At 40.3% G+C, this 57,671-nt stretch carries 44 protein-coding genes and 1 rRNA gene (1 of these 45 running past the window's edge); 18 read left to right on the top strand and 27 right to left on the bottom strand.

Annotated features, from left to right (window positions below):
* From L2737_RS13670 to L2737_RS13600, 15 genes are all read right to left on the bottom strand, one after another.
* Positions 1 to 113 carry the 5' end (the start) of a pilin gene (locus L2737_RS13670; protein WP_248956060.1) on the bottom strand. 493 nt of this gene lie to the left of the window's left edge, so 113 of the gene's 606 nt are visible here — the first part of the coding sequence; the start codon lies at positions 111 to 113; the stop codon falls past the left edge of the window.
* Between the two features lie 136 nt (positions 114 to 249).
* Positions 250 to 774, bottom strand: coding sequence for an MSHA biogenesis protein MshF (locus L2737_RS13665; RefSeq protein ID WP_248956059.1), 525 nt, complete (start codon positions 772 to 774; stop codon positions 250 to 252).
* 76 nt (positions 775 to 850) lie between these two features.
* Entirely contained in the window at positions 851 to 2,065 is a 1,215-nt protein-coding gene (locus L2737_RS13660; protein ID WP_248956058.1) for a type II secretion system F family protein, read from the bottom strand.
* A 2-nt stretch (positions 2,066 to 2,067) separates the two neighbouring features.
* Positions 2,068 to 3,822, bottom strand: coding sequence for a GspE/PulE family protein (locus L2737_RS13655; protein WP_248956057.1), 1,755 nt, complete (start codon positions 3,820 to 3,822; stop codon positions 2,068 to 2,070).
* The gene (locus tag L2737_RS13650; protein ID WP_248956056.1) at positions 3,819 to 5,192 is read right to left on the bottom strand and encodes a tetratricopeptide repeat protein; all 1,374 of its coding nucleotides are present in this window, start codon (positions 5,190 to 5,192) and stop codon (positions 3,819 to 3,821) included. The genes L2737_RS13655 and L2737_RS13650 overlap by 4 nt, the downstream gene beginning before the upstream one ends.
* Positions 5,189 to 6,121: an ExeA family protein gene (locus L2737_RS13645; protein ID WP_248956055.1), complete on the bottom strand. Its 933-nt coding sequence runs from the start codon at positions 6,119 to 6,121 to the stop codon at positions 5,189 to 5,191. Before L2737_RS13645 ends, L2737_RS13650 begins: the two co-directional genes overlap by 4 nt.
* Before the next feature lie 24 nt (positions 6,122 to 6,145).
* Positions 6,146 to 7,822, bottom strand: a complete 1,677-nt coding sequence (mshL, locus tag L2737_RS13640) for a pilus (MSHA type) biogenesis protein MshL (RefSeq protein ID WP_248956054.1) — start codon at positions 7,820 to 7,822, stop codon at positions 6,146 to 6,148.
* Between the two features lie 13 nt (positions 7,823 to 7,835).
* Entirely contained in the window at positions 7,836 to 8,156 is a 321-nt protein-coding gene (locus tag L2737_RS13635) for an MSHA biogenesis protein MshK (RefSeq protein WP_420709414.1), read from the bottom strand.
* Positions 8,143 to 8,793 (bottom strand): type II secretion system protein M, encoded by a 651-nt coding sequence (locus L2737_RS13630; RefSeq protein WP_248956053.1) that lies wholly within the window; start codon positions 8,791 to 8,793, stop codon positions 8,143 to 8,145. The genes L2737_RS13635 and L2737_RS13630 overlap by 14 nt, the downstream gene beginning before the upstream one ends.
* On the bottom strand, positions 8,790 to 9,392 hold the full coding sequence (locus L2737_RS13625) for a PilN domain-containing protein (protein WP_248956052.1): 603 nt from the start codon (positions 9,390 to 9,392) through the stop codon (positions 8,790 to 8,792). Before L2737_RS13625 ends, L2737_RS13630 begins: the two co-directional genes overlap by 4 nt.
* Positions 9,389 to 10,318, bottom strand: coding sequence for an MSHA biogenesis protein MshI (locus tag L2737_RS13620; RefSeq protein WP_248956051.1), 930 nt, complete (start codon positions 10,316 to 10,318; stop codon positions 9,389 to 9,391). Before L2737_RS13620 ends, L2737_RS13625 begins: the two co-directional genes overlap by 4 nt.
* A 396-nt stretch (positions 10,319 to 10,714) precedes the next feature.
* Positions 10,715 to 12,601, bottom strand: a complete 1,887-nt coding sequence (gene csrD / locus L2737_RS13615; protein WP_248956050.1) for an RNase E specificity factor CsrD — start codon at positions 12,599 to 12,601, stop codon at positions 10,715 to 10,717.
* Between the two features lie 189 nt (positions 12,602 to 12,790).
* Positions 12,791 to 14,038, bottom strand: a complete 1,248-nt coding sequence (locus L2737_RS13610) for a malic enzyme-like NAD(P)-binding protein (RefSeq protein ID WP_102527428.1) — start codon at positions 14,036 to 14,038, stop codon at positions 12,791 to 12,793.
* 429 nt (positions 14,039 to 14,467) lie between these two features.
* Positions 14,468 to 14,680, bottom strand: coding sequence for a 50S ribosomal protein L31 (gene rpmE, locus L2737_RS13605; protein ID WP_102527427.1), 213 nt, complete (start codon positions 14,678 to 14,680; stop codon positions 14,468 to 14,470).
* Between the two features lie 125 nt (positions 14,681 to 14,805).
* Complete coding sequence (locus L2737_RS13600; RefSeq protein ID WP_248956049.1) at positions 14,806 to 15,639, bottom strand: FimV/HubP family polar landmark protein; 834 nt, start codon at positions 15,637 to 15,639, stop codon at positions 14,806 to 14,808.
* Positions 15,640 to 15,716: 77 nt separating this feature from the next.
* On the opposite strand from L2737_RS13600, the gene priA reads away from it, so the two are divergent.
* The 7 genes from priA (at position 15,717) to L2737_RS13565 (ending at position 24,296) form a co-directional block, all read left to right on the top strand.
* The gene (priA, locus tag L2737_RS13595; protein ID WP_248956048.1) at positions 15,717 to 17,912 is read left to right on the top strand and encodes a primosomal protein N'; all 2,196 of its coding nucleotides are present in this window, start codon (positions 15,717 to 15,719) and stop codon (positions 17,910 to 17,912) included.
* A 223-nt stretch (positions 17,913 to 18,135) separates the two neighbouring features.
* Complete coding sequence (gene argS, locus L2737_RS13590; RefSeq protein WP_102527424.1) at positions 18,136 to 19,881, top strand: arginine--tRNA ligase; 1,746 nt, start codon at positions 18,136 to 18,138, stop codon at positions 19,879 to 19,881.
* A gap of 1 nt (position 19,882) precedes the next feature.
* Positions 19,883 to 20,464 (top strand): SPOR domain-containing protein, encoded by a 582-nt coding sequence (locus tag L2737_RS13585; protein ID WP_248956047.1) that lies wholly within the window; start codon positions 19,883 to 19,885, stop codon positions 20,462 to 20,464.
* A gap of 163 nt (positions 20,465 to 20,627) precedes the next feature.
* On the top strand, positions 20,628 to 21,152 hold the full coding sequence (gene hslV / locus L2737_RS13580) for an ATP-dependent protease subunit HslV (RefSeq protein ID WP_102527422.1): 525 nt from the start codon (positions 20,628 to 20,630) through the stop codon (positions 21,150 to 21,152).
* Between the two features lie 21 nt (positions 21,153 to 21,173).
* Entirely contained in the window at positions 21,174 to 22,499 is a 1,326-nt protein-coding gene (hslU, locus tag L2737_RS13575) for an ATP-dependent protease ATPase subunit HslU (protein ID WP_102527421.1), read from the top strand.
* 186 nt (positions 22,500 to 22,685) lie between these two features.
* Entirely contained in the window at positions 22,686 to 23,078 is a 393-nt protein-coding gene (locus L2737_RS13570; RefSeq protein ID WP_102527495.1) for a gamma-butyrobetaine hydroxylase family protein, read from the top strand.
* Between the two features lie 918 nt (positions 23,079 to 23,996).
* The gene (locus tag L2737_RS13565; RefSeq protein WP_248956046.1) at positions 23,997 to 24,296 is read left to right on the top strand and encodes a hypothetical protein; all 300 of its coding nucleotides are present in this window, start codon (positions 23,997 to 23,999) and stop codon (positions 24,294 to 24,296) included.
* Between the two features lie 414 nt (positions 24,297 to 24,710).
* Here L2737_RS13565 and acnB read toward each other — a convergent pair whose 3' ends face one another.
* Complete coding sequence (gene acnB / locus L2737_RS13560) at positions 24,711 to 27,308, bottom strand: bifunctional aconitate hydratase 2/2-methylisocitrate dehydratase (protein WP_248956045.1); 2,598 nt, start codon at positions 27,306 to 27,308, stop codon at positions 24,711 to 24,713.
* 443 nt (positions 27,309 to 27,751) lie between these two features.
* On the opposite strand from acnB, the gene hxpB reads away from it, so the two are divergent.
* Positions 27,752 to 28,408 (top strand): hexitol phosphatase HxpB, encoded by a 657-nt coding sequence (gene hxpB / locus L2737_RS13555; RefSeq protein ID WP_229369688.1) that lies wholly within the window; start codon positions 27,752 to 27,754, stop codon positions 28,406 to 28,408.
* A 65-nt stretch (positions 28,409 to 28,473) separates the two neighbouring features.
* Here the strand turns inward: hxpB and L2737_RS13550 are convergent, their stop codons facing one another.
* The 8 genes from L2737_RS13550 to ampD all read right to left on the bottom strand — a co-directional run bounded on the left by L2737_RS13550 (position 28,474) and on the right by ampD (position 44,447).
* Positions 28,474 to 30,639 carry a patatin-like phospholipase family protein gene (locus tag L2737_RS13550; RefSeq protein WP_248956044.1) on the bottom strand — a complete coding sequence of 722 codons (2,166 nt, stop codon included), beginning with the start codon at positions 30,637 to 30,639 and terminating at the stop codon, positions 28,474 to 28,476.
* 193 nt (positions 30,640 to 30,832) lie between these two features.
* Positions 30,833 to 35,290, bottom strand: a complete 4,458-nt coding sequence (locus L2737_RS22465) for an EAL domain-containing protein (RefSeq protein WP_248956043.1) — start codon at positions 35,288 to 35,290, stop codon at positions 30,833 to 30,835.
* Positions 35,291 to 35,504: 214 nt separating this feature from the next.
* Positions 35,505 to 36,932: a dihydrolipoyl dehydrogenase gene (gene lpdA / locus L2737_RS13540; RefSeq protein ID WP_102527417.1), complete on the bottom strand. Its 1,428-nt coding sequence runs from the start codon at positions 36,930 to 36,932 to the stop codon at positions 35,505 to 35,507.
* Positions 36,933 to 37,088: 156 nt separating this feature from the next.
* The gene (gene aceF / locus L2737_RS13535; RefSeq protein ID WP_248956042.1) at positions 37,089 to 39,047 is read right to left on the bottom strand and encodes a dihydrolipoyllysine-residue acetyltransferase; all 1,959 of its coding nucleotides are present in this window, start codon (positions 39,045 to 39,047) and stop codon (positions 37,089 to 37,091) included.
* 11 nt (positions 39,048 to 39,058) lie between these two features.
* Positions 39,059 to 41,722: a pyruvate dehydrogenase (acetyl-transferring), homodimeric type gene (gene aceE, locus L2737_RS13530; protein WP_229369670.1), complete on the bottom strand. Its 2,664-nt coding sequence runs from the start codon at positions 41,720 to 41,722 to the stop codon at positions 39,059 to 39,061.
* Between the two features lie 74 nt (positions 41,723 to 41,796).
* A complete protein-coding gene (pdhR, locus tag L2737_RS13525) occupies positions 41,797 to 42,549 on the bottom strand; it encodes a pyruvate dehydrogenase complex transcriptional repressor PdhR (RefSeq protein WP_102527414.1) in 753 nt (250 codons plus the stop codon).
* Between the two features lie 394 nt (positions 42,550 to 42,943).
* Entirely contained in the window at positions 42,944 to 43,795 is an 852-nt protein-coding gene (gene ampE, locus L2737_RS13520; RefSeq protein ID WP_248956041.1) for a beta-lactamase regulator AmpE, read from the bottom strand.
* A 103-nt stretch (positions 43,796 to 43,898) separates the two neighbouring features.
* Positions 43,899 to 44,447, bottom strand: coding sequence for a 1,6-anhydro-N-acetylmuramyl-L-alanine amidase AmpD (gene ampD / locus L2737_RS13515; RefSeq protein ID WP_248956040.1), 549 nt, complete (start codon positions 44,445 to 44,447; stop codon positions 43,899 to 43,901).
* A gap of 61 nt (positions 44,448 to 44,508) precedes the next feature.
* Between ampD and L2737_RS13510 the strand changes: the two genes are divergently transcribed.
* On the top strand, positions 44,509 to 46,128 hold the full coding sequence (locus L2737_RS13510; protein ID WP_248956039.1) for a phosphoethanolamine transferase: 1,620 nt from the start codon (positions 44,509 to 44,511) through the stop codon (positions 46,126 to 46,128).
* A gap of 8 nt (positions 46,129 to 46,136) precedes the next feature.
* On the opposite strand, the gene L2737_RS22460 is transcribed toward L2737_RS13510, so the two are convergent.
* Positions 46,137 to 47,648 carry a spermine/spermidine synthase domain-containing protein gene (locus tag L2737_RS22460; RefSeq protein ID WP_248956038.1) on the bottom strand — a complete coding sequence of 504 codons (1,512 nt, stop codon included), beginning with the start codon at positions 47,646 to 47,648 and terminating at the stop codon, positions 46,137 to 46,139.
* Positions 47,645 to 48,241 (bottom strand): spermidine synthase family protein, encoded by a 597-nt coding sequence (locus L2737_RS13500; RefSeq protein ID WP_248956037.1) that lies wholly within the window; start codon positions 48,239 to 48,241, stop codon positions 47,645 to 47,647. Before L2737_RS13500 ends, L2737_RS22460 begins: the two co-directional genes overlap by 4 nt.
* Before the next feature lie 123 nt (positions 48,242 to 48,364).
* On the opposite strand from L2737_RS13500, the gene nadC reads away from it, so the two are divergent.
* The 9 genes from nadC to mutT all read left to right on the top strand — a co-directional run bounded on the left by nadC (position 48,365) and on the right by mutT (position 56,941).
* Complete coding sequence (gene nadC, locus L2737_RS13495; RefSeq protein ID WP_248956036.1) at positions 48,365 to 49,243, top strand: carboxylating nicotinate-nucleotide diphosphorylase; 879 nt, start codon at positions 48,365 to 48,367, stop codon at positions 49,241 to 49,243.
* A gap of 1,110 nt (positions 49,244 to 50,353) precedes the next feature.
* Positions 50,354 to 50,821, top strand: coding sequence for a pilin (locus L2737_RS13485; RefSeq protein WP_283108348.1), 468 nt, complete (start codon positions 50,354 to 50,356; stop codon positions 50,819 to 50,821).
* A 112-nt stretch (positions 50,822 to 50,933) separates the two neighbouring features.
* A complete protein-coding gene (gene pilB, locus L2737_RS13480) occupies positions 50,934 to 52,646 on the top strand; it encodes a type IV-A pilus assembly ATPase PilB (RefSeq protein WP_248956199.1) in 1,713 nt (570 codons plus the stop codon).
* A 57-nt stretch (positions 52,647 to 52,703) separates the two neighbouring features.
* Positions 52,704 to 53,975 carry a type II secretion system F family protein gene (locus L2737_RS13475; protein WP_248956035.1) on the top strand — a complete coding sequence of 424 codons (1,272 nt, stop codon included), beginning with the start codon at positions 52,704 to 52,706 and terminating at the stop codon, positions 53,973 to 53,975.
* A 21-nt stretch (positions 53,976 to 53,996) separates the two neighbouring features.
* Complete coding sequence (locus L2737_RS13470; protein WP_283108347.1) at positions 53,997 to 54,926, top strand: prepilin peptidase; 930 nt, start codon at positions 53,997 to 53,999, stop codon at positions 54,924 to 54,926.
* A 1-nt stretch (position 54,927) separates the two neighbouring features.
* A complete protein-coding gene (gene coaE, locus L2737_RS13465; protein ID WP_248956034.1) occupies positions 54,928 to 55,533 on the top strand; it encodes a dephospho-CoA kinase in 606 nt (201 codons plus the stop codon).
* A 9-nt stretch (positions 55,534 to 55,542) separates the two neighbouring features.
* Positions 55,543 to 56,280 (top strand): cell division protein ZapD, encoded by a 738-nt coding sequence (gene zapD / locus L2737_RS13460; protein WP_248956033.1) that lies wholly within the window; start codon positions 55,543 to 55,545, stop codon positions 56,278 to 56,280.
* 41 nt (positions 56,281 to 56,321) lie between these two features.
* Entirely contained in the window at positions 56,322 to 56,531 is a 210-nt protein-coding gene (gene yacG, locus L2737_RS13455; protein ID WP_229369651.1) for a DNA gyrase inhibitor YacG, read from the top strand.
* 14 nt (positions 56,532 to 56,545) lie between these two features.
* A complete protein-coding gene (mutT, locus tag L2737_RS13450; RefSeq protein ID WP_248956032.1) occupies positions 56,546 to 56,941 on the top strand; it encodes an 8-oxo-dGTP diphosphatase MutT in 396 nt (131 codons plus the stop codon).
* A 626-nt stretch (positions 56,942 to 57,567) separates the two neighbouring features.
* Here the strand turns inward: mutT and rrf are convergent.
* Positions 57,568 to 57,671 (bottom strand): 5S ribosomal RNA (rrf, locus tag L2737_RS13445); the annotation flags it as partial.

Raw genomic sequence — 57,671 nt, 5'->3', positions numbered from 1 at the left:
GCATCTTCAGTGACATTCAAAAAGCGTGGAATAGCTGTCGCAGCTAATAAACCAAGGATCACGATAACAATCACTAATTCGATTAACGAAAAGCCTTGCTGTTTTAATTTCATAATAAGTTACCTATTTTACGCCTTACATTTGTCAGACCAGAATTACAGTCGTAAGACTATTGTTACCTAGCTAAAGCTATCCTGTAAATAAATTTTAGCACCATTTATACATTTAAACATTTGTATTAGTTAAATATTAGCTCTTGCTATCAATAAAAATCACTCTTCCTGATATACCTTGATAGCTAATACTGCCACTTTGCTCTGTCGAAAAACGACAAATTTCTGTCTCATTTTGATATGAAACCGCAGCTTTTAAATCATGCAAATCACTTGCCATTAACTGTTGCCATAACTCTTTGCAGCCTTTCGAAGATGGCTCATTAAGTTGCGGCCAGCCTTGCTTTGACATCTTTATAATATTTGAACTGGTGCCAAGGCTATCTGTTTCAAGCTGTTTATTGCCTGAACCAACAGTAATATCCTCCCAGTTTAGCTTGAGCGAATCAGGTCTCCCCTGATTTAGCCATTGGCTCTTTACCATAGCGAGCACATACAACATACGGCTATGCTCTAGCTCTAAACTTTTAGCGCTAATACTGTCCACACTAGAAAAATGCTTAGTGCCAATCACAGCCATTACCACCAAGACTAATGTCAGCGTAATAATACGTGCATACGTCTTCAGTAGATCGTTTTCTGACTTCTGTTGTTTTCGCATTATGCAATCAACTCAGATTTGTTAATTGCTAACTGCAATGTGGACAACAGCTTACTTTCAAAGTTCAGCATGCTCGTTACCCTTTAACCACATTGAGCATATCCCACATTGGCAAGTAAATCCCCAAGGCTAGAATGAGCACAATACAAGCCACAAATCCGATTAAAATAGGCTCTAGTTTGGCGGTTAAGTTTTTAAGGTCGTAATCCACTTCACCTTCATAGAAATCTGCTGCATCATTAAGTAATTGATCGATCTGGCCTGTCTCTTCACCCACTGCCACCATTTGCAGCACTAATGGAGTAAACAGGCCGCTTTGGTTTGACACCCTAAGCATTGACTCACCCGACTCTATTCCTCGCCTCATAGCAACAATCCGATCATGCATATAACTATTATCCACGGCATCTGCAACTAGACTTAACGCTTGAGTCATGGGTACACCTGCACCCAACATCATCGAAAAACTGCGGCAATAACGTGAGAGTGTCGAGCGTTCTATAATCGACCCCACTGCTGGGATATGTAGCTTCCACTTATCCCATTGACGTTCACCCTTTTCGGTATGATGCCAATATCGTATGCCAATAATTGCTCCTACGAGCGCCACTAGCATGACATGCCAATAATTGACAAATAAGCTCGATGTCGTCATTAACAATTTAGTTGCCCATGGTAAATCAGCACCGAAGCGAGAAAACATATCGGCAAACTTAGGGATCACCATGATATTCAATATCACCATCGCAATCGTAATGGCGATGAGTACGAAAATTGGATAGCGCATGGCAGACTTAATGCGTCTGCGTGTTTCTTGTTCACGCTCGATATAACCAGAAAGCTGGATAAAAGCATCTTCCAACTTACCAGTGTTCTCACCCACATGAACCATTGAAATAAACAATGAATCAAACACATCTTGATGCTGGTTCATTGCAGCCGACAGAGGGCGACCCGAAGTCAATTGTTCAGATATATCATTCAACGCATCTTTCATTCTTTGTGAATGCGTTGTTTCTGCAAGGCCTGCAATAGCACGCAAAATGGGAATACCTGAGCGAGTCAATGAGTACATTTGTCGAGTGAAAATTTGTAACTCTTCTAACGACACTTTACTCGCGAAAATACTGCCAAGTTTAAAAGGTTGAGATTGTTTCACTTCACGCAGTTCGAGAGGAATGATGCCGCGAGACATTAACGCATCAGCCGCACTACTTTCATTAGCTGACTCAATAAACGCTTCAACTGATGCGCCTTGATTATTTCGTCCTCGATACTGGTAAGTCGGCATGATTACACCCCAGTTCCACTATCGCTGGACATCACTTCTGCACCAGGTATTTCGCTGACGTCTTCAACTAATTTAGCCACTTCTTCAATGGTAGTCATACCATTATATAGATACTCAAATGCTGAATCTGCTAATGGCACAAACGTCGGGCTTTGTTTCGCCGCATGAGCAAAATCTTGTGGGTTACCCGTACGCATGGCATCAACCATCGCCTCATCAAGCTCTAAAATTTCAAAAATACCAATACGGCCACGATAACCAGAGCCATTACAACTTTGACAACCAGTGCCTATTTTGTAAGTTGCAGCTGTGAAGTCTTTTTTGGCGACAGAATTAATCCAAGCCAATTCAGCTGAATTGGGTTGGTGACTTGTCATGCAGTTCGGACATACCCGTCGAACTAATCGCTGGGCAATAATCACCCGTAGCGCGCTTGCGACAAGATAACTCGCTGCGCCCATATCAAGTAAACGCAATGCACTGGTAATGGCGTCATTGGTATGCAGAGTCGATAATACAAAGTGACCCGTTAATGCGCCTCGAAGACCAATTTCAACTGTTTCTTGGTCACGCATCTCACCTACCATGATGATGTCGGGATCTTGACGTAAGGTGGTTCGCAGTACATTCGAGAAATTTAAACCAATTTTATGGTTAACTTGCACTTGGTTAATACGTGGCAGTTGATACTCGACCGGATCTTCAACCGTAATAATCTTGGTGTCTGGCTTATTGAGCTCGCTCAAAATACCGTACAAAGTCGTGGTTTTACCGCTACCTGTAGGTCCTGTCACTAGCAACATACCGTGAGGACGCTTAATTTGTTTACGAATTCGCTGCAGGATATGATCTGGCATACCTGTTTCATTCAATGTCAATAAACCCGCGGATTGATCGAGTAAACGCATTACCACCGATTCACCATGATATATCGGCATCGTCGACATACGAATATCGATCTTATGACCTTTAATTTCAATATGAAAACGACCATCTTGCGGCATACGTTTTTCTGAAATATCCAATCCAGCCATCAGCTTTAATCTTAATACTAACGCCGAGGCAATATTGACTTCATCAAGGGTGTTCTCATGCAGCTGACCATCAATACGTTGACGGATCCTCAGCACTTTTTCACCAGGCTCAATGTGAATATCTGAGGCGCGCATTTGCACTGCATCTTCAAAAATAGATTGCAGTAGCTTAACGACTGTCGTTTCATTGTCGCTATCACTATCAGTAATACTCGCCAAATCAAACATGTCATCAGCGGCGTACTCTTCTTCTAATTCACCCGCAATTTTGGCAATTTCACCCGTACGGCGATACAAATTATCGAACGCATCTAATAGTTGCTGTTCAGGGGTAACCGCAATGGTAATTTTTTTAGGCGCGACAAAGACTTCTAAGTTATCGATGGCTTGCAAGTCAGCAGGATCACTCATCGCCAATGTAACCGTATCAGCGGTGGCTTCAACCACTAAAGCACGATAACGACGAGCTTGTACTTCAGGAATAAGGTTAACGACTTCAGTCGGTATCGACAGTCGACTAATGTCTAAATAAGGTAAGTTTAACTGCTGAGATAAGAACTTAAGTAACTGATCTTCAGTAATACAATTCAAATCAATCAAGGTACGACCAAGCTTTTTACCTGAATTACGCTGTTCAGAAAGGGCTTGGGTTAACTGATCGTCAGTAATAATGTGTTCTTGAACGAGAAGATCGCCTAAACGCATTTTCAATTTTGGTTTCATTGGCTACCTCCAAGTTGAATTAATCGTTGTTCTATATAAGTCATAGCGCCAGTTGACAGTCCTCGATAAGACAAAGCTTTTGTATATGCATCTGCAGCTTGCGAATATTGCTGCTGCGAATCTAGCGCGTAGGCCAATCCCATCCACCAGCGTGCTTGAGACGGCTCAATGGTTATCAGCGAGCGATATGCTGACTCAGCCAGTTCATAACGGCTATTCTTTTGGGCTATATCACTTTGTAAAATCCATTTATCTCTAGCCCAGTCGCTGTTATCACTGATAGCTTCTAGTGTATCTAGTGCTTTCATAGGGCTAAATGAAGCATTTTCAACCTTCGCTTTTAAAATGGCCAATTCAATTTCCTCAGGAAATTGTTGCACCCCTTGAGCTAAAATTTGTTCAGCTCGGCCTAAGTTATTCAACGCATAATACAAAGACGCTAATTGCTTTCTGGCCTGATGCATTGAAGGCTCAAGTATTAGCGCTTCATAGTAATACTTTACTGCTTTATCTATTTTCTGTTGCTGCTCAGCGACCTCAGCAATTTCAAATTTCTTTTGCGCTAACTCAGCATCTGTCAGTATCACTTCCTTTACCGCCATGACACCTTTATTACTGCTTGTTGTTGCAGCATTCGTGTTAGAGACTATAGCTTGTTCTGCTTTAGAGGACTTAGCAGCGCGGCTGTTACTCCCCACATCGGCCTTCACATCTTCAACGATTGTTGAGGTACGTGTATTCTGCGCAAACCTGACTTTCACCGAGCCGTTATCTTTATCATCCAACGAGGGCGCTAATGTGTCTTTTACAGTGACCGAAGTATTTTTTGAATCAACTTTTACCACGGATTTATTCGCCTGTGGTACAGCTTCTACCGCTACTGTTTGCAAATTCTGAGATCTTGCTAAATCAGTTTCAGCTACATCTGCGCTCACCTCAGACTCTTCGTTAAAGTCATTGTCAGATTTAGCTAAGCTATTAGCTGTTTTAGTAATTTCAACGCTATGGCTTTCATCGTCTGTTATTGAGTCAGGTAGCTCGTCACTAGTGAGCGTATCTTCATCGACTAAACCTGCAATGAGCGGCTGTTCAGCTTCTTCTTGTGTTGCTTCAGTCAGTGGTTGTAAGTTTTTTAGCTGCACGCCTTGACGATAAAACATAAGCCCAATCAGGAATATAGCAAGGAACATGACAATCGACATATACATCCCTTTTCGGGATGACTGCTCATCGGGTGCATTAGCTTCTACTTGGCTAGTAAACTGCACCTCTGGTTTCACAAAGCCAGAATCGGACGTTTCTCCCGTCGTTGATGCCGAGTGTTGCTTTTGTTTATCAAGGTCTTTTAAAACTTTATTAATAACGCTCATATTGACTCTCTTAACGTCGATAACCAGTCAGCATTAGTAACCCATAACATGACCAGTGAAGCGCCTATGATTAATAAAATGTATAACCATCCTCTATTTTGCACTGATGTCGGCAGTGGCTCTGCATCCTCTGTATCGACAATGGCTGCTTTACAATGCTTAGTGAGTACTTTATTACCGCCTTCAGCAAAACAAAGTAATAAGGCTTTATTAACGATCACATTCACCAAGCGTGGGATGCCTCGCGCGGCACTTGAAATCAACTTGATATCTTTATCGCTAAACAGTGCTTTGCCACGATAGCCTGCAATAGACAGGCGATAATCAACATACGCTTGGATCTCATCCCACAACAAAGGGCGTAAGCTATAGCTAAAAGTAATCCGCTGTTTTAATTGACGTAATTGACTGTCTTGCAACCTATTATCTAATTCAGGTTGACCAAACAACACCACTTGAATCAATTTAGTGCTTTCAGTTTCTAGGTTAGTAAACAGTCTTAATGTTTCTAAACTCTTATTGGGTAGAGCTTGGGCCTCATCCAACACTAAAATGACTTTTAACCCTTGGCGATTAAGCTCTAGTAAACGGTTTTGAATTAATCCAGTTAATTGCTGCTGGTTAATATTATCTTGTAACGAAATCCCTAATTCTGTCGCTAATGCCCAACGTAATTCATCAGGATTTAGATATGGATTAGGAACATAAGCACATTGATAATTATCGGGTAACTCATTCAGTAGCTTACGGCAGATAAGGGTTTTTCCTGTCCCTACTTCACCGGTTACTTTTATAAAGCCTTCGCCATTTTCGATTGCTGTTTGCAATACCTGTAATGCCTCAACATGAGGCGTTAACCCAAAAAAGAACTGCGTATTTGGGGTTAATGTAAACGGTAATTGATCTAGACCAAAATGCTGTTGGTACATGGCAATCCTTAACGGTACTAACCGTTACTCCTGCTCGGGGTACCAACGGTCTAGTAAATCTTTAGAGCGTTGTAATTCATTACTCCAGGTATCAGCACCTACCACTGTCGGCTTTAGCATGATGATAAGTTCTGTTTTAACCGTCGATTTACTGCGATTGGTAAAGGCTTCTCCCATAAATGGAATGTCACCTAACAATGGTACTTTTGATACCACTTCAATATTTTCGCTCTTCATTAAGCCACCGATCACCACAACATCACCTGAAGACGCTTTAATCACGGTGTCAGACTCACGAATTTCACTTTGTGCCAACGGTAATTCAAGGCTAGAGCCACTGACTTTAATTTCTTTAATTTGTTCTGATACATCAATCACTGATGGGTGCACATGAAGTAATACATTGCCGTCAGCATCAATTTGCGGCGTCACATCTAATGCAATACCTGAAAAGAAAGGGGTTAATTCCACTTGAGGAGTGGTGACTGGAGTTGTGCCAGCTACAGTAGTTGACGATACGTCAGTGACAAAATACTCATCGTTACCCACTTTAATAACCGCTTTTTGGTTATTAGATGCGGTAACGCGAGGGCTCGAAAGCACGTCAACATCACCTTGGGTATCTAGCAAGCTAATCATGGTGCTGAAATCGGTGCCTGTTAAACTAATTGACGTCACACCACCAATTACATTCGTAATTGAATCGCTTAAACCCGAACCAGGAGAAGTACCAAAGTTAATATCAGTGCTGCCAGCATGGCCTAAAACGTTATCCCATTGAATACCTTGCTGATAGCCATCAGATAGAGTCACCTCTAAGATTTTAGCTTCTAAAATAACTTGGCGCTGAAGATGCGTTTCAGCCTTGGTTAAAAAGGTACTTACTTGACGTAACTCATCAGGATAAGCCCTAACAGTGACTAAGCCCGCTTGCGGGGTAACTACCACTTGGCGTCCACCACCTGTATTACCGATAATAGACACTAAGGTTTTTTCTAGCTCACCCCAAAAGTTAGTTTTGGTTGTTGAGCGAATGAAAGTGCCATTGGTGTTATCAGTATTGTCATTATTGCTACTGCTATTGGAGTTATTACTGCTATTTGAGCTGCTGCTATTTGAAGAATTGTTATTCGAGTTCGAATTTGAGTTGTCATTACTGTCAGAAATACGCCCTGAGCTGACCGAAGTCAACGATAGCCCTTCACGCTCCATATACAAGTAATTTAGAGGGTAAGTTTCTGTGCGCATCCCTGATGGGAAAATACGTAAAATGCGCCCTTCTCGGCTAACCTCATATCCATAAATATCTTCAACAACTTTAATCACTTCAGAGAGTGTTACACCATTAAGAGAAATTGAAATGGTGCCAGTCACATCAGGATGGACTGCAACACTTAACGGCGTGCCCTGAACTAAACTTGGGAAAAACACTTTTGCCTCAACATCGTTCGCTGAAACGTCAAAACGACGCTCTTTTGGCAATGTTGGACTTGTGCTGCCTAATAAGCTTGAACCATTGAGCTCACGCTGAACATCTTCAGGCATTTGCGCAGGTGGAGGAATGATATTTTTTGCTGTTTCTGCTTCAGCCAATGATTGACTTAATTCAGATTTAGCCGTCGTAGGATCAGGTCTATCTGTAGTTTGGCAACCAAGTAAACAAAGAGATAGCAGAGGGGTCACATATTTGATTAAATTCATTATTATTTTTGTCCTATCGCTCTGTTATCGATTGAAATAGTTTAAGTTTTCTTCCGTCAGATAAATTGACATAACTCTTTCCGATATATTCAATTCTTATCCCATCAATGCGGTCACCAACAAATACAATCTTATTATTAATGACGGCATGTGGCTTGGCGCTATTTACAATGCTATTAAGCACTAATGAATCTGCCCGTTCGCTATTACTGGAAACAGTGACATACCCTTGCCCAGGTAAGGTCGGATCCCTTAACACTTTGGCATCAGCAACCTGACTCACCGCAGTTAGGCTTAATACAAGGAGTATAAACATCGGTTTATTCTGCAACACTGATAAACTCCTTATTAATACTCAAGGTATAAAGTTCAATTTCAACCGTCGCATTTGGATGTTGGTCAACGTGGTAATTAAGGCGTTTCCAATATAACTTATCTGGCATATCTTCAATTGCTTCAACAAATTTTAGAATTGAAAAATAGCTGCCTTCTAAGGTCAATTTAATACCGTGACTGTAGAGGTTCATTTTGTGTTCTTCACCCACCTGTAGCAAAGGTGTCGGTGCGATAGAAGCAAACGATTGTAATTTTACCCCTTGAACATGGCCTAATAGATTTTTGAGTACTGTCGGCATATAACTCGCTGGAACCATTGAAACCATTTGCGCATCTAAATCAGCATCAATTAATTGAGTTTGTTGTTCAATATGGCTTAAACGATTACGAAAATCAGTATTAGGATCCATCGCTAAACGTTGCTGATATAAATCAATTTGTTGTTTTGAAACGTCATTATCCGCTTCAATTTGGACAAGCTGTCTTGAAAGTTTTTGCCTTTCTTTAAATACGCTCTCAACGGGTAGATAAACGACCATGCCAATAAGTACTAGCGCTGCAACAGTAATGAGTACACGCTCTCGCTGGCTTAGCACATCGAACTTGGATTCTAATTGTTGCCAAAATTGTTTCATTGTTTAGCCTCCACTTCAGGAGTGCTAGATAATTTAAAGGCTAACGGTTGCGATTCACCACGGTTCATCGTCATGGTCGAAAAAGCATAACCTTTGAGCGTTTCTGTATGCTTTAAAGCCTCAACCCACTTAGGGATACTTTGGGGTTTAGAACCAAAGCCTTCAAACTCAAATCGCTGTTCGTTTACTGCTATGTGGCTAAGCCATACAGAGCCATCTGAAACACTCGCCAAATCAGTCAACAAACTTGAATAGCCACGACTGATGACATTATCTCTTTGGTTTATTTCAGTAGATAATAGTTTTTTCAATTCTAAACGCTGCTGCTCTAATTCGACTCTTGCAACCAGGTCTGGCTCTGGAACACGCGCAGAAACTTGTAATTCTAGTTGCTGCTTTTGCGTATCTAACTGCTGTTTTTCTGTTGATACCTTAGCCCTGTCAGTTTCCACATTCGAAACCAACCAATAGCCAAGCATCCAACTCACAAAGCTGATAACAAGTAATCCCGCCACCATCATCATCATTCGTTGAAATGACAGCCTTAATTTTGCAGGCAGTAAGTCAGCGCTATATAAGTTAATTGTGGTTTTTATCACGCAGCACCTCGCGTTAACGCTTTGAAAGCCATCATGGCTAGATGCTCAGTCACCGACTCATGGTCAGTGGTACTGACTTTTTGATTAAAATTCTGCGCCACTAATGGCACCAATGCTTGAGATTCACCGCCGATTAATAAATCAATAGAACCAACAGGCGCTTGCCTTAATTGGCTTTCGAAATAGTCCATTGAACGTTGAATTTCGAGACTTAAATTATCAGCTAAACCATATTGTAAGTCGGCGGCAGTGGCTTTATCGATTTGAGCAAAACCTCTCACTCGACGCTGCATGAATAATTCACCTTCTCTAACCACTGTTAGCAATAAATCATGTTCAGGTACGTGACTTACCACCATATGGGTTGAAGCATCATCAAACAGCAACGGCATTGCTAGTTCTTCAATGCTAATACCTTCAATGGTAAAACCGTGTTGTTCGCAAGCTTGAGCCAATGTCGACAATTGCATTTTATTTGCGACAACGACATTAATTTTGCCAGTGGTTGTCAGCGATGATTCAAAGTAATCCAATTGAATATTGGTCACAGGCTCTGTCGCTAAGTCTTTTACCGACCATAATAATGCCTGGCTTAACTCATTGGCTTCTACATTGGGTTTATCTGCCACAATCAATTGATAAAACGATTCACCCAATACAATTTTCAGCTTTGCATGACCGAAAATATCTTTTATCTCGGCAAATGCTTCTGTCCAATTCTCACCATTAAAGGCAATTTTTTTAGTAATCCCTGATATATCCGACTTTGTTTGATTTTGAGTTTCAAGATCAGAATCTTGCTCATCTTCAGTTTTAATTTCGCCTTGATATACACAGATCGAGTCCGCACTGATATACAACCCAAGTTCAGTAGATGCTTGAGTTTGGCGCCAGAATGTCAACTTACTTAAAAAACCATTTTTCATTCAAAAACCTGTGCCTTGATAATCAGCGAAGATACGATATAAAAATAAAAAATATCCGCTATAAAAATGTAACGATGACGCTTTCACTTAAACCAGATACACCAACAAGTGTGTAACAGAAAGAACAGTTAGCATTAAAAAGCATGTCAAAAAAATATCGTATGACATATTAACCGCTAATCACTTAATTTTATAGAAAAATAACAGCAATGAAAGTGTATACACTTAAGATAGAATGTTATTTGTTAATTCTCAAGATCCAAAGCCACAACAAGGTCACAACCTGACACACTATTAGGTTATTAAGTTGTATAAATTGACGCGGTAGATGATTAATACAAATCTTGTACCAATCCAGTATTAGATTTGCATTTAAAGGTAAGCAGGATAGGAAGTTTATTGGTTAAAGTAATCGCCTTGAGCTGCACTTACGCCTAAAATCTTCAAGGTTTGCCAGTCTTCAAAACGACTCACACCTTCAGCAAAAACCTGCACTTCAGCGCGATATAACCCCCCAATGAGGCTTCTAATAAATAGTTGGTTTTCGGATTTCAGATGGATTTGATGAATAATAGAGCGGTGCAATTTGACTAAGTCAAAGTGACACTCTTGAATGTAATGCGTGCCAACCACTTGCAGCCCAACATGATCAACACATAGCCTCGCTCCTATTTTGCGAAGCAAATTCAAATTTTCCATCAAATCTTGTTGATGCTTAACCACAATATCTTCTGATACCTCAAATATCAGCCGCGAGGCAAGATGTCGCTGTTCCATTAACGTGGTTCTCAACCAACGTATGAAAGCTCGACTGGTTAACGAGTCATAACTCAAATTGATACTAAAGCTGTCTTTGTTGTGTGCCATAAGCTCAAATAGCACGGTTTCAATCAACTGCCTTTCAATTTGCGGCATTAAGCCACACTTATTGGCCATAGGGATAAACAATGTCGCCCTAATTTCGTTACCTTGATTATCAATCGCTCGGCTAAATACTTCTTTATGGCAAGCATGGCCATCACTGTCGATAACATTCTCAGTTATCGCTACAAAGCGGCGGTTAACTAAAGTGTTTTCTAAAAAACTTCTCCAGCGAACAGAGCCCTTGGCAATCTCTTTATCCACTGCGCCTTTATCGTACATAAACCAATTATTGGTCCGTTGTAGTTGCGCAGCTTTAAGCGCCATATCGACCTCTTCAAGCACCTGTTCCTGCATGTCGCCAGCTTTATAAAATGCAGCTCCTAAATGAACATAATTGTCTTGTGTATCTGATTGATTTTTTAATTGGCTAATGCCTAATTTTAGCAGTTTGTTCGCTAAGGTATCTGCTTCAGCTAACGAGGCTTGAGGCACGACTATTGCGAACTGATTAAAGTCATAACGAGCGAAAACAACATCCTCATAAGGTTGCAGTAATGTACTGATGGCTTGAACTAAATCATTCAATTGTTCATTGATAACTTCATCCCCCTCTTGCTGTTGCAATAGGTCTAAGTCATCAAAGTTAATTAGCATCACAGCGCCATGGGCAATCATACAGTTGTGATGGGTTAAGGCTTCTAGCCTATTTTCAAAAAAAATGCGATTGCCAATGCGGGTGCTAGGGTCTAAAAAGGTTTTTGAGCGAATAAACTGATCAAAGCGTCCACGCTCTTTTTGCGCATCTTGTAATTGCTCTAACAACTTGGTCATTGCACGATTAATTAATCTCGGTCGGCCATTACCCGCCGCACTTAACGCCTCGGCATGTTTACCATCTAGAACCAGTTTACTGCGCTGCGCTATCTGCTCAACTCCATCCAATTCATGTGTAAACCATCTCAATCCATAACGAACAAAAAGCCCGATTGCCACAAGTGATACAAGCATAATTAAGAGTTCATACCAACCTAATTGATGCAATAAATACGGTTGCGGCAACTTAAGTTCCATTGCTGTATCCGCTTTGGGATCAATAATGTGCTTGTATATGGTGGGATTGTTTTGCGGTGTTGGCGAGTAATACTCAAATACGATGTCATCGCCTTGAGTTAGCTTGAAACTGTTTGCGTTGTAAGCAATTAGAATCGGAGGTAGCCAAGCGTGTAAATCCCAATGACTATCGGGTTGGTAATGTTGTACCAGCATCGTCTCTAACTGGGTCACTTTTTGCTGTTGAAATTTATATGTCAGTTGAACAAAGCTAACTAATGCACCAATAAAGAAAATAGCACCAACCGCAGTCAATGATAACAACCAAAAACTGGTTAACTTTGTAGTCAAAATTTTGGTTAACTTCATTTATCGGCGTCCTGCTATAAGCGCAATTCTATCTATCATATTTAACGATTGGTTAGCGATAACATCCACTTAACTGAGTTTGATTATTCAATAGCAGCTAGTAAAACGCAAACTCTATCTGTTTTAGATTAATTGTAGATACAAAAAAAGGGCTAACGCCCTTTTTCTCTCACTGTGCTGTGCTATTACTTATAGCTTATATTCGGTAGGAACAGTATTGAGCACTGCTACACCTGAATCGATTGCAGCTTGAGACACTGCACTGGCAATATTTTTCAATAAACGTGGGTCCATTGGTTTTGGCAGCACGTATTCAGGGCCAAAACTCATTGAATTAACATCAGGGTAAGCTGCTAACACTTCAGCAGGAACAGGCTCTTTAGCAATCGCTGCTAACGCCTTAACCGCAGCAATTTTCATTTCATCGTTTATTTCAGATGCGCGTACATCTAATGCACCTCTAAAGATGAAAGGAAAACACAACACATTGTTCACTTGGTTAGGGTAATCACTGCGGCCAGTGCCCATGATCAAGTCACTGCGAGTCGCGTGTGCTAATTCAGGCTTAATTTCAGGGTCAGGGTTTGAACATGCAAAAATAACCGGATTAGGCGCCATCAAAGCAATATCATCAGCGGTTAATAAGTCTGCACCCGATAAACCTAAAAATGCGTCTGCATCTTTAATCACATCTTGTAGAGTGCGTTTATCCGTATTATTAGCAAACAATGCTTTATATTCATTAATGTCTTCACGACGGGTATGAATCACACCTTGTCTATCAAGCATATAAACATTTTCGCGTTGCGCACCACATTTTACCATCATGGTCATACACGCAATCGCTGCAGCGCCAGCACCAAGACAAACAAAGACGGCATCTTCGATTTTCTTGCCTTGAATTTCTAACGCATTGATCATACCTGCAGTTGTCACAATCGCAGTACCATGCTGATCATCATGAAAAACAGGCACATTACAACGGGCAATAAGTTCACGCTCAATTTCAAAACATTCAGGGGCCTTGATATCTTCAAGGTTAATCCCGCCAAACGTATCAGCAATCGATTCAACCGTGTTAATGAAATCAGCAGTGGTTCTGTGCTTCACTTCAATATCTGTCGAGTCGATATTGGCAAAACGTTTGAACAATAATGCTTTACCTTCCATAACAGGCTTTGATGCTAGCGGACCTAAGTTACCCAGCCCCAAAATAGCGGTACCGTTAGAGATAACTGCAACAGTATTACCTTTATTGGTATATCGGTAAGCATCATCAGGGTTCGCCGCTATCTCTCTTACTGGCTCAGCAACACCTGGACTATAGGCCAGCGACAGGTCATGACTCGTTTGAGCGGGTTTAGTAAGACTAACTGCAGTTTTACCTGCAATTGGAAATTCATGATAATCGAGAGCTTGCTGGCGAAAGTCAGACATTTTATGTTCCTGAATGAGGCAATTTATACTGCGAAATAAAGTTAAATTCAGTCAAAACACCCAATAAGCAAAATACTAAGAAAGTATCACAAGGAGCTATTAAGCGCTTTGGCAGGCAGTATAAATGAAAATTTAACAAAAGTTATCTTTAATCAGCAGAATTTAATCAAGTCATAATTTTTCAAGCTTAAATTAATCATCACAATAAGAATCAAAGACTTAAAATTGTAGAAAAATAACAAGATTTGACATAAAAAAGCGGAAATAGCTTCATAAAGTTACAAAAAGTTTGCCTAAATAACAATATTATTAACCTAAGCGGCACAACATAATTTATAACTAAAAAATTAATTTTTTTGAAAGGAATTTGATCTTAAAACAAAAAAAGACGCCGAAGGCGTCTTTTTCTTAAAATAATTGCAGTCGCAATTACTTCTTACCAAGTGCACCAAAGCGCTTGTTGAATTTGTCGATACGACCACCGGTGTCAACAACTTTCTGAGTACCAGTGTAGAACGGGTGACATGCACCACATACGTCTAAATGTAAGTTTTTACCTACAGTAGAGTTTACTTTAATTACGTTACCACAAGTACAAGTTGCAGTTACTTCAGCGTAGTCTGGGTGGATACCTGATTTCATTTGGATTACCTTCAATAGCAGGCCATGTCGCTCTCCCAACCCGAAGTTGAGCACCACATGCGTTCATAACAATAGCGTTAAGGCGCGCAATAGTACAGTATCTGTCCAAGTCAAACAAGTGAAAATTAATTTGCTCTATGTTGTTGCTGTAAGGCCTCAAAGGCAGCCTTATCTTCTGACTTGTTTACATATTGATTTAATTCAGTTTGTGACGGGCAATTCAGTGTCACATCTTGTCTAATCAAATGAATCTTCTGCTTTGAAAAACCATTGGGGTTGGCATCATAAATTGCCAACATCGCACCATATACATTGGTGTTCCATTGCTTTTGATAACGAGATGCAATGCGCCACAAGGTATCAGAAGGCGCACGCTCAATCATACAGTCCGCACTAACGGTAGGAGTTGAATCCGATCTACTCACTGCATCAACGGGTATAGATTTTTTCACTATTTTATGGGATTCACCTTGTGGTTTATTAACGGCTGTAGACTGTGCAATCTTATCACCCGAATAAGGCATTGGAGCGACTTTTTTAGGTTGATTACGCGTATCAATTCTAACTTCAGTCTTGTCGGTAATTTTTATAAAAGGCGAATCAAATACCGGCAATACAGCATATTGGCGCCAGCTATTGCCCTTATACTCACTGACAACAAGCTTAGCATTGGGGTCGGTCACTTCATCCACACCAATCGCAAATAACATATAGCCACTGATAGGCTGAACCATCAGTTCTTCCATCACCTCTTTTGAACCATTAGTTTGGCGAAGGTGAAAGCTAATTCGAGAGAAGTCATTTCTACCCGCGACAATATTCAGTTTGATTTTTGGATGCTGGCCGACTTCAAATTGACGACTGTTGATACTGATGTGGCTCATTGCAGCTTGAGCCACAACTGAAAATAAAAAAAGTGATAGAGCCAATACAGCTTTATTGAATATTCCTTTTGACATCAATTTTCTCTTATCCTATTTCTTTATGTTCAGGCTCTAGTAAACTAGACCTTCTCAATTCTTAATGATGATGAATTATGCCTGTGTTTGTTGAGGTTGCTCTGCCCGTTCCAATGCGGCAAACCTTTAGTTACCAAGTTCCTGAATCCAACGTATCACAAATACAGCTTGGACTGCGGGTAAAAGTTCCTTTTGGTAGACAACAACTTGTAGGCTTAATCACTGCGATTAAACAAGAGTGCGACGTACCAGCCAATAAGATTAAACCTTTTTCTGAGCTACTGGACACAACCCCCTTACTGCCTGAATCGCTTTATAAGTTGACCTTGTGGGCTGCACGATATTACTTTGCAAGCCAAGGGCAAATGCTCAGTCAGGCACTGCCCGTTGCATTACGTAAAGGCTTAAGTGCTCAACCACAAACCGTCACTTTTTTTAGTCTTAATGATGCAGGTAAGGCTGTCGACATTAGCGTGTTAAAACGAGCACCAGCACAAAAAAAGCTGTTTGAATTACTCCAGCAATCATCCATTAGCCAAGATGACTTCACCACCCAAGAGCTCAGTAAAGTGGCTTTGAAAGCCCTTGAAGATAAAGGCTGGGTTGAGCGTCAGCTCGTCGTTAATGAAACCGATTTAAGTTGGCGTGAACAACTTAATATGACTGAAACGCCCTTAAAGCTCAACAAGCAACAAGCCGTTGCTGTTTCAGTGTTAAATCAACAAAAAGGGTTTCATTGCAGCTTACTTGAAGGTATCACTGGTTCAGGTAAAACAGAAGTCTATTTGTCGATTTTAGAAACCATTTTAAAACAAGGTAAACAGGCACTTATTTTAGTGCCTGAAATCGGCTTAACCCCGCAAACGATTAACCGTTTTAAGCGTCGTTTTGATGTCACTATTGCCGTTATTCACTCGGCGCTAACTGATAACCAACGCCTCGAAGCTTGGCGACAGGCTCGCAGTGGTGAAGCGGCAATTATCATTGGTACTCGCTCAGCGTTATTTACGCCAATGGCGTATCCTGGGCTGATTATTCTCGATGAAGAACATGACAGCAGCTTCAAACAACAAGAAGGTGTGCGTTATCATGCCCGTGACCTCGCGGTTATGCGTGGTCACTTAGAAAAAGTACAAGTGATACTTGGCTCGGCAACACCATCGCTAGAAACCTTACAAAATGCCATTTCAGGGCGATACACCCACCTTGAACTCGCAGAACGAGCAGGCGCAGCTCAAAAGGTTAAGCAAGGTATCATTGATATCCGCTCCCAACCGCTAAAGTCAGGCATGTCAGCCTCGATGATTAACGAGATGCGTATGCACCTTGATGCAGGCAATCAAGTCTTACTGTTTCTAAATCGCCGCGGATTTTCCCCAGCACTGTTATGTCATGAATGTGGCCATTTACACGAGTGCGATCGTTGTGACGCTTTCTTTACTGTGCATCAAGGTTTAAATGAGATTTGCTGTCACCATTGCGGTAATCAATATGCTATCCCACACCAGTGTCATGAGTGTGGCAGTACAATGTTAATGGGGCACGGAACAGGCACGGAGCAACTGGCACAAGCTCTTGAGCAAGAGTTTCCGCAATACCCAGTGGTGCGAATAGATCGTGATACCACCCGTAAAAAAGGCTCATTAGAAAAGCAGCTTAATAGCATTTTAAAAGGTGAGTATAAAATATTAGTCGGCACCCAAATGCTAGCCAAAGGGCATCACTTTCCTGATGTCACATTGGTCGGTTTAATGGATGTTGATGGGGCATTGTTTAGTGCAGATTTTAGAGCACCGGAGCGTTTTGCTCAGCTCTATACTCAAGTATCAGGCCGTGCAGGTCGTGCAGATAAACCCGGAAAAGTATTACTGCAAACCCACCAAAGCGAAAACCCTATTTTGCATGACTTACTCAAAAACGGTTATGGGAAATTTGCCCGAGCTCAGCTAGAAGAGCGCCAACAAGCGTTACTTCCACCAGCTTGGCATATGGTACTGCTTCGCGCTGATGCCCATTTAGCTGAAGATGCCGACAACTTTTTGCAACAAGTGGCGAATTTATTACCCCAAGATAAAGATTTTGAAGTCATTGGGCCCATGCCAGCACCGCTTGATCGCAAAGCGGGAAAATATCGCCGTCAATTATTGTTTCAAGCTAAAAACCGTCAACGTTTGCAGCAGGAGTTTGAGCAAATTTTACCGCAAATCGAAGCGCTCACAGAAAGCAAACGCTGCCGCTGGAGCATCGACAGAGATCCACAAGATTTGATGTAATATTGTTGCAGCATACCTCTTATGGCAGCTTCGCTCGCTTTGCCAACATCGGCCTTATTACAACATAGCTCATAATGCAAAATCAGCCGATTATGCTGCTATTTATTTCAAATCAAAAAAATCTCGAATAATTGACTCTTCGAGATAGCAATTGCATAGCAATAGCGGCTAAAATAGTCGGTTACCCCAGTCTTTCACTTTAAGTCAGTGCTAATAAACGCCCATGAAATCACATATTGCATCTTTACTAGAACAAACCATCGAATCTTTCAAGCAACAAGGCCTTGTCCCAGCTGATTTTCAGGCTCGTATTCAGGTGGAGCGAACTAAAGATAAAACTCATGGAGATTTAGCCACTAACTTGGCGATGATGCTGACAAAAGTCGCTAAAAAGAATCCCCGCGATATTGCCCAATTAATCATCGATAATTTACCAGCTTCTAGCCATGTCGCTAAAGTTGAAATCGCAGGCCCAGGGTTTATTAACTTCTTTATTGATGAAAACGCACTGGCCAATCAACTACAAGATGCACTTAACGATGATACTTTAGGCGTGACATTGCCGACTAAACAAACCATCGTTGTAGATTACTCTTCACCAAATCTTGCCAAAGAAATGCACGTAGGTCACTTACGCTCAACCATCATTGGTGACAGTGTCGTTCGTGCACTGGAATTTTTAGGTCATGACGTGATACGTCAAAACCATGTTGGTGATTGGGGCACCCAATTCGGCATGTTATTAGCCTATATGGAAGAATTACGTGCAGCCAACGGTGAGCAAGCTGAACTTGAACTTTCAGACCTAGAAACTTTTTACCGTGCTGCTAAAGTCCGCTTTGATGAGTCAGAAGAGTTCGCCACTCGTGCGCGTAACCTCGTTGTTTCATTACAATCAGGTGATGAGTACTGCAATAAGTTATGGCAAGAATTTAACGATATCTCACTGCATCATTGTCATGAGGTATATGAGCGTTTAGGGGTGAGCTTAACTCGCGCAGACGTACACGGTGAAAGTGCATACAACGCAGACCTCGAGCAAGTGGTTAACGACCTCGACGCTAAAGGCTTACTCAGCGAAAGTAATGGCGCCAAAGTGGTATTCCAAGAAGAATTCCGCACTAAAGAAGGTGAGCCGCTACCTGTCATTATTCAAAAAGCAGATGGCGGTTACTTATACGCCACCTCTGACTTAGCAGCTATGCGTTACCGCTCAAATGTATTAAAAGCCGATCGCGCTTTATATTTTGTCGATTTACGCCAAGCATTGCATTTCCAACAAGTGTTCAAGCTTGCTAAAACCGCTGGATTTGTTCGTGAAGGTTTATCATTAGAGCATACAGGTTTTGGTACTATGAATGGCCCTGATGGCCGTCCATTTAAAACTCGTAGTGGTGGTGTTGTTAAGCTTGTTGACCTACTTGATGAAGCCAATACCCGTGCAATCGAACTAGTCCGTAGCAAGAATCCAGATATGGATGAAGCCACACTATTAGAAATCGCACGCGTAGTTGGTATTAGCTCAGTGAAATACGCTGACCTTTCTAAGAACCGCAGCAGTGACTACATCTTTAGCTTTGAACAAATGCTCAGCTTTGAAGGCAATACCGCGCCTTACTTACTTTATGCCTACACTCGTGTCGCTGGTATTTTCAAACGAGCTGAAAACATAGACTTGAGCCAAGCTAAAATCGTACTTGAACACGATAAAGAAAAAGAGCTTGGTACTAAGCTTGCTCAGTTTGGTGAAGTGTTAACCCGCATGACCGAAAAGGGCTTACCTCACGTGATGTGTGCTTATGTCTATGAGCTAGCCAGTGAGTTCTCAAGTTTCTATGAAGCTTGCCCAGTCCTTGCTGCTGAAACTGAAGAGCAAAAGCAAAGCCGTTTACTATTATCGCAACTTACCGCTAAGACACTAAAAACAGGGTTATCTCTGTTAGGTATCGAAACGCTAGAGCGTATGTAACATGAGCAGAGATTACGCTAATAAAAAGCCTAGTCCTAAAAAGCGTCCGGTATCTAGAGGAAAAAAAGCGCAGCAACAGCGTTCTATTCCATATTTGCCGACCTTTATTGTTATTGCACTGGTTGTTGGCTTTGGTTACTTTTTATGGTCTATCAATGGTAGTTCAGACAATGCCACTGAACAGGTGACTCCAGCGACTAAAACAGTTGAAAAGCCGGTATCTAAACCTGCTAAGAAAGATCCTAATGCCCTTCCACCAAAACCAACGGAAGAATGGACTTACTTAGAAGAATTAGCAAACAAAAGCATTGATATTGACGTACCTGAAGACGCACTCAAGTCTAAAGGCCCATATCAAATGCAGTGCGCTTCATTCAGAAAGCTCGAACCCGCTGAAGAAATGAAAGCCATGATTGCTTTTCAAGGTCTTGAAGCCCAAGTAAGAGCGACTCAAGGTACTACAGGCGTTTGGCATAAAGTTATTCTTGGCCCATTTGAATCAAAACGCGCCGCTGAACGTGCAAGGCATAAACTGCAACGTGCAGGCATAAATGGCTGCCAGATCTGGTTGTGGGAATATTAATTTCAAATATTCTATGATTATTTAAGCAAATGCAGCTTTAAAAAGCGCTTACTGACGTAAGCGCTTTTTTTATCCCTTGAATTTATTCTAACCATCCCCATATCTGTTTTATCAACCAGCAGCAGACTCAATTTTACTGCTGCCGTCGTTAAGAGGATTTACCGTGACTACTATCGTTTCTGTTCGCCGCAATAATCAAGTTGTCATCGCTGGTGATGGCCAAGTTTCCCTCGGCAATACCGTCATGAAAGGCAATGCACGTAAAGTGCGTCGCTTATACCAAAATAAAGTAATCGCTGGCTTTGCTGGCGGGACAGCTGATGCATTTACTCTTTTTGAGCGCTTTGAAACCAAGCTCGAAATGCATCAAGGCCACTTATTAAAATCAGCAGTCGAACTGGCTAAAGATTGGCGTACCGACAAAATGCTTCGCAACCTAGAAGCCATGCTAATTGTTGCAGATACTAAAGAATCATTAATCATTACTGGTAACGGTGATGTAGTGCAACCTGAGCATGACTTAATTGCTATTGGTTCAGGCGGTAATTTCGCCCATGCATCTGCTTTAGCATTACTACAAAACACTGACTTGTCAGCGCGAGAAATTGCTGAAAAGTCACTCACCATTGCTGGTGATATTTGCGTATATACCAACCAACACAAAACGGTTGAGCAAATCGACTACTAAATTGAACGTAAGGAATTATTTATGTCTGAAATGACCCCTCGCGAGATTGTCCACGAATTAGACTCGCACATCATTGGTCAACAAAATGCAAAACGTTCAGTTGCTGTTGCTTTGCGTAACCGCTGGAGACGCATGCAACTTGAAGCATCATTTCGTCAAGAAGTGACGCCAAAAAACATCTTAATGATTGGCCCAACTGGTGTCGGTAAAACTGAAATTGCACGTCGTTTAGCAAAACTTGCTAACGCGCCTTTCATTAAAGTTGAAGCCACTAAATTTACTGAAGTGGGTTATGTCGGTAAAGAAGTTGAACAAATCATCCGTGACTTAACGGATTCAGCCATCAAGATGACACGCGAACAGCAAATGAAAAAAGGCCGTCACCGCGCAGAAGAACTTGCTGAAGAACGTATCCTAGATGTCTTGCTACCAAAGCCAAAAGATGACTGGAATACTGAGCAAAAAGATGACTCAAATACTCGTCAAATTTTCCGTAAAAAATTACGTGAAGGCCAGCTAGACGATAAAGAGATTGATATTGATTTAGCAGCACCACAAGTTGGCGTTGAAATTATGTCTCCTCCTGGCATGGAAGAAATGACTAACCAGCTTCAAAGTATGTTCCAAAATATGGGCCAGACTAAAGAAAACCGCAAGAAGGTGAAAATTAAAGAAGCCTTTAAGCTACTTATCGAAGAAGAAGCCGCCAAACTAGTCAACCAAGAAGACATGAAAGAACAAGCTATCGATTTGGTTGAACAAAACGGTATTGTATTCTTAGATGAAATCGACAAAATTTGTAAGCGCGGCGAAAGTTCAGGTCCTGATGTATCACGTGAAGGTGTGCAACGTGACTTACTGCCATTAATTGAAGGCTGTACCGTTACCACTAAACACGGCATGGTGAAAACTGATCATATCTTGTTTATTGCTTCTGGTGCTTTCCAGATGTCAAAACCATCTGACTTGATCCCAGAGCTTCAAGGTCGTTTACCTATTCGTGTTGAGCTTAGCGCATTAACAGCTGATGACTTTAAACGTATCTTAACTGAGCCACACGCTTCATTAACCGAGCAATACGTTGCACTAATGGGTACTGAAGGCGTTAAAGTTGAGTTTGCTGAATCAGGTATTGAAAAAATTGCCCATGCCGCTTGGCAGGTTAACGAAACCACTGAAAACATCGGTGCACGTCGTCTTCATACCGTAATGGAAAAGCTGATGGAAGAAATCTCATACGATGCATCAGAGAAGTCTGGCAGCACCTTTGTGATTGACGAAGCTTATGTAACAGATCATCTAGATACCTTGGTTGAAGATGAAGACTTAAGCCGCTTTATTCTTTAAGCGCTGCTTGAATTTACTTTTTCAGTAAGCTAAAACGTTCTGTGATCTAAAACTAATTTAGCATCGACAGGATTAGCAAAATAAAGGTGATTAGTGCCACAATGGCCTATCACCTTTTTTATTGTCTATCATTGCCAGCAAGCTAACTTAACTGTTGCTGACAGCATCTTAAAAGAGAGCTATTTCATGAGCCAGCAAGACAAAAGCCCAGTTGTTACTAATCTAAAGTTAAAGCGTAAATCAAAGTTACTTGAGGTTACTTTTGATAACGGTGATGTCTTTAACATCACTTGTGAAATGCTAAGAGTTAACTCTCCGTCTGCAGAAGTGCAGCGCCATGGTAATCCGATTTTAGTCACCCACAAAAAAGCCGTAAACATCAAGGGTATTGAACCAGTAGGCAACTATGCGGTAAAAATCATTTTTGATGACGGCCATGACACAGGCTTATTCTCATGGAAATTATTACATGAATTTGGCACCCATCAAGTAGAGATCTGGGAACGTTATTTAGCCCGTTTGCGTGCAGAGAAAGGTTCTCGTGAGCCATTAATTGATATGAATATTAAGTATTCTTAAGTTGTGATTTCCAAGCTTCTTTGAGCACAACCTTGTGGCGTTTCACTTTATTTGCGAATTAACTATGATTGCTCTTATCAAGTTCCATTTGAATTAGATCAAGGTCGTGGCGCTTCGCCCACACCAGACCAAGAAGGGTGAAACTGCTCACCCCTCTTGGATCACCCCAGCAGCCCCGGCGAAATTTTCTGTGAAGCGAAAGATTTCCAACGGGGGATCAGTCAAGCTTTAAAATTCATTTGTTGCTAACTTCAGACCCTGTTTATTATAAAGAGTGAAAATGCTAACGCTTCCGATGGTGAATCCATGCACCGCACAAGCTAACCTGACATCCTGTCAGGCTCACGCTACTTTCTTCAACGCCCTCAATTCAAATAGAGTCTTTTAGCAGATTAGGTTCCTGATCTTTTGAGCTTTCTAGCTCTTTAAATTGTAACAAATACAGTCAAATCGAAGAGATAATAATCCTAGTGTAGATGCAGCAGCGAGCTTCCAAAACATGGATGTTTTGGCAGAGCTTACAGGGATGTACTCGCAGCGTCTCGCAGTTGTATCTGCACATAAGCCTGCGGCAGGCAATGGATTAGATTGAAGTAATGGACTACCGAAACAGAGCCAATATAAATGAAGTATAGAGTTGGTGTTCGTAGAACGTTTTGCCCCAAAGCTTGCTAGAGTCATAACTATTTCACAAATTGCTGAGTCACATTTTCCAAACCTGAATGAATGCATCAGGCAAGAATCAAGACCTGCCCCTACGACGACATGGCTGGCATCAATGATCTCCTATTAATATTTCTATATTGAGTGTCAAGTTGGTAAAACAAGCATCACGTGTTGAGAAAGCTTTACTGCTCAGATAACATGAACGGCGCCACCCTGCTAGTACCGTTAATTTATGTGTAAAGGAGTCTAGCCTTGATTGAAGTGTATACAAAAGAATATTGGCTAAATGAATTGAAAGAGTCAGCACAATTCTTAGAGAGCTTATATCGTACAACGGTCTGGGACAACGAACTTGAATTTAAAACAGAGAAAGCTGTATTTCTTGGTTGTTACGCAATTCGTAAACTTAAAGAAAGTAAATTACTCAGTACGGAACTTTCTGGTTTTAATACTAGTTTAATTTCACATCCCATTAGATCTGAACACGATAGTATTGTTGATGAAAAGTGGTCTAAAAATACAACTTTGGGCAAAGCGATAGTAATGAATTAGCATTGGAAAGATTATGTAATCAATTTATCCATAGCAAAATATATTCGCCATTTGTTCCTGGAGGTCAAGGTTGCATGGGATTCTTTTTTGCTTCAGACAAAGAGTACAGAAAACAAGTTTACTATGTTCAGCTCATAAAAATCGTTAGTCTTTTTTTAAGTGTTGTACACAATAAAAAAGTTAATTTAGAGCTAGAGGTAAATGGTGCTGAGGTTAGCGCCATAAATCTCTCAATACACACATAATGAGCATTCAAGCAAAACCCACGACTTTTTCCAAACGCAGTTTGGACATTTTACCCAGCAGTAAGCTATCACCCATCCTACAAAACCCAAACCCCAGACACAAAAATGCCAGCTTAATCGCTGGCATTTTTCAGTTTACGCTTTTAAACGTAAGTCATCTTATTAAAGATTAAACTGCAGCTTGGAAAATCACGCTGTCAGCTTTCTTGGTGTAAGACTCAATCTCATTAAAGTTCAAGTAACGGTAAGTGTCAGCTGCTGTTGCATCTAACTCTTTCGCGTATTCTTGATACTCTGCTGGAGAAGGTAAACGACCCAATAGTGCAGCTACGGCAGCTAATTCAGCAGAAGCTAAGTATACGTTAGCACCAGTACCTAAACGGTTCGGGAAGTTACGTGTTGAAGTTGACACAACTGTTGAGTTCTCAGCAACACGTGCTTGGTTACCCATACATAATGAACAACCTGGGATCTCGATACGCGCACCAACACGACCAAAGATGGCGTAATAACCTTCTTCAGTTAATTGGTCTTTATCCATCTTCGTTGGCGGAGCAATCCACAGGCGAGTTGGTAGCGTTGTTGCAAACTTATCAAGCATCTTACCAGTAGCACGGAAATGACCGATGTTGGTCATACAAGAACCAACGAAGACTTCGTCAATTTTGGTATCAACAACAGATGATAATAATACTGCATCATCAGGATCGTTTGGTGCACAAAGGATAGGCTCTTTGATGTCTGCTAAATCGATTTCGATAATTTCTGCATATTCAGCATCACTATCAGCGCTCATTAGCTCAGGGTTCGCGATGAACTCTTCCATACCTTTAATACGACGTTCAATCGTACGACGATCGCCGTAACCTTCAGAGATCATCCACTTCAACATCACGATGTTAGAGTTTAAGTATTCAATGATAGGATCTTTGTCTAGCTTAATAGTACAACCAGCAGCACTACGTTCAGCAGAAGCATCAGACAATTCGAATGCTTGCTCAACTTTAAGGTGCTCTAGACCTTCAATTTCTAATACTCGGCCAGAGAAAGCGTTAATTTTGCCTTTTTTCTCAACCGTTAATAAACCCATTTCAATTGCTTTATGCGGGATAGCATGTACAAGGTCACGTAATGTGATACCTGGTTGCATCTCACCTTTAAAGCGAACCAAAATTGATTCAGGCATATCAAGGGGCATTACACCTGTTGCTGCAGCGAAAGCCACTAAGCCAGAACCCGCAGGGAAAGAAATACCAATTGGGAAACGCGTATGTGAATCACCACCAGTACCTACAGTATCAGGCAGTAGCATACGGTTTAACCAAGAGTGAATAACCCCGTCACCTGGACGAAGTGCAACACCGCCACGATTCATGATGAAATCAGGTAGTGTTTGATGCGTGTTCACATCAATTGGTTTTGGATATGCAGCGGTGTGACAGAAAGACTGCATAGTTAAATCGGCGCTGAAGCCTAAACATGCTAAATCTTTAAGCTCATCACGCGTCATAGGACCTGTGGTATCTTGAGAACCAACAGAGGTCATCTTAGGCTCACAATACTGACCTGGACGAACACCTGTTACGCCACATGCTTTACCGACCATCTTTTGTGCAAGGGTATAACCTTTGCTAGACGCAGCAACATCTTGTGGGCGAACAAATACTTCAGAAACAGCAAGACCTAAAGTTTCACGAGCACGGTCTGTTAAGCCACGACCAATGATCAGTGGAATACGGCCACCAGCACGAACTTCATCAAGTAGTACGTCGGTTTTCAGCTCAAACGTAGAGATGACTTCATCAGTGCCACCACGCTTAACAACGCCTTCATATGGATAAATGTCGATAACATCGCCCATTTCCATTTTGCTTACGTCTAGCTCGATTGGTAATGCGCCAGCATCTTCCATAGTGTTAAAGAAGATGGGTGCGATTTTGCCACCTAAACAGAAACCACCAGCACGTTTGTTTGGTACATAAGGGATATCATCACCCATGAACCATAATACTGAGTTAGTCGCTGATTTACGTGAAGAACCCGTACCAACAACATCACCCACGTAAACGAGTGGGTTGCCTTTGGTTTTAAGTTCTTCAATTTCTTTGATTGGACCCACTGTGCCAGCAGCATCAGGTACGATGCCTTCACGCGCATTCTTTAGCATCGCTAAAGCATGTAACGGGATGTCTGGACGTGACCAAGCATCAGGAGCAGGAGACAAGTCATCTGTGTTTGTCTCGCCTGATACTTTAAATACGGTAAGTGATACTTTGTCTGCAAGTTTTGGACGGTTTAAGAACCATTCAGCTTCAGCCCAAGAAGTAACGATTTGCTTAGCAAATGCGTTGCCTGCTTGCATTTTTTCTACCACGTCGTGGTAAGCATCAAACATTAATAGGGTATTTGATAATGCAGTCACTGCGATTGGCGCAAGTGCATCATTATCTAATTGAGCGATAAGCGGCTCAATGTTGTAACCACCTTGCATAGTACCAAGTAGTTCAGTAGCACGCTCAGTAGATAGAATTGGTGACGATACAGTGCCTTTTGCAACTGCATCTAAGAATGCCGCTTTAACATACGCAGCTTCATCAACACCTGGGGGAATACGATTCTCTAATAAGTCAAGAATTACGGCCTCTTCACCAGCAGGCGGAGTCTCAACTAACTTCACTAATTCAGCCACTTGTTGTGCATCTAATGGCTTAGGGACAACACCCTCTGCAGCACGTTCTGCGACGTGTTTACGATATGCTTCTAGCACGGCAACATTCCTCTTTGTTTGGCGCCTAACAGCGAAACTGAACGTCATTGTCTATGAAAAACATAAAAAATGACCATTCCACAGGTTCGGGCTTGAAATCCGACCCGTAGTATACTACAGGTTTGCAAAAGTATGAATTAGATCACACTCTAATGGAGACGAAATCGATGCTAATTTTTAGCTCGCAGCACAATTTAACAGCCACTTTAAACAAATAAAATTAGACAATAGTTTTAAACAACAAAAAAAATGATTTAATTCATCACCTTAATAGTCTCACAGGATTTAAATTAATCCTACAAAGCAATTGAATAACATAGATGATTTTTTGCTATTTTTTTTGCTATTCTGCATAGTCTTTGTACAGATATAGAGTTCTCACACTCTAAAGAGTACTTATTCAAGCTTATTGAATGTTTATTCAATTAACAAAAGGGTTCGTCATGAGTTCCACTCCAATAGAGGCCGTTATTTTTGATATGGATGGCATAATTATCGACACTGAACCTGCATGGCAACAAGCTGAAGTCGCAGTAATGAATCAATTTGGTGTTCCAATTAATTTGGTAGATGCAGAGGTAACAACGGGCTTGAGAATCGATGCTGTCGTTAATTACTGGTATCAAAGACATCCTTGGCCTAACTATGACAATCAGCACGTCGCTCAGCAGATTATTGATAAGGTCGTCGCCTTTATCGAAAATGAAGGCGAACCGATGCGAGGTGTCGTTGAAGCCTTAAAGTTATGCCAGCAAAAGCAGCTTAAGATTGGGCTGGCGACATCTTCGTCATCCGATTTAATTGAAGCTGTCATGAAAAAATTAGGCATTAAAAATTACTTCATGGCGATAGAGTCTGCTGAAAACCTGCAATACGGTAAGCCGCATCCTGAGGTATATCTTAACTGCGCGAATGCACTGGGTATTTCTCCGGCGAATTGTTTGGCGATAGAAGACTCATTCAATGGCTTAATCGCCGCAAGAGCCGCTTCAATGCAAACGGTGGCTATACCGGCAGCTGAACTTGCCCAGCAATCTCGCTGGCAAATTGGTCATCATCAACTCGAGCATCTCGGCTTATTAACTGAGGTACTCGGGTGATACTGGTATTTACATCATAAAAAAAGCTGCCCTATGGCAGCTTTTTTTATGATGCTATTTAACGGTTAGAAGTTTTTACCGATGAATAGATAGAATGCTTGTTCACCCGTGTCAGTAAAGCCCATACCCAAGGCTGCAGGCCCCCAGCTAGTGTCTGTACCAAGATATAAACTGCCAGCATAAATCAGATCATCTAAATCTACATTATCTCTATTAACCCAGACATTACCGCCTTCGAAACTGGTACCAAGGTATAAAGGAACATCTGACAGTAATACATCACGGCCTAAGTCATATTGATAAATTAACGCACCAAATGCTTTATGTGCCCCAGCTAATGCGCCTTTGTGATACCCCGATAAGTTTAAGAAGCCGCCAAGCTCAGAGACATGTAATGTAAACTCTCTGTCTACATCAACGGTTGCAAGCTCTATTTTGCCCACAATAGCGTGATTACCTAGCTTTAACGCACCTTTCCAATCTGCTTCGTAGTGCCATGATAGCTCACCGGAATCTTCAATTATGGCGCCTTTATATTCTTCATCACGAACTGATGCTTTAAATGTGAGACGCTGCCCTTCGGTTGGGAAACTAATGCTATTTAGCGTATCGAAGGTTGCCATGAAGTAACCCCCTTTCGACTTGTAATCCAAATCGATTTGCGTCACTGCACGGTTTGATAAAGTACCGGCTTCTCCCACGGCACCTAATTCAATTAAGCCTGCATGGGAATAATTGTAACCTACGCCAACCGCAAACTGATGTAAGGCGTTTTTTAGTTCATACTCTCGTTCATTGCCATCGTAGAAATCCCAATCTTTGATTTCATATTCATAATGAACACGGCCGTAGTAATCTTGGTCTTTACTGAACGGCTGATAAAACTCAGTACTAATACGTTTCTCGTACCCTAACTGCACTTCATTGCGCCATTCTCCACCATTATTAGTCAGTTCGCCCATGGTGTAGGCTAAGCTTAAGGTTATCGCTGAGTCTAACGTAAAGTCATCTTCCCAATTAAAGCCAACATCAAAATAATTCGGCCCCCAAGATTTAGCATGTGTATTAATGGTTAATATGCGTCCTTCTTCAGTGTCTTCAAATTCAGCATCAACACGCTCGAACTTATTCAATGAATATAGCCGCTTTACTCCAGCCTCTAATGCTTCTTTGGTGATAACCTCACCTTCTTTAAGGTTCAACTCCTCACGTAACAATCGCTCGCTAACCTTGGAATCATTGACGAATACGATTTGCGTAGCAGGACGGTTAACTTGATTCACTAGTCGGTTTTTGATTTGTTTTTTATCAGCTTGATACTGCTGATACTCTTTCTCACTGACGCCTAAATGAGCCAGCATTGGCAATGCTGCTTCACCAGCTATTCGACCCGCTTCTAATGCCTGAGGCATAATTTCAAAATCAGTGGTGCTCATATCATCAATGGCAGGACGAATAAGCACATCACCTTCAACCAGCAATGTCTTCTGATGTTGAGTCGTGGCCATGGTCAGAATAGTCGACAGCTGTTCAAGTACCGCTATCGTGCTATCCAGTTCTTCTTTAGAGGCCAGTGGTGAGCCAATATCAATCGCTATCACAACATCGGCGCCCATCGCTTTAATCACATCGATAGGCATATTGTTGGATATACCACCATCAACCAATAATTTACCATCAATTTCAGCTGGTTGAAGTGCGCCAGGAACGGTCGCTGAAGCTTGCATGGCTTTGACAATACTGCCTTTTGTTAATATCACAGCATGGCTGGTCGTTAAGTCAGTGGCCACAGCGCGAAACGGAATAGCTAAGTCGTCGAAGTCGCCAAACTGTTCAACCAAATCGGTTGAGTCACGCAATAACTGCGACATAGTCTGGCCTCGTAACAAGCCACTGGGGGCAGCAAGCCCGCCATCTTTATAACCTATGTTAATGGGGATATTGAATTTATCGCGGTGTTGTTTGTCTCGAAATGAAAGGTCTTCACGGGGAATGGTATCTGAATAACCTTCTGCCCATGGAGAGTTAAGCATGATGTCTTCAATTTCAGTGGCGGTATAACCCAGTGCATACATACCACCGACATAGGAACCAATACTGGTACCCGTGACATAATCCACCGGAATGCGGTTTTTCTCTAGTACTTTAAGCACGCCAATATGAGCAGACCCTTTTGCTCCACCACCACTTAATACTAATCCGACTGAAGGTCGTTCTTGAGCATTAGCCATACTTATGACCATACTCAGTACTATACTCAGTAACATTAGCAGTGTGATTTTGCGCCCCATATAAAGGATCCCTTTCTTTAAGTTATTATCGGCGCCATTCTAACAAAGAAACCCCAACATTAATAAAACCTTTTAAACACTAAATTAACAGTTAGTATTTTCATTAAGTCGTTTTCGAGTTTGAATTTCAATGTTATTCAGCATCAATTACGTCTATCCCAGTTGAGCTTGTTTCTGTTATACCAATAAAGGCATCTAGCTGTTCTCGCGGCATAGGTTTGGCAAAGTAATAGCCTTGAATGATATAACAGCCACGGCTAAACACTTGCTCCATTTGCTCGTTTGACTCGATACCTTCCGCGACCACATGTAACTTTAAATTTCTCGCAAGCTCAATAATACTGCTTACAATGGCTTGGTCAGCTTCGTTTGTCGCAATATCGATCAAGAAAGAACGATCAATCTTAAGTGTGTTCACTTCAAAATTTCGTAAATAAGCCAAAGATGAATAACCTGTACCAAAATCATCAATTGCCACTTCAATGCCTAGCTGTTTTAGCTTGGTTAAATGTGAGACAGCCACCTGTAATTCTTTCATCAGCACGCCTTCAGTGATTTCTATCGCCAAGCAGTGAGGTGGCATACCCGTGTCTTCTAATATCGCTTTCAAACTGTCAATAAAATCAATTTGTCTGAACTGAACGGCGGATACATTAACCGATAATTGAAAAGGTTGGTCATACAATGCATACCAACGTGCACCGTCTGTACAAGCCTGTCTTAGCACCCAAAGATCAATATCAATGATCAACCCACATGATTCAGCCACTTTGATAAAGACATCTGGGCGAATAAATCCATCTTCAGGATGTTGCCAACGAATGAGCGCTTCCATCCCAATAAATTTATCTCCTTGAAGAATATCTATTTGTGGTTGGTAGAAAAGCGCTAGATCATTATTTTCCAATGCCTTACGTAATTCTGATTCAATTCTTAAATGATATTGCGCTTCGGCGTTTCGCTCTGCTGAATAATATTGGAAATTGCCTCGTCCCTCATCTTTAGCGTGATACATGGCCAAATCAGCATTTTTAATCAGGGTTTCAGGATCGAGTGTGTCTTCAGGCCACATGCTGATCCCAATACTGGTCGAAACAAAGAACTCTCGACCAAATAATTTAAAGGGGGCGCCAATTTCTTGAAGGATCTTTTCAGCGATCAAGTTTATTTGATCAACGTCATCGGCATCTCTCAATAAAATCACAAATTCATCACCGCCAAAACGACACACAAAATGATTGTCACCCACACTGCCCTGCAATCGTTTTGCGGCTTCCACCAGCAAAGCATCACCCATACTATGTCCGTATGAGTCATTCACATGCTTAAAGCGATCTAAATCTAAAAACAATAATGCTAATTTTTCATTTGTTCGCTGAGCTTGCTGTGTGATAGCACTCAATCGGCTGTTGAACATAGAACGGTTTGCTAAACCAGTCAGCATATCGTTGTTGGCTAAATGACGAAGGTTTAACTCGTTTTGTTTGCGGACAGTGATATCAGAGAAAACCACCACATAATGCTGGGTATTACCTTGCTTATCTAGCATGACAGAAATATTGGCCCACACAGGGAAATACTGCTTAGACTCGCCAATAAAAGTCAGCTCACCATTCCATGAACGCTCACTTTTCAGTAAGTTATCAATAATTTCAGATTCGTTTTGTGAGGGTATCAATGACTCAAAAAATGCCCCGATTAACTGATTATGACTACTAGTTAATAACGTATTTGCCGCACTATTGAGCACTTTTATTTTTTTGTCATGATCAAGAATCAACATACCTTCTGACGTGTTCTCAAACGCTTTGGCGAACAGGTCTATTTCGTTTTGCAGTTCTCGCTGCTCCGAAATTTCGGTATATATCCCAGCAACCTTAGTTAATTGCCCAGATTCAGCATCGCGTGACACCACTCGCCCACGAATACGCAGCCAACCGATCTTCTCCTCACCTCGATAGTAGCGAAACTCGACATCCACTGAATTGTGTTCACCTTTAAGTAAACCAATCCATTGTTGGTTCACTGTGTCTTTATCTTCTTCGATAATGGGTAAGTCAGAAATTAAATAAGAAAACTGCCGTCTTTCACCTAAAATACCTGATTGATTCTCAAAATGAATACGGTTTGATTTATTATCCCACTCCCATAAATCCGAATCACTGCCTCTTAAAGACTGGCGTAGCTTATCTTCGCTTTCTCTTAACGCGCTATTAATACCAATGACTCTTCGAACTTGCTTTTGACGTAACCATACCGAGGTAAATGCGATAAATAATATAGTGAACAACACCAGCATTTTAAACCATTGTGATGCCCACCAATATTCATCAACTGTAAATTGAAATTGGAACGGCTCACTTGACCAAACCCCTTGCTGTTTATGAAGTAATTCCAGGGTATAAGCCCCAGCTCTTAAATCAGCAATATTAATTTGAGTTTGGCCTTCCAACAGAATGTAATTCGATTTCTTGTTCGAACCATCTAATCGTAAACGATATTTAATACTAATTGGTGCCGTATCAATATAATCAAACGTGGTCATTTGGAAACTAATCAACTTGGCATCTGGGCGAACAGTTTGAAATGAATCAGCGAGCAGATATAGTTCGGTTTCTGCTTCGTAATAAACTGAAATTGATTCTAGAGAGATTTGTTGACTACGGCTGCGATGTTCTAACTTCTCTACATCGACTAGCATAGCCCCGTCAGGGCTGCCGATATACAGGCCTGCCTTGGGATCATAAAACGCGGCAGCTTCATTAAATTCGGATGCAGTAAAACCATCGTGAACAGAAAATACTTCTATTGCTTCACTTTTTATATCTTGACGAATTAAGCTGTTTTCACAACCAATAAGATTATAACGTGCGGTTTTCTCGAAAAAATAAATCGTATCACATTCCACATTCCATACATCGTTAAATGAAGTGATTTCATGGGTTTGCAAATTGAATAACAATACACCTTCCTGATAAGTGCCTAACCATAAATGGTTATCATCGACTTGAAGAATATTATTGATGCCGACATTGGGATATTGACTGACAATGATATCAGACAAAGACACTAGCTTGTTCTGCTCATCAAGATAGCCTAGGTACTTGTTACCGCCGACCCAAAGCTTATTGCTTAGATCACGGTATATACTTGAAACCTTGGTTTTTGAATGCCTCTCGTCATCTGTAAATAATGGCACCTGCCTTATATCCAAAAAACCAGGTTGCCAATAATGAATTTCGTTATGTGTTCCCCACCAGGTACGACCATTAAACTGTGGGTCATTATATGAAACAAATAGTTCCTTTCCCCTTAAGTTATTACTATCAGGTGCAAACTCTGAAAAGTCGATTTCTTGATTAGACTGTTTGTCATATACAAAAAGGCCATTGGTTGTTGCTAATACAAGGTGTTTATCATCTAACGAAGAAGAGCTGTACACTGAGTCACTGCTTTCAAACTCATCAGGTAAAAATAAGCTCGTCGATACTGCTTGCTTATCAACAATATTGAGTCCTCCGTCTCCACCTAACCACAACTTTTCACCCTCGGCATAGATGCTCCAAATCATTTCATTGACCAGTTTATATGGAGATGCCTTGTTGAAATAATCTAATAGAAAATCAGGTTTAAGGGCCAATAGAGCTAATCCTTCTCCCGATCCACCTATCCAAATTAAACCATGCTCATCGATAGCAATATCATCAACATAGTCAATGTCAGAATCACGTTTTAATTCATCTTTATAAGATTTAATCACTTGACTATCAGGCTGCCAAGAAAGGAGACCTGAAGTGGTCGACATCCATAAATGACCGAGCTTATCTTCAACTAATTGATAGATATTAAATGGGGAAATACTGACTTTGCTAATGTTTTTGTTAGTAAAATCAACGCTAAAAAGGCCTTTGTTTGAATATGCCCAAATATTTTGTTTTTTGTCGATAAATAAACCACGAATCGATGTATTTGGTACATTCCAATCAATGCTAGATTGTAACTCGCCCAGGGCATTCCTAAGCTCAATCCTATTGGTACTGGAGTATATAATTTGATTATCTTGTAAAGGGTTGATGCTATTCCAGGATAAAGTATCATCCAATACAAGGCCGTAATCTAACTGCAATGTGCTGCTATCAAGCGTCATCACACGTCCCGACTCTGTTAGTAGCGTCACATTATCATTAGCGAGTGTGGTGTGACTGGTAATAGGGTCGTTATCAAAGTTATCAACAGGGTCTATTAGCAAATTATAAAATTGATTTGTTGAAATATCATAAAGGGTGAGTGATAAATCACTTTTGAGTAACAGATGAGTCTTGCCCACTTTGATTAATGATTTGATATTTTCGTAACTTAACGCATCTGCACTACCTGGCTGGTCTATTCGACGTACAGTTGAACTGCTGACTCTATAAAGACCTTGCTGAGTCGCTAGCCACACATAACCGTAATCATCAAACGTAATATCATTAATGGTGTAATCAACGAGTCCATCTTTGGCATCAAAAAGTCGCTGTACAAGGTTTACCGCAGCGGCTTGCGTGCAAAAAACAATAGCCAGAAACACGATAGTAAAAAACTGGTTCACGCGTTTTATCATTTTTATGTGAGTACTCTTATGACGAATCGTTTTGTTTGGGCGTTTCCTTGCAAGAAAAAATAGGCTTCATGCCTGACGGTAACTGAACAGATAAAATATCACTATTGATACATTCTTTTAATATATCACTTACATGTAAACTTAGACCAAAAAAAAGCACCCCGAAAGGTGCTTTATTACAAAATGCTACAGTTGTTACCGCTTACTTTTTCTTCTTTGCCTTTGGATTAGGCAAATCAGTAATTGAACCTTCGTAAACTTCCGCAGCAAGTCCAACAGACTCATGTAATGTTGGATGAGCATGAATCGTTAGTGCTAAATCTTCAGCATCACAACCCATTTCAATTGCTAGGCCAATTTCACCTAATAATTCGCCACCATTAACACCAACAACAGCACCACCGATAACACGATGAGTTTCTTTGTCGAAAATTAACTTAGTCATACCGTCACTTGCATCTGAAGCAATTGCGCGGCCACTTGCAGCCCAAGGGAAACTAGCGGTTTCGTATGAAACGCCCTGCTCTTTTGCTTCTTTTTCAGTTAGACCAACCCACGCTACTTCTGGGTCAGTATAAGCAATCGATGGGATAACTTTAGGGTCGAAGAAGTGCTTAAGACCTGAAATAACTTCAGCGGCAACATGACCTTCATGCACACCTTTGTGAGCAAGCATTGGTTGACCAACGATATCACCGATTGCGAAGATGTTAGGTACGTTAGTACGTAACTGCTTATCAACATTGATAAAGCCACGCTCATCAACATTAACGCCAGCTTTTTCAGCATCGATAGATTTGCCGTTTGGTGTACGACCAATAGCCACTAAAACAGCGTCGTAACGGATAGGTTCAGCTGGTGCTTTCTTGCCTTCCATTGTGACGTAAATACCGTCTTCTTTTGCTTCAACCGCTGTAACTTTGGTTTCAAGCATCAAGTTGAATTTCTTCTTGATCTTCTTAGTAAAGATACGAACGATATCTTTGTCTGCAGCTGGAATAACTTGGTCAAACATTTCAACCACGTCAATTTCACTACCGATTGATGAGTAAACTGTGCCCATTTCTAAGCCAATAATACCGCCACCCATAACTAACAACTTACCAGGCACTTCTTTAAGTTCTAGTGCGTCAGTCGAGTCCCAAATACGTGGGTCTTCATGTGGGATAAACGGTAGCTCAATTGGGCGTGAACCAGCAGCGATAATCGCGTGTTCAAAGTGGATCACTTTAACGCCGTCTTCACCTTGTACTTCAATAGTGTTTGGCGAAGTGAATTTACCGTAGCCATTAACCACATCAACTTTACGCATTTTAGACATTCCGCCTAATCCGCCAGTTAACTGACCAACTACTTTTTCTTTAAAGCCGCGAAGTTTTTCTAAATCAATAGTTGGCTCACCGAATACAACACCGTGATGCGCAACTTCTTTCGCTTCTTCGATCACTTTAGCTACGTGTAAAAGTGCTTTTGAAGGGATACAACCCACATTCAAACAAACACCGCCTAACGTGCTAAAACGTTCAACAATAACCGTTTCTAAACCTAAATCTGCAGCTCGGAATGCTGCTGAATAGCCTGCAGGGCCTGAACCAAGTACTACTACCTGAGTTTTGATTTCGTTACTCATGTTTTCCTCTATTTTTCTCTTGTTGGCGGAAAAACCGTCCAAACTGCAAAATGTGGGCAAATCTTGTAAGGTGGCCGCATTTTACCCTTTGTTTGATACTGATCACAATCCTGTGACGAGATAAAAAAGGCTGCTCACAGTGAGCAGCCTTTTTCTTTACAAAATTAACGTACGGATGTCGCTAAGAATGCTAGATAATGTCACGCTGAAACGCGCTGCCATTGCACCATCAATTACACGATGGTCATATGACAATGACAGAGGCAACATGAGCTTAGGCTCAAAGTCACTGCCATTCCATTTAGGCTTCATTTCCGACTTAGACACACCTAAGATAGCCACATCAGGATAGTTAACGATTGGGGTAAACGCAGTGCCACCAATGCCACCTAAACTTGAGATAGTAAAACAGCTACCCTGCATATCTGCAGACTTAAGCTTGCCATCACGAGCGCGGACAGAAATGTCCATTAGCTCACGTGAAAGCTCAACAATGCCTTTCTTATCAACGTCACGCACAACAGGAACCATCAAGCCATTTGGTGTATCAACTGCAACACCAATGTGGAAGTATTTCTTCTGGATTAATGACTCACCATCTGCACTTAAACTTGAGTTAAACACTGGGAATTCAGCCAATGCTTTTGCTACTGCTTTCATCATAAAGACCAGCGGAGTTATCTTGTAATCTGCTTTCTTTTTCGCAGCAAGTGTATTCTGCTCTTTACGGAATGCTTCTAACTCAGTGATATCAGCTTCATCAAATTGGGTCACATGTGGAATAGTGACCCAGTTACGATGTAAGTTAGGCCCAGAAATCTTCTGGATACGGCTTAATGGAATTTCTTCCACTTCACCAAACTTACTAAAATCAACTTTAGGTGCAGCAATCACATTTAAGCCACCTGCGCCACCAGCAACAGCTGTAGCAGCAGACGCTTTAGGACGACTAAGTTCATACTTAATGAATGCTTGAACGTCTTCTTTAAGAATACGTCCTTTACGGCCTGTACCTTTAACTAAAGTCAGGTCAGCACCAAATTCACGCGCTAAGCGGCGAACAGCTGGTGATGCATGTACTGCACCTGTTTTAGGCTGACTGCCCGCACTTGGATGATGTGGCACTGGCGCAGCTTTTACTGGCGCTGGAGCCGCAGCAACAGGTGCTGGTGCACTAGCTGCTGGAGCGGGTGCGCTAGCAACGGGCGCAGCAGTCGATATGGTTTCAACGGTAGCAATGATGCTACCTTGAGACACTTTATCGCCTACATTTACCGTTAAACTAACAAGCTTACCTGCAAATGGCGCTGGTACTTCCATGGTTGCTTTATCTGTCTCAAGGGTAATTAATCCCGTATCAACTTCAAGCACATCACCAACGGCAACCAATACTTCAATCACGTCGACATCAGAAGCATCACCAATATCTGGCACTGCCACTTCTTTCACTTCAACAGTACTAGTTGCAGGAGCCGCAGGAGCTGGGGCACTTGTAGCAGGTGTTGCTACTGGTGCAGCAGCGGTCGCGCCTACTTCTAACATCAGTACTAATGAACCTTGAGAGACTTTGTCGCCAACAACGACTTTAAGCTCTTTGACAACACCAGCAGAAGGCGCAGGCACTTCCATTGTCGCTTTGTCTGTTTCAAGGGTAATTAAGCCAGTATCAGCTTCAATGGTTTCGCCAACGCTAACGAGTACTTCGATAATATCGACGTTCTCAGCATCACCAATATCAGGCACTGAGACTTCAATGATTTCTGTACCACCAGCTACGGGCGTTGCACTCACAGGTGCTACAGGAGCTGTCGCTTCTGGTGCAGGTGCTGGAGTCGCAACAGGAGCCGGCGCTGCAGCTTCCGCAGGTGCCGATTCTGATGCAGCATTAAGCATTGCAATCAGTTTACCTTCTGAAATCGTGTCACCTACAGCTACTTTTAGCTCTGCAACGGTACCAGCAAATGGTGCTGGAATATCCATTGTCGCTTTATCGCTTTCAACCGTAAGAATTGAATCTTCTGCAGCGATGTCATCACCAACTGCAACACAGACTTCAATAACCTGAACTTCATCACCACCGATATCAGGAACCAAAACTTCTTTTAATTCAGCCATTTTGTTTCTCTCTATGCGTACTGTGGATTAATCTTATCAACGTCGATACCATATTCTTTGATGGCTTTAGTGAGCACATCAACTGGTATTTCGTTACGGTCAACAAGGGCTTTTAATGAAGCAACAACGATGAACTTAGCATCTACTTCAAAGTGGTGACGTAAGTTGTCACGGCTATCACTGCGACCGAAACCGTCAGTACCTAGCACTTTATAATCTGTAGGAATGTAAGCACGTAATTGCTCGCCGTAAACCTTCATATAATCTGTAGCAACAATTGCTGGCGCATCTTTTGATAGCACTTCAGAAATATAAGGTACTTTTGGCGCTTCAGTCGGATGGAGCATGTTATAACGCTCAGCTGCTTGGCCATCACGAGTTAACTCGTTAAAGCTAGTCACGCTGAATACATCTGCAGTAATACCAAAATCTTTTGATAACGCGACAGCTGCTTTGCGCACTTGCTCTAAGATAGTACCGCTACCCATTAACTGGACTGAACCTTTACCACTACCTTGAAGGGTTTCTAACTTGTAGATACCTTTAACAATGCCTTCTTCGCTGCCTTCTGGCATAGCAAGTTGTTCGTAGTTTTCGTTCATCGTTGTTAGGTAGTAGAAAACATCTTCCTGCTCACCATACATGCGACGAATACCATCTTGAACAATCACTGCGATTTCGTAACCGTAAGTCGGGTCATAAGAAATACAGTTTGGAATCGTATTCGCAAGTACATGGCTGTGACCATCTTGATGCTGAAGACCTTCACCATTCAATGTAGTACGACCAGATGTACCACCCACCATGAAGCCACGAGCTCGCATATCACCTGCTGCCCATGCCATGTCGCCAATACGTTGGAAACCAAACATTGAGTAGTAGATGTAGAATGGGATCATTGGGGTATCGTTAACTGAGTAACTTGTTGCCGCAGCAACCCAAGATGACATTGCACCTAACTCGTTAATCCCTTCTTGCAATACTTGGCCGGTTTTATCTTCACGGTAGTAAGCAACTTGATCTGAATCTTGTGGTTCGTACTTTTGTCCTTCATGAGCATAAATACCCACTTGGCGGAATAAACCTTCCATGCCAAAGGTACGTGCTTCATCAGGAATAATCGGTACGATTTGTTTGCCGATTTTTTTGTCTTTCAGCAATGCAGTTAAAATACGTACAAATGACATTGTGCTTGAGATTTGACGACCGTTAGAACCTTTAAGTACTGAGTCGAAAATCTTCAATGATGGTACTTCGATATCTTGTGAGAATTTCTCAAGACGTTTTGGCATAGCACCATGTAAAGTTTCACGGCGCGCTTTAAGGTACTTAACTTCTTCTGAGTCAGCACCAGGATGATAGTAAGGAATATCTTCTAACTGATCATCGCTAATTGGGATATTGAAACGATCGCGGAAGTACTTAAGTGACTCAACACCCATTTTCTTCACGTTATGTGCGATGTTTTTACCTTCACCCGCATCACCCATACCATAACCTTTTACTGTTTTAGCAAGGATTACTGTTGGACGACCTTTGGTATTTTTAGCATGTTGTAGTGCAGCATAAATCTTAACTGGATCATGACCACCACGGTTTAGACGCCAAATGTCATCATCTGACATGTTAGCAACCATTTCCGCTGTTTCTGGGTATTTGCCAAAGAAGTGCTCACGAGTGTACGCGCCACCTTTCGCTTTACAGTTCTGGTATTCACCATCGACGGTTTCTTCCATCAACTGCAATAATTTACCGCTAGTGTCACGTGCAAGTAATGGATCCCAGTAGCGACCCCAAATCACTTTAACTGCTTCCCAGCCTGCGCCGCGGAACTCGCCTTCTAGCTCTTGAATGATCTTACCGTTACCACGAACAGGGCCATCAAGACGTTGTAAGTTACAGTTAACGATAAAGACTAAGTTATCTAATTCTTCACGGGCAGCAAGACCGATAGCACCTAATGTTTCAGGCTCATCACACTCACCATCACCCAAGAAACAGTAAACAGTTTGCTCAGAGCAATCTTTTAAGCCACGGTCAGTTAGATACTTAAGGAAACGTGCTTGATAGATGGCTTGAATAGGACCAAGACCCATCGATACCGTCGGGAACTGCCAGTAGTCAGGCATTAACTTAGGATGCGGGTATGAAGATAAACCTTTGCCATCAACTTCTTGACGGAAACCATTCATTTGGTCTTCGCTAATACGCCCTTCAAGGAACGAACGAGAATAAATACCCGGTGCGATATGACCTTGGTAATAAACTAAATCGCCACCGTCTTTTTCATTTGGAGCACGGAAGAAGTGGTTAAAACACACGTCATAAATAGTCGCACTAGAGGCAAAACTTGAAATGTGACCACCTAGTTCTAAATCTTTTTTAGAACCACGTAATACCATTGCAAGTGCATTCCAACGAACGATTGCACGAATGCGACGTTCCATTTCCTGATCGCCAGGCATATGCGGCTCTTGGCCTGAAGGAATCGTATTCAAATAAGCTGTCGTCGCTTTATATGGTAGATGGGTACCATTGCGGCGAGCTTTATCGATTAATTGTTCAAGTAGAAAATGCGCACGTTCAGGGCCTTCTTGCTCTAATACGGCTTGCAGTGAATCTACCCATTCTTGAGTTTCTAATGGATCTAAGTCTTGTAGCATATCTTCAGACATGTCGCTGTCCTTCTCTAGATACTGATAATTAATGTGTTTCGGTCAATTTATAATGATTATCACTATAATTTGTATCAAACACCGCTCTTTAAACGGCGCAAGCTACGCTGCAACCGACTGTCTTCTTCCCTCACAGACAACATGACTTCCTCGATGTAACTTAAATGTTCGTTCGAGGCTTCACGTGCCGCATCAGGGTCGCGACGAACGATAGCAGCGAGTAATGCTCGTCTGTGCTCATTCGCCATTGTAGATGCTTCTTCGCGGCGGCTTAGAAGCTCTAGGTTCTGTGCTACGTTCTTGTGCAACACAGGGGTTAAACTAAGTACTAGGTGTAACATCGCCACATTATGTGAAGCTTCGGCAACAGCACGATAAAAACGTACAATCGCATCTGCTTGTGCTTCAACATTAGCTGCAGCTTCCACTTCGTTGATAGAACGCTTAATGCTTTGCATATCAGCGTCATTTCCACGAAGTGCGGCAAAATAAGCCATCATTCCTTCTGTTGCATGACGAAATTCCAGTAAGTCATACTGACTTTCTGAATCATTGTGCATCAACTCAACAATAGGATCGGCAAGGCTTTGCCATAGTTGTTCTTTTACATAGGTGCCACCACCTTGGCGACGCATTAAAAGCCCTTTGGCTTCTAGCTTCTGGATCGCTTCGCGTAATGAAGGACGAGACACTTCAAACTGCAAAGCCAGTTCACGCTCAGGCGGTAACTTCTGGCCAGGCTGTAAACTACCTTCAAGGATCATGCGCTCTAATTGCTCCATGATCACATCTGAAATTTTAGGCTGGGTTATTTTGCTATAAGCCATTTGGCCCTCAGCTCCGTTGTCAATTGGTCTTACCAATTTATATGAGATAGCGCACTTTATCAAATCAAACATTTGATGTCTAGTTAGGCTAGTGTTGAATGGATGTTAGGTGAAGGTTTTAAACGCTCGACTTCGTAATAGAATAAGAGCATAACGAAAAAAACCTTCAAAGGGGTCTGACCATTTACTAAACGCGACCACGGAAGGGCTGCGAATCAAGTAAACCTATTTAAAGTGATTACATCAGCCACAATTTCTGTTAAACATTAGCAGTAAATGCAGCAATTGAATGGTTAAAAAATAAAAACTGTTTTTCTATTTCAATTTAATATTAGTTATACATTAATTAATATTAATCATTCGTATTTATAAAGATTAGCAATCTCGCGTCAACCTAACTCACTAATCCAAAAATCGTTAGCACCGATAGTACGGTAAGCAGCAAAATAAAGTTACGTTTACTGAGTGCCAGCAATGCCAATGTTGGTTGTACACAAACAGGAGCTGAAGTTGACTCAGGAAGTGTTTCAGCAGCGAGCGCGGTATAAGTGACAATATTTTTAGCAGAATTGTTAGCGTTAAATACTTGCTTGCGCCATTCTGAGATCCCAGATGCAAAATGCCCACTCAACACAAAACCAAAACTGAACACCCGACTCGGGATCCAATCAAGCAAAAAGAGTAATTGACTGATAAATGGCATCTCGAGTTTATTCTGTTGATTATATTGCTCATAAAAACGAACTGAACAATAAAGTACTGCGCCAACAGGGCCAAAGAAAATCAGAAATAATGCCACTGCGCCATAATAGCGGTAATTAACCCAAGCAACCGTTTTACCGATTTGCTGGCCTAAATCTTTTTCATCAATGGCATCTAAACATTCAGTACAATCTAGGTGCTCAGCGTAATGGTAACAAGCTTGTACATCTCCACGGCAGGCCGCCAACATGTACTTTTTAAAACTACTACGAAGAGATTGATGGCTTAAACAAAAAATAGCAATTGCAACCCACAACAACAGGGTAACCAAGTCATAAAATACACCGTCTATGAGAAATAATGTAAGAAAAACAATAATGGCAGGAATTAACACCACTGCAGAAACAGCAAGCGGTGAATCAAACTTGTTATCTTTCCAAAACAATTGCTGATACCTGGCTAGCATTGAATCAAACTGCCAATTGGCAGGTAAAAGCTTAAGCCTTTCGACCATGATCGCAATTAATAAAGAAAATAGTGCCATGTGACTCCTGTTTACAGCTTTAGAAGTGAAAGCTTAAAAATCTGGTTGATGTTGGTATATGAATCAACTGCAATCGAGAATGCGCATTAATTGAGACTCACACTTAACCCGATAGCATTCCCAAATAGCGTTGCCAATCAAAGCTCTCCCCTGGGTCTGTTTTACGTCCAGGTGCTATGTCGCAATGTCCTACAATTTTACTTTGATTAAGCATAGGATATTCATTAAACAACTCCAAGGTTAATTGCACTAAAACTTGATATTGCTCATTGGTATACGGATCTGTATCAGTCCCCTCAAGCTCTATACCAATACTAAAATCGTTACAGCCTTCTCGACCATTAAGACTCGATACGCCTGCATGCCAGGCCCTGTCATCGCAGCTTACATATTGCACCAGCTCGCCATCACGGCGAATTAAAAAATGTGCCGACACCTCAAGCCCTGCAATATCAGCAAAACTGGGGTCTGAATCGACATCTAAACACCCCAGAAATAAACCATCAATATGTGGCAAGCCATAACAGCCCGCTGGCAGGCTAATATTATGAATAATCAGCGCACTTACTTCGTTAGTAGGCCGCGAATTATAATGCGGTGATAAGCATTTTCTGGCAAAATATAACCAACCTTTATTGCATGAAGGATTCAAAGTGACACCTTAATAGTGTTGGGGATTTTCTGATAATTACTGATTAGATAAAATACATAAAATGGAAGAAAAAAACAAAGTTTTAAATATTGCCTTCATCTACCTAATAATTTTTATACCAGACATTCTATTGATGTATTTAGGTCATGTGAATTTAACTGGTATAGTTGCTTCTCTCACTTTTTTAACTACAGCTCTTATCATCATCAATAGAATATCATGGTTCTATATTACAGCTTTGCCGTGGCTTTTAATTTCACCTTTGGAAAGTTGGTATGTATGGCATTTCCAAACTCCATCAAATGAACACATTATTGGAGTATTACTGGAAACAAATCTGAGAGAAATATTAGAATTATCGTCTTACAAAGAGCTGTTATTATATATTCTTTACCTTCTATTTTTACTGATTAAAATAAGTTCAAATCTTTGCTACAAAAGCAATTTATTAAATAAAGAAATAGTTAAAGCTAAAGTGTCAAGTATAGGATTATCGGTACTAACGATCATATGCCTACTCTTGGAAATTAATGTTCATGCTAGTTCAACTGACAATTTTCTAAAATCCACATCAAAATTTGGTGAAAGTTTCCTAGTAGGAACTGTAGCTAAAGTAATATCTGCATACAAAGAATTAAACCAAATATCAAAACTGAATGAATATAAAAGTACGTTTAGTTTTAATGCTCAAAAAGACTTTCAAGGTGAAGAGGTCCATGTACTGATGATAGGAGAAACATCTAGATTCGATCGTTGGCACCTTAATGGTTATAAAAGAGAGACTAACCCGCTATTAGAAACGATTGACGAAATTATTTCTTTTCAGGATATCAATTCAAACTGGTCTTTAACTCGGAACTCAGTTCCTACAATAATAACCAGAAAAAATCCACAAAATGAGACTGTGTTATTTAATGAAAAGTCAATAATTTCAGCATTTACAGAAGCTGGGTTTAAAAGTTACTGGTTATCGAACCAAAGCTATATTGGTGAACACGATAGTATTATATCAACATATGCTTCAGAAGCCTCTGAAAAATCATTTATAAATACTTCTCCATATAATACGTCATCAAAATACGATATTGAACTCGTTACAAAGCTAAGTGAAATTTTAAAAAGTAACGGTAGTAAGTTTATTGTTATGCATCTTTTAGGAAGTCATCATGATTATAACGACAGATATCCTGAACAATTCAATGTCTATTCACCATCAAATTATGGGAACAAAACAAATCTTTATGACATAAGAAATATAAATAAATTAAACAATGCTTATGATAACACTATCTTATACACAGATTTCATTATCTATAAAACTATAAAACTCTTAGAAGAGTTGAACATTAAAAGTTCAATAACCTATGCTTCAGATCACGGTGAAAGCTTATTTGACGACGGTATAAGTTCTGGCCACGGTTTAATAAATAAAAAAAATTTCCACGTACCACTTTTCCTATGGCATTCAAAAAAACTCATAAAATATAAAAGTAAAAAAATATCAAACGCTAAAAAAAATGTAAAAAAACCATTGACAAACAGTTTTGTTTTTCAATCACTGCTAGATATTGCTAACATAAAAATTGATAACGAAGATAAAAACTTTAGTTATTATCATATGGAACCTAAAAGTATAACTAGAATAGTCCAAGGCCAATACTCATATGACAATTTAGAATAAAAATCAACTTAAAGTGAAAAACCTTTTCCATATTTGTATTCAACAATCATGTTATCATCGGTTACCAACTCTGGCATGCGTTCTGTATTAAATTTATCACTCAGAGACTCTGAAAATGGTGTATTTAATGTGTCGGCCATATGCTTAAAGTCCAAGTTACCGCAGTGTTGATCATCTATACCTTCTGCAATTAAACTACAAATACGATTGACTTTAGAACCTAAACTTTCATTAATATCTATAAATGAACTATAAACAAAATTCCTTCTTAAATAAGTGTAATCAAATACCTTCTTTACTGTATGAACTACATCGATGGAGTATGTTGAATTAAATGCGAAAACAGCTTCTTCTGACATAATACTCTTTACTATTTTAAAAAAATCGATAGATAATAAATTAGTAGTATAAGCTCTCCAATGCCATGTAGTATTTATTACAATAAGATCATACTTAATTTTCTGCTTGCTAGCATTACTTACAAATTGTCTACCATCACCAGTAAAATAGTTAATTCTTTTATCACTTAAAATTTCATAACCTTCATACCTTGATATCAATTCCTTATAAGCATCATTAATTTCCACAACATCTATATTTTTCACTCCTGGAATCGAAGCTACAACCCTTAACCATGAACCAGAACTCAAACCAATAACTAAAATATTTTTAGGTTTTTTATGAAGTAAAGTAAGCAAAAAAGCCCTATCGATTCCATTTACATTATCAACTAAATCAACGCTAAATGCTCCATCATATACGTTCCCTCCATAGATCTTATCATAATGGGATTGTTCGCTTTTTACTGTATAAATAACACCGTGTTTATTTTCAATAAAATGATTAATACTAAAACCATTAGGTAATTTTTTTTCAATAATTCCCTTCATGAATGCGTTAGAATTATGAAACATGACTAAAAAAAGAGAGATGACAATAGTAAATAGTAATGATTGCACTTTAGAATAATTTGGAGCCAATAAAATAAATGCCATTATAATTTCAAATATCCCGAGTATAATTAGCAATTCCATAGCAGAAAAAACATCTAGCAATATGAAACCAACTACGACAGGCCCGAAGCTGGAACCTAAGACATTTGCAAAATACACTGTGGAAAGAGAGCCTCCTAAATTTTTCCCTTTAGTACTGTACCAATGATGTAAAAGAGGAAATATTGCGCCTTTAAATGCCGCTCCCCACATAATTAACATAGGAATCACAATGATAGAAAAATATGACCACACTATATAATTCAAAAGTATAGGAGCTATTAAAACAGATGCAGAAGATAAAACTAAAAGATTTGAAACAATCCTTAATGGGTGCAGCCGACTATTGACTAGTGTCCTACCTTTATAAGCACCAATAGCAATACCCAGTACGTAAAAGACTAGTACAAATGAAAATGATTGAGGAACTGAAGATGCTAAAAAAGAGACTAGCTTAACCCATACAATCTCTTGACCTAAGCCGAGAAAACCAATGATAAATGAAGTAACAATATATTTTAATTTCACGAGTTAAAAACCTTAATGCCACAACCAATCATGGATATAGAGATATTAATACAAGCAGCAAAAATTAGTGCAGCAGTTAAGCCCCAGTAATTAAAAAAGAAAAAACCTAGCATCAAACAAGAAAAGGCAGCACCTAATGTATTATAACTGTACAGACTGCCAATCACATTAGAAATATCTGCTTCGTCGTTAATTACAGACACACTCAGTAAAGGAAGTGTACTTCCCATAATGGTTGTAGGTAATAAAAGTAGTAAAAAAATATTCACAACTAAATATTGGCTGCCATAAGTGGATAAAAGGAGAATCAGATCATGAGAAAAAAAACCAAAAATACCTATTATTAATTCACCAGCTAAAAAAAAACTAAAGCATTGTTGTCGATATCTGTCACCAAGGTAACCACCAAGTTTTGCACCGACTCCTAGGCCTAACATGAACACAGTGACCACAATGGTGACGGCTTCAATATCAATACCAAAAACACTAAAAAGAATTCGTTGCCATACGATTTGATAAATCAAAGCAGCAAAACCAGATAGTAAAAATATAAAACCTAGCAATGATTGCTTCTTGTTCAAAACAACACTCATTTAAAAGTCCCTGAATTCACATATAAAAAATCTTCATAAAGCATGGTAATCTACAACACTGATATGAATCAAAATATATTGTTGCATGTAATGTGCAAGTGTTTTTTATTAGGAAATATTGACATGATTGAAAACGATATCCGACAAGCCGTAAAAACAGCACTTGATGAAGATTTAGGCCATACCCCTTCTAATACACCCAAAGATATTTTAGCTGCCGATATAACCGCACAACTTATTCCAGCTGATAAATACGCAGAAGCTGTATTAATCACTCGAGAAGAGGGCGTTTTTTGCGGAAAAGCATGGGCAGAACAAGTCTTTAATCAACTCGGTGGTGATGTGGCGCTGCATTGGCATGTTGATGACGGTGACTTATTAGTAGCCAACCAAGTGCTATGTGAATTATCAGGGCCAGCTCGAGCTATTTTAACTGGCGAGCGCACGGCAATGAACTTCATCCAAACCTTATCGGGTGTTGCCAGCTTAACCAAACACTATGTTGACAAGTTAGCGGGTACCCACACCCGACTACTAGACACTCGAAAAACCATCCCAGGCCTGCGTACAGCGCAAAAATATGCCGTCACTTGCGGTGGGGGCAAGAATCATCGTATTGGTTTATTTGATGCATTCTTAATTAAAGAAAACCACATCATGGCCTGCGGCAACATTGATTTAGCGATTAAAGCGGCTCGAAAGCTAGATAATGAAAAACCAGTAGAAGTAGAAGTAGAATCTATAGCTGAACTTAATGAAGCACTAGAAGCAGGCTCTGACATTATTATGCTAGACAATTTCGATGTCACTATGATGATAGAAGCAGTGGCACTTAACCACGACTTTAAAGCACAAGGAAAAGGAGCAAAGCTTGAAGTGTCGGGTAATGTCACCATCGATACCATTGCTGACTTTGCGAAAACAGGTGTGGACTATATTTCTGTAGGCGCGCTAACAAAGCATGTCAAAGCGTTGGATTTGTCGTTAAGGTTAAAAGGCTAGTTTCTAGCACTCAGTTATTAGCATTTGGCAGCTAGACGTTAGAGCTAAACGATCGAGGCTTACATTCTAATACTTCATAGTACTAATAACGGTTTGGAGTCTGCCTAATACTATAAATTATCCAACAAAAAGCACTCTACTCAAGAGTGCTTTTTTAATACTTCATCTCAAAGCTAATTAGAAAGTAAAATAATACCCATCCAGTGAGATGATTAACTAACTTAGGGTTACTTATCTAAGCTTGCTTGTATTAGCTTACTTGAATTAGTTTGTTTATCTAAGGTTACATACTTAAGAATAGCTTATATTGATAAGCTCTTGTTGCTGAGCATCAAAATACAAACCTAAACTCTCAATATTATATTCGCTTAACTTTTTGAAGTATTCAATTCATCCCAAGTGGTCATACCATATATTTAAGCACTAAAGATATAGTACATTTTTCTACTAATTTTATTTTCTGAACAAGCCATATTTTTGACTTTCAAAAACTTCAGTCAATTAATCCACGACACCTCAAAAAATGTCATCATTTTGTTGCGAAACCAGTGCCAACAAAGGCTTAAATTACATTTTCCTGGCTTTTTTTACACTTTAAGCCTGCAAGGTATTCCCTTTTTGATAACTTTATAATAACGTTCACTACAGGCGAGTATGATTTCAAGCTAAACTTTTTTACAAATTACTTTTCAAAGCGTTACGAGCGTAACATTTGTTGGTTTTTGAAAGTGATTGATTGAAGCCACCTTGACTGAAACACTCCTTTAACAATATTTCAGTAAAGTTATATTGTTTGTTGCCGTTAGTAGATAAAGTGGCGATTATTTAATCTCTACTCTATCCTGTAACTGTAAACTTGAAAGAATGAAGTAATAGGTTGACCCACCAAATTACTTTCATCGTTGTATAGCAACATTTGGTGAGTCGCACTTTTAAAAGCATTAACAGTTTTAAAAAGTTAATAAAAAATACACTAGTTTATTAATGCTAGAAGGATTGTGGTGATAGGACACCAGTTAACATTATTAAGGGCCTTTACTAATGTTAAGTTTCAAGGATAAGAACAAACCCGAAGCAACACTAAAGCACCAAAAAAGAGAGAGATAAAAAATGAAAAGCATTAACCAAATCAAAAACGCTAAGGGTTTTACTCTTATTGAATTAATGATCGTAGTAGCGATCATCGGTATTTTGGCAGCAATAGCATTACCTGCTTATCAGGATTTTACTAAACGTGGGCATGTGACTGAAGGTATGGGTTTAGCTGCAGCAGCTAAAACGGCAGTTGTTGAATATTATGCAGCAACTGGCGCGGAAACGGGCATGACAAATACATTAGTAGGATTAGCTGACTCTAGCTTAATTACTGGTAATGCTGTAACTGGTTTGACAGTCAATGGTACAGGATCAATCACAGTTGCCTTCAACTCTAAAGTAACGGATGGTGCTACACTAATACTAGTGCCTACATTCAATGCGACAAATGGTAGTGTTGAATGGACTTGTAACACTGGTACTGTTGAGTCAAAATACCTACCAGCAAACTGCCGTGAAGCAGCAGCAGCAGCATCATCGTAGTAAAGAATGTTAATGAAAAAGGCAGCCTTGTGCTGCCTTTTCTGCCTTTAGCAAAATAACAACTTCTATGTCATAATCAAAAAATATCATTATGTTAGCAGAGCTAAAAAATATGCCTTCATCGGGACTAAATCTAGGCCTATCCACATTATTTATCAGAAAAAACTTGTTATCTGAAGAGCAAGTGGCTACTGCAATCAGTCAATCTCGTAAAGCCAAACAATCTCTCGTTAGCACTATCGTAAAAGACAAACTATTATCAGCTCGGGAAATCGCCGAGCTATGCTACGAAGAGTACGGCTCCCCATTACTCGATTTAACTGAGTTTGATGTAACCAATATTCCGGAAGATATTCTCAATAAAAAACTCATAGCCAACCACAAATGCCTTCCACTGTTCAAACGTGGTAATCGTCTTTACATTGCTACTTCAGATCCGACTAATATTGCAGCGCTAGAAGACTTTCAATTTAGTTTAGGCTTACATGCTGAAGCAATTATTGTCGAAGATGATAAGCTCAATATTGCATTAGAAAAAATACTAGAAGAGGACATAACAGGTTTAGGTCTAGACGGTATTGATGAAGAAAGTTTAGCTGGGATTGAGGTTGCAGATACCGATAGCCGAGATGAAGAGCAATCAAGTGACTCCAGTGATGATGCTCCTATTGTCATATACATCAATAAAATCCTCACTGATGCCATCCGTAAAGGCGCGTCAGATTTACATTTTGAACCCTATGAAAAACGCTACCGTATTCGCTTTCGTGTTGATGGCATATTACATGAAGTATCAGAACCGCCAGTTAATTTATCCAATCGCATCTCTGCTCGCTTAAAAGTGATGTCAAAGCTCGATATTGCCGAGCGCCGCGTGCCGCAAGATGGCCGTATCAAGATGAAACTTTCGCGAACCAAATCAATCGACTTTCGTGTAAGTACTTTACCCACAATTTGGGGCGAAAAGATTGTAATGCGTATCCTCGATTCATCTTCAGCTCAGCTTGGAATCGAAAAGCTCGGTTATGAAGATGACCAACGTGAACTTTATGAACAAATGCTCGCTAAGCCTCAAGGAATGATTTTGGTCACTGGACCTACGGGCTCAGGTAAAACAGTTTCGTTATATACTGGACTTAATATTCTGAACACCGAAGAGCGCAATATCTCTACCGCTGAAGATCCAGTAGAGATTAACCTTGAAGGCGTTAACCAAGTTCATATTAATTTAAAAGCTGGATTAACTTTTGCCTCCGCACTTCGTTCATTTTTACGACAAGATCCTGATGTGGTAATGGTGGGTGAAATTCGTGATTTAGAAACCGCAGAAATTGCCATTAAAGCTGCACAAACAGGTCACTTAGTTTTATCCACATTACATACAAACTCGGCAGCTGAGACCCTTACACGTTTGATTAATATGGGTGTACCTGGTTATAACATAGCAAGTTCAGTCAACTTGATTATTGCACAACGTCTAGCACGTCGCTTATGTCCTGAATGTAAGGCACCAGAAGATGTACCAAAAGAAGAACTACAGCGTTTAGGTTTTTCTGAGGATTCAATTTCTGAAGGTTTTACTGTGTTTAAACCTATTGGTTGCGACCATTGTTCTGGTGGTTACAAAGGACGTGTCGGTATTTATGAAGTAATGAAAATGACAGATGAAATCGCTAGAACGATTATGGAAGGAGGCAACTCCTTACAAATTGCCAAACAAGCAAAAAACAGTGGTATGCGAGATTTGCGTTTATCTGGTCTATTGAAAGTCACCAAGGGAATCACAAGCATTGCTGAAGTAAACCGAGTCACCAGCTTTAATTAATTTTGATATCATTCTCAAATTGGCATTGCGCATAATAAATAAAAAAGGATTTGCTTTATGGCAACAGCAACAGCTAGAAGAAAGTCATCAATAAACAAAAAATCTAAAACTAACACTAAACACCAACCTAAAGTGTTTACCTTTCAGTGGAAGGGAGTTAACCGTGACGGTCAACGAACTTCTGGTGAACTAAGAGGTGCAAGCATTGCTGAGATACGTAGTGTATTGAAAGCACAAGGTGTAACTCCTAAAGGCGTCCGTAAAAAATCAGCCTCTTTATTTAAATCAGAGAAAAAGATCACCGCGATGGATATCGCCATGATCACTCGTCAGATTGCAACCATGCTTTCAGCTGGTGTGCCATTGGTGACGACGATAGAACTACTTGGACGCGGCCATGAAAAAGCAAAAGTGAGAGAGTTATTAGCAACCATACTAAATGATGTTCAATCCGGTATTACTTTATCTGATTCTTTGCGACCCCATAGGTTATATTTTGATGATCTCTATGTGGATTTAGTTGCAGCTGGCGAACATTCAGGCTCTTTAGATGCTGTGTTTGATCGTATTGCTACTTATCGCGAAAAAGCTGAACAATTAAAATCAAAGATAAAAAAAGCCATGTTTTATCCTGCAGCAGTAGTTGTTGTTGCAATTGCAGTAACAGTACTGCTTTTATTATTTGTAGTACCTCAATTTGAAGATATCTTCAATGGCTTTGGAGCAGAACTACCAGCATTCACTCAAATTGTAATTGATATATCAAGGTGGCTTCAAGGATCTTGGTATTTTTTTGTTATCGCAATAGTTGCTGCTGTTTGGTTATTTAAAAGAGCTCATAGAACATCTCAATCATTTCGCGATCGTGTAGATGAATTTCTATTAAAAATCCCAGCAATAGGTAATATTCTACATAAAGCGGCCATGGCAAGATTTGCTAGAACATTAGCTACTACCTTTTCCGCAGGTGTACCTTTGATTGATGGCTTAGAGTCTGCAGCAGGGGCGTCAGGTAACGCTGTGTATAAGAAAGCATTATTAAAAGTACGACAAGAAGTTATGTCTGGTATGCAAATGAATGTAGCCATGCGCACAACAGGCCTTTTTCCAGACATGCTAACCCAAATGGTAATGATCGGTGAAGAATCTGGCGGCTTAGACGACATGTTAAATAAAGTTGCCAATATTTATGAAATGCAAGTTGATGATGCTGTTGACGGCTTATCAAGCCTAATTGAACCAATCATGATGGTTGTTATTGGTACGGTAGTGGGTGGATTAATTGTTGCTATGTACTTACCAATATTTGAAATGGGTAATGTTGTTTAAACATCTAAAATAAGAACTATAATGACCGAATTTTTATCATCTTTCATAACTTCGATGAGCCAATCCCCTTGGCTCTTTATTTCTATTAGCTTTATTTTTGCCGCCACCATTGGCAGCTTTTTAAATGTTGTCATTCACCGCTTCCCTGTGATGATGAAGCGTGAATGGCAAAGTGAGTGCAATTATTATCTAGCTGAGTATCACCCAGATATAGTCAAAGAAGTGGGCGAGAAAAGACTCAATAAATCCATCGATGATTTTCCAAAGAAATATAACCTAGTAGTTCCTGGTTCCGCTTGCCCTAAATGTAAAGCAGATATTAAGCCTTGGCATAACTTACCAATTTTAGGCTGGCTAGCGCTGGGCGGTAAATGTGCTAACTGCAAAACAAGTATTAGTGCTAGATATCCAGTTTTTGAATTAGTCACAGGCTTGCTCATTGCAACATTAGCTTGGCATTTCGGGCCAACATGGCAGTTCCTGTTTGCTTCAATACTTACTTTTGTATTAGTTGCACTCACCGGCATTGATTTAGACGAAATGTTACTGCCAGACCAATTAACCTTACCTCTTTTATGGCTAGGCCTGATTATTAATCTAAAAGGAATTTATGCAAGTCCAGCAGACGCTATTATTGGTGCAACTGCGGGTTACTTAAGCCTTTGGTCTGTATTTTGGCTGTTTAAAATAGTGACCGGAAAAGAAGGCATGGGATACGGTGACTTCAAGTTACTCGCTGTATTTGGTGCGTGGTTAGGGTGGCAATTTCTTCCTTTAATCATTTTACTGTCATCTTTAGTTGGCGCAATTGTGGGTATATCAATGATGCTGGCTAAAAACCTCGGTAGAGATAATCCAATTCCGTTTGGTCCCTATATCGCGATTGCTGGTTGGATAGCACTTATTTGGGGTCAAGATATCATTAATTGGTATTTAGGAACGCTGATTTAACATGGCAAACTTCATAGTTGGCTTAACAGGCGGGATTGGTTCAGGCAAAACCACAATAGCGAATCAATTCTCAGAACTCGGTATTGAACTTGTTGATGCCGATATTATTGCCCGAGAAGTCGTTGAGCAAGGTACAACAGGTTTAAGTCAGATTATTTCGCACTATGGCATGGATATTTTAGATTCATCAGGAAAGCTCGATAGAACTAAATTAAGGTCTAAAGTTTTCGACGATGAGCAAGAAAGGCAATGGTTAAATAATTTACTGCATCCTTTGATTAGAAAGCAAATGTTAGCAGCAGTCAAAAATGCTAATTCTCCCTATGTTATTATGGTTGTACCCTTGCTATTTGAGAATGGGTTAGATAGTTTAGTCAATACGACTTTAGTGGTGGATATTCCACCACATGAACAGGTAGCAAGAACAGCTAAGCGAGATGGGGTTAATTCAACACAAGTTGAAAAAATCATAAACCGTCAAATATCTAGGAAATTAAGATTATCAAAGGCTGATGCAGTCATTGACAACACACTTCCCCTAGAAGAAGTACGAAAAACTGTTCAGTTATTACATTCAAGCTACCTTGACCAAGCATCAACAGCATAGATAATAATAATGAATAACGAACTGATTTATGAGCAACCGCTTAACGAAAAAACGAGAAGCTACCTTCGTTTAGAGTATTTGGCTGACCAGTTAGCTATGCACACTGAATCAGATCAGCAACACCATTGTTTTTATCCATTATTTTCTCTTGCCGAATTAACAGACAGATGTGATTATCGAACAGATATTCTCAAAGACATTGATAAGCAACTCATTGTTTTAAGTAAGTGGCACGCTTTACCTCACGTTGATAAAAAACAAGTTCAACATATCATCGATCAACTCAATGCCTCAAAAGCCCCCCTTCAAACCAATGAGCGAATTGGTTGTCATTTAAAAAAAGATAGGTTTATTGCAGCGCTGAAACAACGCTTTGGCATGCCAGGAGCCTGCTGCAATTTTGATTTACCACAATTGCATTTTTGGTTATCAAAGGATTGGCCACAAAGACAAGCAGATCTTCGCAGTTGGGTTGAAAATTTTTTACCAATATTGACACCGATAAAGCTATTGTTAGATCTAACGAGAAGTACAGCTGAATTTCGCACCTCTGAAGCTCAGCAAGGGTTTTATCAAGGAAACAGCGTTCAAACCTTATCTTTGATAAGAGTAAAAATAGATTGCAGCCAAAGTTGTTATCCAACAATTAGCGGCCATAAAAATAGATACGCTATCCACTTTGTCGGTTTTGATAACCAAAAACACACAGATAATTTAGTTAAATTCAAACTAGCTACTTGTCACTAAAATCTTTACTATCTCCCTGTAACCAACAGTGAGTAATTTATATGCCTATATCTGTAAAATGCCCAACCTGCCAAGAAAATGTTGACTGGACACCTGAAGCAAAATTTAAACCTTTTTGTAGTGAGCGTTGCAAAATGATAGATCTGGGTGACTGGGCAAGTGAAAAACATGCCATACCTGTGAAGCCAGAATTTGATCACGAAACACTCGATAGTGAAGGTTTCGATGAAGGTGACTTTTTTAAACACTAGGTTGAGCAAATAAAATGAAAAGAATACATGTCGCTGTTGGCATTATTATAAATAGACAACAACAAATATTGCTAGCTAAGCGCCATGAACACCTTCACCAAGGAGGTAAATGGGAATTTCCTGGTGGTAAGGTGGAAATAGGTGAAACGATTTCACAGGCGCTTATAAGAGAGCTTAAGGAAGAAGTTGACTTAGACGTAGAATCGACAGAATCTTTCATGGATATATCTCACAATTACCCTGATAAACATGTCCTACTGGATATTCACCTCGTCAAGGAGTTTAAAGGAGAAGGAAAGGGTTTAGAAGGACAAATAATACAGTGGGTAAATAGTGAGGAGTTAGGATCATTTGACTTTCCCGAAGCAAACTTACCTATACTAGAGAAGATAAGACAACTGGATCTTTAAATCTTAATTATCCTACAACTCAAGTGATAAACTGTAAGTTCATCACTTGAGTATAATACTAACTAATCAGTACTTTATTAACATACTTCATTGCTAACAGATGGCTTCAGCCATAGAAAGCATAGCTATCCCAGCTAAAAAATGCTTATTTTTTATCCAGGTTTCCACCTAAATAAAATACGCAGATAACGACTTCTATTCTTTATCATCTTTCTGTGAGAGTTAATCCTTAAACTCTCGATACAAAAAAATGTTACGTGAGTAACGGGCTATCTGCTTCAATTAAGAGGCAATAATTTTAAAAATATGGGGCGCTTGGCGATTATCATGGTCATATCGTCCACACTATCTGTTTCCATAAACGGCAAATAGTTCGCTCAAATTCCAAACACTATAAAGCCCGCTACGTGAGTAACGGGCTGTCGGCTCTCAATTAAGAGGCGCTAATTTTAAAGATATGGGGCGCTTGGCGATGAACTATTTTTTACTATCCTTGTAAGGGTACATGGGCATATCGACCACACTATCTGTTTCCATAAACGGCAAATAGTTCGCTCAAATTCCAGAAACAAAAAGCCCGCTACGTAAGTAACGGGCTGTTTGCTCTCAATTAAGAGAAATTAGGCGCTTGGCGATGACCTACTTTCACATGGGGAGACCCCACACTATCATCGGCGCGATTGCGTTTCACTACTGAGTTCGGGATGGGATCAGGTGGTACCACAATGCT

The organism is Shewanella electrodiphila (assembly GCF_023283985.1).
GTDB lineage: Bacteria > Pseudomonadota > Gammaproteobacteria > Enterobacterales > Shewanellaceae > Shewanella > Shewanella electrodiphila.
Note: the sequence above shows the minus strand (reverse complement) of the source record. Positions and strands in the feature narration are given on the sequence as shown.

Coding starts and splice junctions, on each gene's coding strand:
- L2737_RS13665 (WP_248956059.1), bottom strand. CDS start 774: ATGCGAAAACAACAGAAGTCAGAAAACGATCTACTGAAGACGTATGCA.
- L2737_RS13660 (WP_248956058.1), bottom strand. CDS start 2,065: ATGCCGACTTACCAGTATCGAGGACGAAATAATCAAGGCGCATCAGTT.
- L2737_RS13655 (WP_248956057.1), bottom strand. CDS start 3,822: ATGAAACCAAAATTGAAAATGCGTTTAGGCGATCTTCTCGTTCAAGAA.
- L2737_RS13650 (WP_248956056.1), bottom strand. CDS start 5,192: ATGAGCGTTATTAATAAAGTTTTAAAAGACCTTGATAAACAAAAGCAA.
- L2737_RS13645 (WP_248956055.1), bottom strand. CDS start 6,121: ATGTACCAACAGCATTTTGGTCTAGATCAATTACCGTTTACATTAACC.
- mshL (WP_248956054.1), bottom strand. CDS start 7,822: ATGAATTTAATCAAATATGTGACCCCTCTGCTATCTCTTTGTTTACTT.
- L2737_RS13630 (WP_248956053.1), bottom strand. CDS start 8,793: ATGAAACAATTTTGGCAACAATTAGAATCCAAGTTCGATGTGCTAAGC.
- L2737_RS13620 (WP_248956051.1), bottom strand. CDS start 10,318: ATGAAAAATGGTTTTTTAAGTAAGTTGACATTCTGGCGCCAAACTCAA.
- csrD (WP_248956050.1), bottom strand. CDS start 12,601: ATGAAGTTAACCAAAATTTTGACTACAAAGTTAACCAGTTTTTGGTTG.
- L2737_RS13610 (WP_102527428.1), bottom strand. CDS start 14,038: ATGTCTGACTTTCGCCAGCAAGCTCTCGATTATCATGAATTTCCAATT.
- rpmE (WP_102527427.1), bottom strand. CDS start 14,680: ATGAAATCAGGTATCCACCCAGACTACGCTGAAGTAACTGCAACTTGT.
- L2737_RS13600 (WP_248956049.1), bottom strand. CDS start 15,639: ATGTCAAAAGGAATATTCAATAAAGCTGTATTGGCTCTATCACTTTTT.
- priA (WP_248956048.1), top strand. CDS start 15,717: ATGCCTGTGTTTGTTGAGGTTGCTCTGCCCGTTCCAATGCGGCAAACC.
- argS (WP_102527424.1), top strand. CDS start 18,136: ATGAAATCACATATTGCATCTTTACTAGAACAAACCATCGAATCTTTC.
- L2737_RS13585 (WP_248956047.1), top strand. CDS start 19,883: ATGAGCAGAGATTACGCTAATAAAAAGCCTAGTCCTAAAAAGCGTCCG.
- hslU (WP_102527421.1), top strand. CDS start 21,174: ATGTCTGAAATGACCCCTCGCGAGATTGTCCACGAATTAGACTCGCAC.
- L2737_RS13570 (WP_102527495.1), top strand. CDS start 22,686: ATGAGCCAGCAAGACAAAAGCCCAGTTGTTACTAATCTAAAGTTAAAG.
- hxpB (WP_229369688.1), top strand. CDS start 27,752: ATGAGTTCCACTCCAATAGAGGCCGTTATTTTTGATATGGATGGCATA.
- L2737_RS13550 (WP_248956044.1), bottom strand. CDS start 30,639: ATGGCTAATGCTCAAGAACGACCTTCAGTCGGATTAGTATTAAGTGGT.
- lpdA (WP_102527417.1), bottom strand. CDS start 36,932: ATGAGTAACGAAATCAAAACTCAGGTAGTAGTACTTGGTTCAGGCCCT.
- aceF (WP_248956042.1), bottom strand. CDS start 39,047: ATGGCTGAATTAAAAGAAGTTTTGGTTCCTGATATCGGTGGTGATGAA.
- aceE (WP_229369670.1), bottom strand. CDS start 41,722: ATGTCTGAAGATATGCTACAAGACTTAGATCCATTAGAAACTCAAGAA.
- pdhR (WP_102527414.1), bottom strand. CDS start 42,549: ATGGCTTATAGCAAAATAACCCAGCCTAAAATTTCAGATGTGATCATG.
- ampE (WP_248956041.1), bottom strand. CDS start 43,795: ATGGCACTATTTTCTTTATTAATTGCGATCATGGTCGAAAGGCTTAAG.
- L2737_RS13510 (WP_248956039.1), top strand. CDS start 44,509: ATGGAAGAAAAAAACAAAGTTTTAAATATTGCCTTCATCTACCTAATA.
- L2737_RS13500 (WP_248956037.1), bottom strand. CDS start 48,241: ATGAGTGTTGTTTTGAACAAGAAGCAATCATTGCTAGGTTTTATATTT.
- nadC (WP_248956036.1), top strand. CDS start 48,365: ATGATTGAAAACGATATCCGACAAGCCGTAAAAACAGCACTTGATGAA.
- L2737_RS13485 (WP_283108348.1), top strand. CDS start 50,354: ATGAAAAGCATTAACCAAATCAAAAACGCTAAGGGTTTTACTCTTATT.
- pilB (WP_248956199.1), top strand. CDS start 50,934: ATGCCTTCATCGGGACTAAATCTAGGCCTATCCACATTATTTATCAGA.
- L2737_RS13475 (WP_248956035.1), top strand. CDS start 52,704: ATGGCAACAGCAACAGCTAGAAGAAAGTCATCAATAAACAAAAAATCT.
- L2737_RS13470 (WP_283108347.1), top strand. CDS start 53,997: ATGACCGAATTTTTATCATCTTTCATAACTTCGATGAGCCAATCCCCT.
- coaE (WP_248956034.1), top strand. CDS start 54,928: ATGGCAAACTTCATAGTTGGCTTAACAGGCGGGATTGGTTCAGGCAAA.
- zapD (WP_248956033.1), top strand. CDS start 55,543: ATGAATAACGAACTGATTTATGAGCAACCGCTTAACGAAAAAACGAGA.
- yacG (WP_229369651.1), top strand. CDS start 56,322: ATGCCTATATCTGTAAAATGCCCAACCTGCCAAGAAAATGTTGACTGG.
- mutT (WP_248956032.1), top strand. CDS start 56,546: ATGAAAAGAATACATGTCGCTGTTGGCATTATTATAAATAGACAACAA.